Source organism: Paenibacillus sp. J22P90 (assembly GCF_059692195.1).
This window is the reverse complement of record NZ_JCAUAY010000009.1, coordinates 57,672-113,662: the sequence shown is the minus strand read 5'-3', so window position 1 is coordinate 113,662 and position 55,991 is coordinate 57,672. Positions and strand designations below refer to the sequence as shown.

Below are 55,991 nucleotides of genomic sequence, written 5' to 3'. Positions count from 1 at the left end.
TCAATGGCATCCTTGAACAAGACATGGCCTTGAGAGGGTTTGACTTTGCCGCAGATCACATCGAGCAGGGTGGTTTTACCAGCGCCATTGGGGCCGATGAGGAAGCGGAGCTCGCCATATTTTAACGAGAAGTCGAGATTTCGCAGCGCTTTGAAACCGTCGAAGTTCACCTCAAGTCCTTTGACGCTCAGGATGGTCTCGTCAGTTGTCGTTTGTTGTTTCGCTAATTGTCCTAGCATTGAAATGTTCCCCTTTCCGTTTAACATAAGCGGTGATCATGTTTCTATTGCTTCTTGTGATGTCGAAATCTGCTTAGGGAGATTAGTTTTTTTCCAGTTGGAGATGTAGTGGGTCAGCGTGCCGACGATTCCCTTGGGCAGTAATAAAACGACAATAATGAACATGGCGCCTAGCATGATGGGCCACCAGGCTGGATAGGCTTCACTGAAAGTTGTTTTCGCTGCATTGGTTACTAATGCGCCAAGAACGGCGCCGCCAATCGTTGAGCGACCGCCAATAGCGACCCATAGCACCATTTCAATCGATGGCACGATACCCATTTGTGCCGGTGAGATGATCCCTTCTTGTAGTACGAAGAGCACGCCGGCAAGTCCAGCTAATCCTGCGGATACACAATAGATGAAGACTTTATATGTGACGGGATTGTAGCCAATGAAACGTACCCGATTCTCGCCGTCCCGAATGGCTGTAAGGATGTTGCCAAGCCGGCTGGTTACGAGCAGGGTGCTAAGGATGAGTACAACGAGAACAACGGCAAGTGTAAGATAGAAAAACAGCAGCTTGGTCGATTGCAGTTGCAGGTTCAGGCCGAGAAAGGTTGTGAAGTTGGTCAAACCATTTGTTCCGCCTGTGTAACCTTGCTGTCCGACGAACAGTGTCACCGTGATGATGACTAGAGCTTGAGATAAAATCGAAAAGAATGCGCCTTTAATCCGATTGCGAAAGGTGAAATAGCCGAGAATGAAGGCGACAATCATCGGTACAATCAAAGCCAACAGGAAGGCGGCAGCGGCGCTGTGGAACGGAACCCAGAACCATGGCAAGCTTTTGACGCCGCTCCAGCTCATGAAATCCGGCAATTGATTTGGCGTGGAAGCCAGCTTCAAATGCATCGCCATACAATAAGCGCCAAGTCCGAAATAAACGCCATGGCCCAGACTAAGAATGCCGGTATATCCCCAGATTAAGTCAATTCCGATCGCGATAATGGCATAAGCCAGGAATTTGCCGAGTAAGGATAAACGAAAGTCAGACAAGAATAGGGGGGCAAGTGCGATGAGCAGTAACCCAATTCCATAGATAGATAGCTTGAGCTTAGATTGTGTGGCTAAGAGCATTGATGAGGTCACATCCTTTCTTCAATCTAATGATCTCGATCGCATCGTCACAAGTCCCATTGGCTTCCATTGTAGGAAGGCGATAATTAGGGTGAAGACAAGTACTTTACCAAGCGTAGCGCTAGTACTATATTCCAAGGCGGTATTGAACACACCGATGCCTAATGCGCCCGCGACGGTCCCAATCAGCTTACCAATCCCGCCGAGCACGACGACCATAAAGGCATCTACAATATAATAGGTGCCAATCGTGGGGCCGATCGGTCCGAGCAAGGAAAGGGCGCAGCCAGCGATCCCCGCCATGGCTGAGCCAAACGCGAAGGATTGCGCATCGACTCTGCGCGTCGATATGCCTAAGCAAGAGGCCATCTCGCGATTTTGCATAACGGCTCTCATCCTTCTGCCCCCAGCTGAATGGTACAGATATAGGTAGATGATGAAGATACATAGCGCGACAAGCCCGATGATAAAGAGTCGCTTATAGGGCAGAATCAAGTCTGCCGTTACATGCCAGCCGCCTTCCAACCACTGCGGCGCTTTCACAGCGACATTGGGAGCGCCAAAGATAGACCGTGCAATTTGTTGTAAGGCGAGAGAAACTCCCCAAGTAGCCAATAAGCTGTCTAACGGTCTGCCGTACATGAAGCGGATGAGCACAACTTCGAGCAGCCAGCCAATGGCAAAGGCGACGACAAAAGCAACACCAAGCGAAACGACGAAATACCAACCAAAGGCTGAAGCTGGCATATAGGTTTGGAACCCTTTCTGCACGAGATAAGCCATATAAGCGCCGATCATAATAAATTCGCCATGCGCCATATTCATCACGTTCATGAGGCCAAAGGTAATGGCGAGACCGATCGCGATTAAAAGCAGAATGGAGCTTAAGCTGAGTCCGTTAAATAATTGAAGCAGCAGCAAACTCATGACGATCCCTCCTTCCGGAACAGAAGTAAAATGATGAAATCCAGGACTGCGGTTAGGCAGTCCTGGTCTAAGTACCAATTCGAAGCGTTACTTCGTTACTTCAGCGCCCCATGGGTATGTTTTAAGGTATGGATCAGGCTTGAGTGCTTTACCAGAGTTCCAAATTTCTTTAATTTGGCCATCGGCTGCGATTTGACCGATACGAGCTGTTTTGAAGATATGTTGATTCTCCCCATCAATGGTGACTTTCCCTTCTGGTGAGTTCCATTCGATACCTTTAGCAGCAGCCTTTACTTTCTCTACATCAAAGGAACCAGCTTTTTTGACAGCTTCTGCCCATAGATAAACAGCTGTGTAACCTGCTTCTATCGGATCATCTGTTACGCGGTCTTTGCCATACTTGGCTTTGTAAGCCTCAACGAATTTTTTGTTTTCAGGCGTATCCGTTGTTTGGTAGTAGTTCCACGCTGTGTAGTGACCATCGAGCACGGAAGCACCGATACCGCGTACTTCTTCCTCAGCGATACTCACTGACATCGTTGTTAAATCTTTAGCAGTGATACCAGCATCCTTCAGTTGTTTGAAGAAGGCCACGTTGCTATCGCCGTTCAATGTGTTGAATACAACGTCTGGCTTTTCCTTTTTAATCTTACTAATGATTGTATTGTAGTCCGTGTGTCCAAGCGGTGTGTATTCTTCAGCAACCAGCGTTCCGCCATCTGCTTTCAGCTGTTCTTTAATAATTTTGTTGGCTGTTCTTGGGAAGACGTAGTCAGAGCCGAGGAGGAAAAACTTCTTGCCTTTGTTTTGAAGGAGCCAAGTGACAGCGGGGATGATTTGTTGATTCGTTGTTGCACCGATGTAGAAAATATTAGGTGAGGATTCAACGCCTTCATACTGAACCGGGTACCACAGTAATCCTTTGTTTTGCTCGACTACTGGAAGCACTGCTTTACGGCTAGCCGATGTCCAGCAACCAAAAATCGTAACTACGCTGTCTTTTTGCAGGAGCTTCTTTGTCTTCTCTGCAAAAGTTGGCCAATCCGACGCCCCGTCTTCGATGACAGGCTTGATCTTTTTGCCCAATAGTCCCCCAGCTGCATTAATTTCGTCAATCGCCATCAGTTCAGCATCTCGAACGGATACCTCGCTGATGGACATTGTACCTGTTAGTGAGTGTAGAATTCCCACTGGTACGGTGTCGCCCGATGTTGAAGCCGCAGGTGCAGTCGTCGTAGAGGTCGTAGGTTCTGTCTTCGCACAGCCGGCAGCAACTAGCATTAAAGCCATACTTAGTGCAACTGTAAGCTTACCTTTGTTCTTTCTCTCTCTCATTCACGTCCCACTCCCTTGTCTTACAAGATTTGGATTACATGGCTTATGATAAATGGCGATACAAGTTAATGTCAACAAACATGACACTTATGACGAAAAATTTGGTTTTCATGCACAAACACGTTTGGAAATCTTGTGAAAATCACATGGAAACGAAGTTCTTATATAAAAATTGCAGTTTATATGTGATTATAACTAACATTAAAGATTTACAATGTTTAAAAACACGAATATAATGAGTGTAAAGGATTTCCATTATTCGGTTTTTGAAGAGGTGAGAAACGTGCATTTAACGGAAAGAGAAAAAGAGAAGTTGCTCATCACCGTAGCTGCAGACCTAGCGAGACGTAGATTAGCCAGAGGATTAAAGCTGAATTATCCAGAAAGCATGGCTCTATTGACCTCCGAGATCATGGAAGGAGCTAGAGATGGCTTGACGGTGGCGCAGCTCATGGCGTTCGGAACGACTATTTTAAAAGCAGATCAGGTAATGGAAGGTGTTCCGCAAATGATTCATGAGGTGCAGGTGGAAGCCACGTTTCCAGATGGGACCAAATTAGTTACCGTACATGAACCCATTACATAATGACGCATGAAAGGGGGGAGCGCATGGTTCCTGGTGAATATCGAACAGCCAAAGGCTTTATTGAAATGAATGTAGGCAGACAGACGATAGAAATCATCGTTACGAATACAGGAGATCGACCGGTTCAAGTGGGGTCGCATTTTCACTTTTTTGAAGTAAACAGAGGGTTGGATTTTCCGAGGGAGTCGGCTTTTGGCATGCGCCTGGACATTCCAGCAGGAACGGCAGTCCGTTTCGAGCCTGGCGAACAGAAGCCTGTGCAGCTTGTCGAATTAGGCGGGGCTAAGCTGTCGTATGGTCTGAATAATTTGAGCCAAGGTGTGGCAGAGAAAGACAAAATGTCGGACGAAACGAGAGAAAGATGGCAGGCATGGGAGGGGATGTTCGGTGAGTCGAATTGATCGTAAGAACTATGCTCTGATGTTTGGGCCTACCACAGGCGATGCCATTCGCTTGGCTGATACAGAGCTTTGGGCGCAAATCGAACATGATTACACGGTTTATGGAGATGAATGTAAATTCGGTGGCGGGAAGGTAATTCGTGACGGCATGGGGCAGTCTAGCGGCGCGACCCGTGCGCAGGGTGTTCTCGATACATTAATAACGAACGCAGTCATTATCGATCATTGGGGCATTGTCAAAGGCGATATCGGTATTCGGGATGGTCATATTGTTGGCATTGGAAAAGCAGGCAATCCGGACATTATGGACGGTGTACATCCGAATTTGATCGTAGGTGCAAGCACGGAAGTCATCGCGGGTGAAGGTAAAATCGTAACGGCTGGCGGTATCGATGCGCATATCCATTTTATTTGTCCGCAGCAAATTGAGACTGCGCTTTCCTCTGGTGTGACGACCATGATCGGCGGTGGCACGGGGCCGGCTACGGGAACGAATGCCACCACCTGTACACCGGGCGCTTGGCACATGCAGCGAATGCTGGAGGCCGCCGAAGCGTTTCCGATGAATCTGGGCTTTACAGGCAAAGGCAACTCTTCCTTCTTGGAGCCTCTGACCGAGCAAATTGAAGCTGGCGCCATCGGCTTGAAGCTTCATGAAGATTGGGGAACAACGCCGGCTGCCATCGACATGTGCTTGGAAGCGGCAGATCGCTATGATGTGCAAGTGGCGATTCATACAGATACATTAAATGAAGCGGGTTTTCTTGAAGACACCTTGGCTGCGATAAAGGGCCGCACGATTCATACGTATCATACTGAAGGCGCTGGAGGCGGGCATGCCCCGGATATTATCCGAGCTGCGGCTGAGCTGAATGTGCTGCCATCCTCAACAAATCCGACTAGACCTTACACGATTAATACGATTGAAGAGCATTTGGATATGCTGATGGTGTGTCATCACTTAGACAGTCGAATTCCGGAGGACGTCGCATTCGCAGATTCGCGGATTCGACCCGAAACGATTGCGGCAGAAGATATTCTTCATGATCTTGGCGTATTCAGTATGCTGAGCTCCGATTCCCAAGCGATGGGGAGAGTGGGGGAAGTCATTATTCGAACGTGGCAAACGGCGGATAAAATGAAAAAGCAACGAGGTCCGCTAGCTCCCGATACCGAAGATCATGATAATTTCCGCATTAAGCGTTATATGGCGAAATATACAATCAATCCAGCGATTACACATGGCATCTCGCATCTTGTTGGGTCGATTGAACCCGGTAAATTTGCTGATTTGGTCATTTGGAGTCCGATGTTTTTCGGTGTGAAGCCGGATCTGGTGCTTAAAGGCGGCAGCATCGCGTATGCGCAGATGGGTGATCCGAATGCATCCATTCCAACCCCGCAGCCTGTCTTCGGCAGACCGATGTTCGCTGCATTTGGCAAAGCGTTGACGCAAAGCTCGATAACATTCGTTTCACAAGCGGCTTATGACGGTGGGATCAAGGAACGATTTGGATTGGAGAAGCGGGTTGAGCCCGTGAAAGGCTGCCGCAGTATTTCCAAGAAGGACATGATCCATAACCATGAAACTCCTTCTATAGAAGTAAATCCGGAAACGTACGAGGTAAAGGTGGATGGTGCGGCAGTAACCTGTGAGCCGGCGACGGAGCTGCCCATGGCTCAGTTGTATTTTTTATTTTGAGGTGACGACATGACGGCAACTGAACATTCATCCTTTCATTGGTTAGCTTATCAGCAGCTGTTGGATTCGGCGCTTCCGATTGGCGGGTTTTCCCACTCTTTCGGGTTGGAAACGCTCGTTCAGCAAGGGAGATTGACGACGATTTCTGAGCTGGAAGCCTATATTCGATCTATGTTAGCGCATAGCTGGGCATCCTCAGATGCGATGGTCATCAAGGCGGCTTATATGCACATTCCTCGCGGTGAGCTGGGGCAGCTTTGGGACATCGACCATATGCTTCATGTGCAGCGGGTAGGAAGTGAGACACGGCTCGGTGTTCAGAAAATGGGACGCAGACTGCTCCAGTTATCACGTTCGCTGTATCCGGAACTGAACTGGCGGCCACTCGATGATGCTATTAGTACTGGGCGATGCAGCTCAAACCATCCCGTTGTTCACGGTTGGGTGAGCTGCCATCTCGGCGTTCCTCTCCATCAGGCTGCTGAAGGCTATCTTTACACCTGCATCATGACGTGCATCAATAGTGCGCTTAGGCTGATGTCCATCGGACAAACGCAAGGTCAGATGCTGTTGGCGAAGCTAGTTCCTTTAACTGGAAGTGAATGGCAGCGGGTTGCACATATGGATCCGATGGAGGCCTACACGAATTCACCGTCGGCTGATCTTGCGATGATGCAGCATGAAACTTTATATTCCCGTTTATTCATGTCCTAATAGGAAATTTATTCATATATCTGAGGAGGAATGGCGATGTGTCAAGGTAACGGTCATCATCATCATCACGAATGGGAGAAACCAGCAGCAGACCGCAATCGCCCTATGCGAATTGGCATCGGAGGTCCTGTAGGTTCAGGCAAAACAGCGCTAGTAGAACGATTAGCACGAAAGCTGAACAGCCGCTATAGCATTGCGGTTATTACGAACGACATTTATACGAAGGAAGATGCACGTATTCTAATTAGCTCTGAAGCGCTGCCAGAGGAGCGAATTATTGGAGTTGAGACAGGCGGATGCCCGCATACCGCGATCCGTGAGGATGCATCGATGAACTTTGAAGCGATCGAGGAGCTGGAGAAGCGTTTTGAGAATCTCGATATCATTTTCATTGAGAGTGGCGGTGATAATTTGGCAGCTGCATTTAGTCCGGAGCTTGTGGATCGCTTCATCTATATCATCGACGTAGCCCAAGGCGAGAAAATCCCGCGCAAAGGCGGGCCAGGCATCATGCGTTCAGATATGCTGATCATTAACAAAATTGATCTCGCTCCTTATGTTGGCGCCTCCTTGGAAGTGATGGATTCCGATACGAAAAAGATGCGCGGCGAACGTCCGTATATTTTCTCGAATCTGATGGGCGGTACTGGACTGGATGACATCGTGTCTTGGGTGGAGACGGAGTTTAGCCATGCCTAAACTGACTGGGGAGATATCCGCACAATTTGCTGTACGCAGCGGTTTTACACGACTCGTACACAAATATCATGTCTCCCCGCTCAAAATCGCCAAAACGTTCCGTTACACGAACGAACCGTTTCTGGAGGACGCCTCCCCCATGGATCAACTAGGGGTCTATATGATGGATTGCTCGCCTGGACTCATGTCCGGCGATCATTATGAGATAAACGTGCGCCTTGAAGAGGGCGCACGTGTTTTTCTAACGAACCAGTCGTTCACGAAGGTTCACCCTTCTTTAGGGGATCAAGGCAGCACCCAGCACCAGATCCTTCGGCTTGAAGCTGACGCGCTGCTGGAGTATATACCGGAGCCGTTAATGCTGTTTAAGGACGCCAGCTTGCACGCGGAAACGGAGGCGCATTTAGCAAAGGGATCAACGTTGATATTCTCTGACGTTATTTGCCCAGGCCGCACACAGCGGGGGGAAGTATTCCAGTATTCGCAGTATGTGAACCGGCTGAAGGTTTGGTATGAGGGGGAGTTGATTTTTTATCAAAATCAGCGAATTGAACCAGGAAAGATGCTCCTTTCGGCTCCCGGCTGCTGGGAGGAAGAGACGCATCTTGGGAATTTGTTCATCTTCTCGGATTGCCTTAAGCAGCGTCATCTGGAGGAAATTGTGGAGCAGCTAAGCCAATTGGAAGCTGGCAACGTTCGAATGGGAGCGAGTCTAACGTATAAACACGGACTCGTTGTGAACGTCATGGGGCGGCATGCTTGGGAGCTGCAGGATGTTTTGACAAAGGCATGGCATCAAATACGCCGCAGCTTATTTGAGTTAACGCCGTTGCTGGTGAATAAGTAGGAAGGGGGCAGCAATCATGCTGCCTCCTTTTTTTATTAATGCCGGTTTCGTAGCGCATATCCATCTCAGCCTTCGACAATAAGCTCGATTACGAAATTTTCGGTCTTTAACTGCCCCGTCGCCCGCGCAAAACTTCTGGACACTATCCCGTTGGCTCAGGAAATGACTCGACTTTTGCTCCCCTGAGCGAAGGGGATAGTGGCGTGAAGCACCTTAATGAGAGCGTCGATATGAGCGTTAAGGTGTCCCGAGCACTGCGCCACACAACTTTTTCACGCATTCCCCAACTGGAATCGAATGGTAAGTCCATTTTCCACGCATACTGGAAGGGAGAATCGACAATATGATGACAACTGCCCCCGCTTCATTGTCAAATGATGTAGGGGTTGGTATGATGGGATTGTTCATTTAGATGTAGAATCGGAAATTCGACATAGAGGAGGTCAATACACATGGAAAATCAAGTCACCTACGAAACCGTTTCGAAAGGCTCGTCCCAAGAGTCCATTGGAACTGATTCTATAGAAGCTAGCGGTACCAAAGGTGCGGCAGAACCAGTGACCCTGAAAGAATTTTATCGCCTGGTGAAACCAGGTATTATTTATTCAAATCTCATGACGGCTTTTGCTGGTTATTGGGTAGCGGCTCAGTGGGAAGTAGACTGGATCCATCTCATTATGACGATGCTGGGTACGGCATTGGTGATGGCCGGAGGTACGGTACTGAATAATTATTTGGACCGTGAGATGGATGCGAAGATGGAGCGGACGCAAAATCGAGCTCTGCCAAGCGGAAGATTAAGCGCGAATTTCGTGCTCTGGTACGGTATCGTTTTAGGCACGATCGGATTGGCTGTTCTGTATTTTGGAGCTCAATCACCGTTGGCAACATTGATCGGTTTGCTTGGATTGTTCTTGTATGTATGGCTGTATACAGCTTGGTTCAAAAGAACTTCTGTCTGGAGCACGTTCGTCGGTGCATTTTCAGGTGCGACGCCGCCTGTGATTGGCTATTGTGCCGTCAGCGGTACGGTTGATCTTGGCGCGATTTTGATCTTCCTTTTCCTATTCCTATGGCAGCCGCCGCATTTCTGGGCGCTTGGCATTCGTCGCATGGAAGAGTATCGTGCAGCGGGCTTTCCGCTTTTGCCAGTCGTGAAAGGGACGTTCGTTACGAAAATCAGCATGGTACGCTACGTTGTTCTATTAGTACCTGTTACTGTTATGCTTACGGCTTATGGGTATGTTGGAACGATCTTCTTGATCGTATCTACCATTCTAGGGCTAACATGGGTATTCATGAGTGTTAAAGGGTTTAAGGCAACTGGGGAAGAGGAAATTGTATGGGCAAAGCGTATGTTCTTGTTCTCCCTGCTCTATTTAACGTTGTTATCAATCTTGATGGTCATTGATACAACAGCACAAATTAGCTAGTCTGGGGGACAAAAACGATGGGGACGTTTTTCGAGAAAAACTGGTTTAAGTTAGCGTTAGGTGCGATTCTAATCGCGATGATTGCTTCTTTTGCTTATAAATTGTGGGCTAACGGCAGTAAGCCGGATGAAAGATTAACAGCTATGAAAGCTGCGCCAAGCTTTTCTCTTCAGGATTTAGACGGTAAAACGGTTACTTCTGAGAGCTTAGATGGCAAAGTACGCCTTGTCTATTTCTTCTTCTCCTACTGCCCGGATGTGTGTCTGCCGACAAGCGCGATACTTTCAAGGGTACAAGATCAGTTGAAGGAAAAGAATTTATTAGGTAATAAAGCTGAGATTTTATCAATTACCGTGGATCCGACGAGAGATACACCTGAGGTATTAAAAGCATTCGGAAATCGCTTCGAATCGAAGCCGGTTCCAGGCGGATGGACGTTCCTGCGTGGTGAGGAAGCGAAGGTTCACAAGCTTGCTGAAGACTTCGGGATTATGGTCATCAAAGAGAAGGACGGCAATTTCTCGCATTCCAATGCGATTTTGCTAGTAGATCCAAAAGGTCAGCTGCGAAATTATTATGATGGAAGCAATCCAGAGCTGGATGCTGATCATATCGTGAAAGATGTTGTGACGCTTTCTAAAGGAAAATAAGCTGTTATTCATAAGCAGGGTTGGGCGCAGGGTAGATAATATACGCGTCCAGTCTTGCTTTTTCTAATTGCTGAATTAAGTATTCTTCAGGCGTACCTTCTACGCCGGCATAGCCTTTACGCGTATACATCTGTTCAGCATCTGGGAACGTATCACGCAGTAAAGCGCGGATTTTTTTGCCTGACGCATCATTGTCGGTGAAAATATAAACAGGCAGGTGCCCTACTTTTTTTCGCAATGCATCTAGGGTAATGGAACTGGGAGTGCCGAATGTACAATGGATGCTGACGGTATCATCAACCAATCGTTTTAGGCGGCTTTTATCATTTTTTCCCTCAACAATAATGGCAATGGACATGATCACATTCACTCCTTTTTTAAAGTAGTATACCCCTTTTGGAGATGTGATCCAAGTCTCTCGAAGCTCTACTATTTCCTGGGAAATGACAAGGATTTACAGCGTGTGACAGGAAAAAAGGCCTGATGATGGACATCAAGCCTTCTCAGTAGCTCAATTATGGAGTTAAGATTGGTGATTTGAACGAACGAAGCGGCAGCAATGAGAGGGCTAGCATGAGAATGAAGAATGCGATGAAGTAGGACGAAATATGATCGCGAAGCTGACCAGCCATCATGGGGCCAATGAAGGCACCGACCGAGTATGAAATCGATAATAAGGAAAACACGCGCCCATAGCGAGAGCTGCTGGTAATACTGGCGAGTAACGCTGCGAGTGCTGGATAAATGACACCTTTGGCCATACCGATCATGAAGAGGGAAACCATAAGTGGAATCGGCCATTGAATCGCTAAGCCGAAGAAAACGACCGCAAGTCCGATACTGCCGACGATGGTCCGAAGAAATGGCGATATTTTATTTAAAAACCAGAAAGAGATACTGAGCAGTGCACCTAAGCTAACCAGTGTGAAAAACACACCAGACGTGACGATCGACTCTCGTGCTGATTTCATTAATGGAAGCTCAAAGAACAAAATCCCCTGTGAGCAAGAGAGTGCCATAGGGATTAAGAAAAACAACCAGGGGACAGATACATTGCCCGGAACTTCATGGCTATTTTGTGCGTGATGATGGCCGTGTGGGTCTAGAATTGCGCTGGACTTTCCTTGATGAGCCAAAAGCTGCTTTTCCTTAACGCCAAAGATCGCAAGGATACCTGTAATAATAAGTACCCAGCCTAATACGGAAAAGGCAGTCGTAAATCCGATTTTGGCCACTAACATAGCCCCGGCCGCAGGGGAGACCACAGAAGCAAGCGTGTGAACGAATCCATTGCCTGCCATCAGTTTGCTCTGTTGAATGCGATCGCGCGCAATACGAGCTAGTAAGGATAAACATGCAGGCGATAAGAAGGCAAGCACGAACCCGCTAATCGATCTTATGTACAGTAGATGCCAAGGATCTTTGACGTTCGATTGAAATAATAAGATAATCCCTGCTACAATTAAACTAAAGACGATGAACATCTTACTGCCGTATTTGTCCACGCCATAGCCTGCGATGAGATTGCCTGGTAGATGCGTAAGCGAGTAAACGCCCATGATGAGCCCTATGAAAGAGGGAGCTGCTCCCAGTGATAAGGCGAACGGGGATAGAATCGGGTATTGCGCGTGTAAATCAAAGAAAGCAACAAACATAAATAAGTACAACCATATGGCTGTTCGCACGGTTTTACCACCTCAATCGTTTATTTTCTCTATTCTTAAGTTTTACGCCGCTCGTCCCACGGATATGACCTTCAGGGGCAAATGACACAATTTCGTTGGACAGGAGGAATCATGGACCCTATTGTTTTTATACTATTGGCGGGTGTTGGTATTTTTCTTGTTTTTCGCCTGAGACAATCCTTTCAAAAAACAAGGAAAAACATTGATAAAACGAAAGAAATCGAGCAGAAGCTAGCACAGTTAAGGAAAAAAAGAGATGAAGATTAAGGAGTCCATGTAGTATGATAGGAAGGGACTTTTGGATAATGAGGAGGGGTTAAAAATGGATCAATGGATTACATTTGCACAGGATCGTTGGTATTTACTTGTAGGGGCTATTATCGTTCTTTTCATTGTGATTGGGATTGTCAAAACCGTAGTGAAATGGATAGTTGTCCTTGCCATTGTTGGGGCACTTATTGTTTATGGCGCTAACTATAAGGATAAAATAAAGGATATTGGGGCAAGTGTTGTTACCCAAGTCGGCGATGAGGTGAAGGATAAAGCAGTCAGTGCTTTAACTTCGGAGGCCAAAGAAGCGAAATTTAAGGCAAATGCCGACGGTTCCTTTTTAATTACGACGAAAAGTTTACAGGTGACGGGTAAACCAGGATCAGACGAGGTTCAAGTTACCTTTCTCAGAAAAACATTTAAAATGAATGCCAATGCTGCTGTGACTGCGTTCATCGAGCAAGCAAAGAAAAATGCCTAGCCCTTAGCTGGATTAGCCTATTAAAAGGAAGGTGAGCACACATGACGGATAGCTCGTGGCTTTCATCCACTTCAATCAATCTCATATCCATCCTGATCGTGCTCACGATTGCAGCTTCGGTGCTGCAGGGTTTCTTCCGTGGCGGATCCGGTTCTGCCAGGCATTTCGTTGCGATGTTGGTTGAAGCTATACTGGCGATCGTATCCATGTTTATTGCGTGGAAAGGTGTGCAGCTGATCTCACCGTGGATGCAAACGTGGTTGAAGGACCAGAACCTGCAAATTCCAACGGTTGAAATTAGCGTGCTGAAACAAGCGTACTATACCGCTATCACTAGCTTGCGAGATTTCCCGCTACTTCGTTTTGGTGTTTTATTTATCCTTGGTTATGTCATCATCAAACAACTATTGAATCGCTTGGTTGACGTCTTGTTGGGGCGTTGGCTGGCAGAACGATATAATGTTCCCGATAGAAAGCATTCCATATTGAGCTCTATTTCAGGCGGAGCCATTGGTTCCGTAGCTGGATTTGTCCGAGCGCTGATCCTGATCGCGATTTTGTTCATCTATGTCTCCCTGTTTCCTCATTCGATGGTCACCCCTTATATTGAATCCTCGCAAATGTATCAAAAAGGAGCTCATGAAGTCATATCACCCTTCACTGGTGATTTTATAGCGGAAAAAGCGCCTGTTTTCACACGTGCGGTTGAGCAGGAATTCACGAATATTTTACAGCGGAAATATGAAGTTTTAGATGCGAAAATTTCAGGCAACATTGCAGATGCCGCCAAAGAAATTACGGCAAATGCGAAGACGGATGAAGAGAAGGCCAAGCTGCTGTACAGCTGGGTAGGAACCAGAGTCCAGTACGATTGGGACAAAGTGAAATTATATGAAGAGCAGCGGATTTGGAAGGAACAAACGCCGGAGGACACGTTCAATACCAAAGAAGGCGTATGTATAGATTATTCAAGGTTATATGCACAAATGGCCAGATCCATTGGACTTGACGTGAAGGTCGTCACAGGGCTAGGGTATGATGGACAGGGTGGATACGGTCCTCATGCATGGAATGAAGTGTATCTCAGAGAAACCAATAAGTGGGTGCCTCTGGATTCTACATGGGTAGCAAGCGGAGCTAATTGGTTCAATCCGCCGAATTTTGATCAAACACATGTGAGAGACGTTTAGAGGAGAAGATATGCGAAAAGATTTAACCTCATACAAGATGATATACTTAGATGCAGGTGACACATTAGTAACCATCCCTGCAGCACAAACGATTCTAAAGCAGTACTTGCAATTACGCTCCGTTGACCGAGATGAAGCTCATATTCATGAACTTTTTACAGAGGCATTTCGTCTATTTTATTATGTGGAAAAAAAAGATAACTTCGTGGTGTGCAGTCCAGAGTCAGATCGTGAATTCTGGGTTAACCTATATCACTATGTGCTGAATAAGCTTGGCATCCATGAGGAATGGACAGAGGAAGAGATTTTCAACTGCTGTCACGAGCTATATGAAATTTACACGGCACCTGAGTATTATGATTTATTTGATGATGTGAAACCATTTCTGGAAGAACTGCAAGCACAAGGCTACCGAATTGGTATTATTTCGAATTTTGCTCCCACGTTGAAAGCCATTTTGGCGGACAAAGGGGTATTGCATTATTTTGACCCCGTTCTCGTATCAACGGAAGTTGGCTTGGAAAAGCCTGACCCTGCTATTTTTCAGCTCGCTTTGCAGATGGCAGACGTTGATGCAACGGATGTGTTGTATGTTGGGGATCATGAGACCAACGATGTTTGGGCCCCTAACCAAGTAGGAATCGATGCTGTTCGTATCATCCGGTACCCGTATCACACAGGAGATGGAATTCGTTCCCTGCTCGAATTGATTCAGGCGCCTGCCGGCTAGGTACGACCCAAGAAAGAAAGGATATGAACGTGCATGAAGTCATCCGTCATGGATGATCCGAAGAAAAAAGAAATTACACAAAAACGGCACTTTTCGTTTCGGATCAATATATTTTTCTTCGTTACCTTTTTATTGTTTTCCGTGCTAATTGTTAGATTAGCGATTCTTCAATTTGTTCAAGCCAAGGATCTCAAGGCTGCAGAGAATACCAATACGAATCAAACCAACAAGATCGCCCCGATCCGCGGGAATATTTATGATTCAACGAAATCTCCGCTGGCGTATACGATTCCTGTACAGTCCTTATTTTTCCGTATTGAACCAGGCCAGCAGGATAAGGATGCCATCATTAATTTAGCGCATCGTCTCAAAACTGATGTTTTTGACAAATTTGCCAAACCGAATACAGTCAGTCCTACCCCTGAGGAAATCGTGCTTGCGATGGATCTGGGCTACGACATTAATAAGAATAAAGTTAAAGATCCGAGTTATTACTATGTGCCGCGCCGCATTAAAGCGGATTTATCCAATGGAGAGATTGCTTATTTGCTTGAGCACCGCGATGAATTTAAGTGGCTTGAAGTGACCGAGGAAAGTATCCGTACCTATGAATTGGACGATGACGGGAAGTCGACAATTGCTACACAATTGGTCGGGTATACGAATGCTTTTTCAACGCAAACAGCGAAAGAAATTTATAAGGATAATCCAAATAGCGATGAATATTTAAGCAATGAGAATGTCGGCTTCGATGGGATCGAGCGGATGTATCAGGATGAGCTGCGCGGCAAGAATGGCAGTAAGAAATATCCGGTAAATGCCGCGATGAAAATCATTGGAAGAGCAGAAGTCACAGCTCCTATTAAGGGAAATAACCTGTACCTTTCAATCAATAAGGACATTCAGAAGACGACTGAGAAATTCATTCAAGATCATATTCAATATTTACGTAGTCCTACGCATGCCAATGATCTCTATATGAAAACGGGCATGAAGGCCACATCTGGCTTCGCGGTTGCGATGGAAGTAGATACAGGTCGTATTGTCACAATGGCTAACTATCCGGATTATGATGCCAATGTGTGGACGGGTGGGATTTCGCCAAGTATTTATAAGGACATCAGTACCTTCATTTCGAATGGAACGATTATGACGGCAAAAGCGAAGTTCCCAGATGAGAAAGAAAATGCGAAGCATCCTTCTTCGATTGTTTTCATGGGCTCTACGATTAAACCGTTGTCGGTGTTAATTGGTTTGAAGGAAAAGTTCTTTACAGCAGGGCAGACGTATTATGATTCTGGTTCATTCAGCTTTGGTAAGGATGGGAATAGTACGATCTCTAACTCAGGCAAAACCGCATATGGCCCATTAAATGCAGCGGGGGCGATCGAGCATTCCTCCAATACGTATATGTCTGCGATGGTGGGTATCCCTTTTTGGAATAAATTCGGGAGGGAGAACGCGAATGTGACAGCCAAATGGGCCGAGTATCTGGCCAAGTTTGGGATGGGTGTGAAGACGGGAAGCGGACTGCCAGGTGAATTCGCGGGTTCCAATGACTTTATCGCGAATGCTAAGAAAGATAGTTACCAATCCGCGATGGTTTACGCATCTTGGGGTCAGAATGAGAAGACGACAACGCTGCAGCTTGCGCAATATACAGCAACACTTGCCAGCCGTGGTAAACGGATGAAACCACTGTTTGTCGATGAAATAAGAGATTATCAAGGTGAATTAGTGAAAAAGGTTGAGCCAGAGATTCTCGAGGATTTCTCGAAGGAATTCGCTCAAGCCGATTGGAATACCATTATTCATGGGATGAAAAGTGGTGCCGAAGGCATTGAAGAGCTGCCGTTTAATGTGGCGCGTAAGACAGGAACTTCGACACAGGTCGTTGCCGGCGGATCGGTAGAAAATGCGGTGCTTATCGCCTTCGCTCCTGTGGAGAATCCGAAACTGGCTGTGGCAGTCGTCGTGCCTGAAGGTGGATTTGGACGCTACGGGGCATCTCCGATTGCAGCGAAAATCTTCCAAGCGTATGACGCCGCGAATGATGGTATTTTAACGAAGCTTGGCGGCGGGAAGAGGCCGTGGTAATAGAGAAGAGAGCTTGCTGCGGCGGGCTCTTTTTTTGTGCGGTAAATTGCGGGGAACCTAACCATCACGGCCTATCTTGTCCTATTTTTTAGCTGTAATCACCAGTTCATAGATGGCAGCATATCCTATTTCAAGGGGGAGAATCCTTCTTCACCCTAAATGTTGCCTCAGGTCAACTTTTGTGGATGCAGGAAAGGTGGTCGAACTTCATGAAAAAAAGACGGTTGTCTGCTTCTTTAAAGCGACTTATCATTTCCATCATTTTTCTATAGGATGCAGCGATTTTCGTACACTCATGGTATTTCCAGAATGATGGGCTGATATGGTATACTATGATATCAGTTGTCAAAGAGAAAGATTGATGAGAGTACGGAGGAGTGAGTCTCACCATGTGTGGTATTGCGGGTGTAATGTATTTTGAAGATAGAGAACCAAGTGAGGCTAGCTTAAAGCAAATGACGGATGTGATCGTCCATCGGGGGCCTAATGATGTCGGCTTCTGGACAGAGAATCGCATTGGCTTGGGCTTTAGAAGACTGTCTATTATCGATATTCAAGAAGGCCATCAGCCATTAACGAATGAGGATGAAACCGTTTGGATTATTTTCAACGGCGAAATTTATAACTACAAAGAACTGAGAACGATGTTGAAAGAGCGCGGACATATTTTCCGCACGCAGAGTGACACAGAAGTTATCGTCCATCTGTATGAGGAATTCGGCGAGGATTGCGTGAAGCACTTGCGCGGTATGTTCGGTTTTGTCATTTGGGATCGTAAGAAAAAGCAGCTGTTCGGTGCGAGAGACCACTTCGGCATTAAGCCTTTTTACTATCATGTGAGTGACCGCCAATTTGTGTTCGGCTCCGAAATTAAGAGCTTGTTGATGGCGGAAGGCATGAATCGGTTGATCCATACGGACAGCTTGCTGAACTATTTGACCTTTCAATATGTGCCAGAGCCGCATACGATGTTCGAGGGCATCTATAAGCTGCCACCTGCGCATTCAATTAAAATCACGTTTGAAGGCAAAATGACCCTACATAAGTATTGGGATCCGATGTTCGAACCGGAAGAGAAGCCTTTCGATTATTATGTGGAACAAATTCGTGAGGGGTTAAAAGAATCAGTCAAGCTCCACATGGTCAGTGATGTGGATCGTGGCTGCTTCCTATCGAGCGGGATCGACTCGACGGCGATTGCTACGCATATGCGGAACATTGAACCGATCCGCACATTCTCCGTTGGCTTTGAAGGCGCCAACAACGAGACGCCAATCGCCGCTCAGACCGCTGCGACGCTCGGGACAAAGCATTTCGACAAAATCATCACGCAGGATGATTTCTTCGCAACGATGCCGAAGGCGATCTGGCACCAGGACGAGCCTGTCGCCGATCCTTCGGCCATTGCCCTCTACCACGTCGCGCAGCTTGCGCGCGAGCAGGTAACGGTTGTGCTGTCCGGCGAAGGCGCGGACGAGCTGTTCGGCGGCTATCGCATTTATCGCGAGCCGCAGTCGCTCAAACCTCTGGATCAGCTGCCTACATCCGTGAAGCGCATGCTGAACCGCTTCGCTCGTATTCTGCCAAGCGGCGTGAAGGGCCGCAACTATGTGCTGCGGGGGACGACACCGCTGGAAGAACGCTTCCTCGGGAACGCCAAAATCTTCTCCGAAGATATGAAGGCGGAAGTGTTGCGCCTTGATAGCGAGATGCTGCGCGCCTATAAGAATCCCGTGCAAATTGCCGGTGATTACTACAACAAGACGAAGCATTTGGATCCAGTAAGTCGGATGCAATACATCGATATGAATCTGTGGATGCCTGGCGATATTTTGATGAAAGCGGACAAAATGACGATGGCACATTCCCTGGAGCTGCGCGTTCCTTTCTTGGATAAAGAGCTGTTTGAAGTGGCTCGCCGCATTCCGGCCAAATATCGTATTGCCAATGGCACAACGAAGTACATTTTCCGTAAAGCGATGGAAGGAATTATTCCGGATCCGATTCTGAATCGTCCGAAATTAGGCTTCCCTGTTCCACTTCGCGATTGGATGAAAGGCTCCATGGGCGATATGGTCATGGAACAAATTAAGTCCAGCGGAATCGAAGACTATATAGATATTGCGGCAGTGGAGAAAATGCTTCACAAGCATCGTAATGGTCAAGGGGACTACGCAAGACGGTTATGGACGCTTTATATTTTTGCACTGTGGCACAAAACATTTATGGAAGAACTGCCGAAGAAAGTACTAACTGCTTACTAAATCAACTACGCAAAATGCGACAGACAGATGGGGGCTAACGAGGATGGGGAACTATAAATTAATTGCAATCGACATGGATGGAACATTGTTGGATGAGGAGAAAAAAATATCTGCGGAGAATCTAGCAGCAATTAGAGAAGCTACATCACAAGGGAAAGTTGTCATCATGTCCACAGGTCGCGGTACGATAAGTGCCGGACCTTATATTGAGGAGTTAGGGCTTTCAACCCCTCTTGTCGCAGTTAATGGCAGTGAAGTATGGTCTTCACCGGGTAATTTGCTGAAACGAACGTTAGTTCCTGTTGAAACGATCCGTGAGCTGTTTCAACTCGCTGTGGATCATGACTGCTGGTGGTGGGCTTATTCGGTAAACGGTGTGTTTAATCGTGAAGATGGAGCATTAAATTTGGACGAGCATGAATGGCTTAAATTCGGATTCTTCACAGAAAATGCAGAAAAGTTGCAACACATTCGTGAAGTAGTGACGAGCTGGGGGACACTTGAAATCACGAATTCTCATCCGTCAAACCTAGAGATGAATCCGCTCGGCATCAGCAAAGCAACGGGTGTCGAAGCCGTTTGTGATCTACTAGGTATCTCGATGTCCGAGGTGATTGCGATGGGGGATAGTCAAAATGATATCGCCATGATCCGCGAAGCAGGACTGGGTGTAGCCATGGGGAATGCGCAAGAAGAAGTAAAGAAAATTGCAGATATTACGACAGTAACGAATAACGAGCATGCAGTGGCACAAGTTATTCGTAAATACATGCTTGCTTAATCAACGCACTCATTCTTAACGTATGGCATAGCGGTTTATGTTGAATGGAGGAAGTAACTGATCATGATCACCTTAGGTTGGATTGTCGTTATTCTTTTATTTGTCATAGGAATGGTCGGGGCTGTGTATCCGATATTACCAGGCGTATTAGCCATTTATGCTGCTTATTTCATCTACGGCTGGCTGATTAGCTGGGAGCCCTTTGGCTTCTGGTTCTGGTTGATTCAAACCCTAGTCGTCATTATTATTATCGTGGCGGATTATGCGGTTAGTGCGTTAGGTGTCAAAAAGTTTGGCGGCTCCAAAGCAGCGGTCATAGGCAGTACAATTGGACTGATCATTGGCCCTTTCGTGATTCCAGCTTTCGGGATCATCTTGGGACCGTTCATTGGTGCCGTAGTGGGGGAATTGATTGCCGGATCTTCTTGGCAAAATGCTGTACGCACAGGAATCGGGTCTGTACTTGGTTTTTTTGCAAGCTCGGTGGTAAAAATTGTTTTGCAGCTTGGCATGATTATCATTTTCTTCCTCTGGGTCTTTTGAGGTAAAGAAGTTCGTATGAAAACTGAAAGAGAGAGAAGGAACGGACTTGACGAAGGTAACCAAAGATTCCCTTGTAAAAGGGACGCTCATTCTCACCGTGGCCGCGCTTGTAGCGCGGTTTCTCGGCGTTTTCCAGCGAATACCGCTGGTGCATTTGCTTCACGAAAAAGGAATGGGCAGCTATTCCATTGCTTTTAACTTGTATTCGATCCTGCTCGTTGTCGCAACGGCGGGTATTCCGAGTGCATTAAGTAAAATGGTTGCGGAGAAGAACGCCATCGGTCGTCCACAGGAGGCACAAAGGATTTATCGAGCCGCGATTTGGTTCGCTGTCATTGCTGGGGTGGGGATGACGGTATTGTTATATGCCTTCGCGCCGATTTATGCCGAGCACATCTCTCACGGTGGGCCGGATGCTACGTTAGCTACAAGAGCAATCGCACCAGCGATGCTGTTCTTCCCGCTCATCGCAATTATGCGGGGGTATTTCCAAGGCAGACAGCATATGATGCCTAACGGGATTTCGCAGGTAGTGGAACAAATTTTCCGCTTAATTACGTCGATTGCTTTGGCATATTTCTTGCTCAACATTTCCCTTGGCTGGGGTGTAGCCGGCGCTTCCTTCGGTGGGGTTGTCGGGGGTATTGCTGCTCTAGCAGTGATGCTGTATTATGCGATGAAGCTGAAGCGAAACGATGCGCTAACGCGCCAGTCAGCGGCATCCGCATCGCAAGCCGCGGCAGAGCAGATCGGGGCTACGCGATCAGAGGATCTGCCAGTTGAGCTTACGAGATACCGGGATATTTATCGCAGTTTACTTAAACTTTCCATTCCGATCGTCGTGTTCTCGGTCACGGTTACGCTCGTGTATGCTATCGATACATCAATGATTATTCCATTGCTTGAGGGTTCGATCGGAGCCGTGGAAGCCCTAGGTTTAGTGGGGATTATCGGCGGACGGGCGCAATCGCTTGCGGGAATTCCTATTATTTTGGCTATCGCATTGAGTCAATCGGTTGTCCCGATTATATCGGCTGCCTACTCGCGCAAAGATTTCAAGCAGGTTGGACAGCAGACGACACGTGTGCTGCAGCTGGCTATTCTTTCAGGACTACCTGCGGTGCTTATGATCTGTATTGCGGCTAGACCACTCGACTTCTTCTTATTCGGTCTTGAGGATTCCGCCTATGGCATTGCGCATGGACCTGCTATGATTTCCTTGCTGACAGCGGGGGCGATGTTCCAGATCGTGATGCAGACCTCAGGAGCCGTGCTCATGGGCATGGGGCGGATGAAGCCCTTGATGGTTCACGTAGCTGTCGGCATCGCGATCAAGCTGCTTGGCAGCTTCGTGCTGGGGCAGTTGTTCGGTATTTATGGCATCATCATCTCAACGGGACTATGCTTCATCGCGATGTCGTGGCTGAATCTTCGTTCGCTGCGTAAAGAAATTACGTTTACGATTCTTGGACGTCGTTTTGTCGGGTTGATCATTACGATTGTTGTCATCGGAGTTCTTGGCTTTGCAGCAGAATGGCTGACGCACACGTATGTGCTGCCATCGCCGTGGTTCCGCTTGAATCAAGGCATCCAAGCGGTGCTGATATGCGGCTTTACCGTGGCCTTGTATCCGATCATGCTCATGGTAACCCGTGTGGTGACGAAGGATGATGTGAAAAGCTTCCCTTCACCAGTTCAGAAGCTCATCGGGAAAGCAAGTCGAGTATTGAAACGTTCTTAGTTTGTATTAAGTTCAAGGGATGAGTTTCTTAATCGCTTGAGCGCCAACGACAGCTAATTCAATCTTGCTTAGTCCAAGGCACATATCTTGGGTCAAATCGTAAGCACCGGGAACGGTGATCGATTGTAAATGCTTCAAAGGTTCCTTTCCGTGCGTGAACCAATCACCACGCTCTACCGGTGCAAGCGGCCTATCGGGCCACGCCGAGCGAAGCGGTGGACTATAGAACGGCGCTGCCCCTTTCTTAAGGCTGTAGCCATCGAGCCTCTCCTGATACTTGAGATCAGGAGGGGTTTTTCGTATTGGCGCGAAGAGATGCGGCCAATAATCGGAACGCGAACCTGTATGTGACGTTGCTGATGCGAAGGCCAAAGCGCCTTGAAGCACACCTGGTGCCCTAAATAGGATGCCATACAAGCTTTTACCGAATGCAATGCGCTCGGTCAGATCTGTGAAATCCTCAAGAATGAGGCCAGCCAGGCGCGGTTGAGGGGGATTAATTGAAGCGGATCGAAAAGGGAATCCGACCTGATTAAGCTGCAGCCAGGCTTGCGTTTTGAACTGAGGCGTATCTAGGACAGTTTGCTTGTAGTAAGGATTTTGAACAACTCGGTCTTCAATGTAATGCTGCTCATTCACAATCAGCCCAATCGTGAGGATGGCAGGGTCTTGATACTGCCAGAAATCGTGCCAGATTGGCAGCATCCACGTGGATATATGCAAATGCGGAAGTAAATGAAATAAGCTTACTCGCCTCCGTTTACTTTCGGCATATAGCAGTAATTGCGGGTATGCGTCTTGGAAAATAAGCGCATTTGCACGCTCGAGGAAGGCAAATACTTGCTCAGCAGTTTCGCTGTTCAACAGGTGTGGCAGAAGCTCGCCGCGTAAATCCGTCATACACCAGCCGCCGTTGCGAGAAACCATGTGAGCTAATAACGCCCAATGCAGCTCAGGATAGTCGCGATAGCAAGCCCAATAGGCATTGGTGCGTGTCACATTGTTGCGGTTCTCTACTTGGGTTTGAGCGACGATTCGATCCAGAATCTGTTGTTCTAACGAAGTGGGTGCGGGAAATGTGACACCTCCTTGCTGCAAAGCCAGTTGTTGGTCGAGCCCCTTTTTTATTCTGGTGGCCGCTATGGGAGGGACATTAATGCTGAGAGGCGTTGCCTCGTGATGAGTTAGCTCTGGAGAAGCGATCCACTTCGTCGTCTGTTGCTTAACAAGCTGAGCAATCGCGCCGGGCAATCCCCTCATTTTTTCATAAAAACCCTTACTTTCCTTGAATTCAGGTGGAAGATTCCCTTTCATCGTGACCTCCTTACCAGTGAGAAATCCATCTTTCTATTATTTGCATGATAGCTTCGAGGTATGTCTGTTCTTATGCAATAAATGGGGAGTAGTACCGAGACGAAAATCCAATTTAAGGAAGCTTTTCTCGCATACCATATCTTATTGGAAGAGAGGTTAGTGGGGTGATTCACATCCGAATACGAGATTCAGTAGAAACGAAGGTCCGTAAACCAAAGAAAAAAAAAGAACGGGTACTTAAAGCCAAATATATTTCGAAAACATATTTCTATTACGCAATTTCAGATGGAGACAAGCGTAGCTATACAGAGGACGATCGGATCAGAGGCTATGGTGCGCAATCCATTCCTGACCCCAAGTCTGTTACATTCACTCAGGTGTTCGTCAATGGCGTTCTCCAGCCAAGCACGCTTTATCATATATGTAAGGGTTCTTTAACATTAACTTCGAAGGATGTTCCAGAAAAAGGTGTCCCCATCATCGTACAATGTATTCGCATAATGAAGCGAAGATCGGGAAGGGGGTGATTTAGATGGCAGCTTCACTTATTAAACTTTTTGTTTCAGCTACGGCTTCCGCTCCAACAGCAACTGGTGGAACTGTGACAACAACGGTAGACCCGGCTGTTACAAGATTTAATGCAGTGCTTACTAGTGGTATGATTGGTGGCGCGGTAACAACCATTCCTGCAGATGATTTTTTCGATGATAATGGAGATCCAGTTGATGTTGACTCACTACCAGCCGTGCCTACTAACGGATATATCAATGTATACGTCAATGGTGTGCTGCAAGAAGCCGCTCTTTCGACTTTAACAACAGCACAATTGGTGCTAGCCACGATTTTAGCGGTTGCTGGCACGCCTGTCGTTCTCGAAGTCGCTGATTTCTCCAACACAGATTCCACGATTACCGTAGAACCTACTATTTCTGCACCTACGATTACGGTCACAACGTAAAGAAAAAGAAAAAAACATCTTACAGGCGAAATGAAGCCATGTAAGATGTTTTTTTGTCAATTGTCCAACTCTTCATACGATGGCTGTGCCACGGCACTTGATTTGGGGAGTCGTCCCGAACGGAGGAGCGCTTCGCGGAGTAAATATTCAATGTGTCCGTTAACACTTCGGAACTCATCCTCAGCCCACTGCTCTAGCGCTTGATGCAGCTTGGGATCTAGTCGAAGCGGGAAATTTTTCTTGGGAGCCATACCATGGCTCCGTTAGTACAACGATCCGGTATTAATGACCGGAGACGCTGAACGATCAGATACAATCGCCACGAGCAGATTGTTAATCATGGCAGCTTTGCGCTCCTCGTCAAGCTGCACACCATTGGCTTCTAATTGCTCGACAGCCATTTGAACCATGCCAACGGCTCCTTCTACAATGATGGAACGTGCGGATAAAATGGCAGAGGCTTGCTGGCGCTGCAGCATCGCACTGGCAATCTCGGTGGAGTAAGCCAGGTGAGTCAGACGGGACTCAATCACCTCAACACCTGCGACGGAAAGACGATGTTGAAGCTCTGTGCTGAGCTCAGCCGCAACCTCATCGGCATTGCCTCTAAGTGAGTAGCCTTCCGTTTCATAGCGGTCATATGGATATTTGCTGGCTACATGACGCAGCGCAGTCTCGCTTTGAATTTCAACGAATTTCTCATAGCTATCGACATCGAACAAGGCTTTATACGTATCAACGACTTTAAATACGATCACAGCGGCAATTTCAATCGGATTCCCATCGATATCATTCACTTTTAATTTGACACTGTTAAAATTGCGAACACGCAGCGATATTTTCTTGTGTGAAGAGAAGGGAACCACGAACCAAAAACCGCTTTTGCGAATCGTCCCTAGATAGCTACCGAAAAAAGTAATGACCGCGGCTTGATTCGGCTGAACGACTGTCATTGTTGTCAGCGAGATAATGCTAAGTACGATCAATATAATCCCAATAAGAAAGTTCTCTTGTGTGAAACTGTAAATGCCTAATCCAAGAGCGGCGAAAAATAAGAGTAAGCCAATAAAGCCATTAATTGACCCTGCTTTAATTTCTTTCATGCATGTATTGCCTCCCTTTAGCGAATATTGTTTTGATATTTATATGATATCACTTTTTACTTTAATTGTAAAATGAAAAGGTATTACATCAGTACAGCTTGTTCTTTGTGCTTTATAAGTTGTCGCTGTATACGAATAGCGAATAAAGCGGCAATGAAGCAGGTAAGACCAGCAATGAAGAAAGCTTGCGAGTAGCTGCCAAGCCAGTCACGCATTAGACCTGCTCCGTATGCGGCAAAAGAGGCACCGATCTGATGAGCCACCACAATCCAGCCGAATATCATGCCGGATTTTTCTTTACCGAAAGTCTCGCCTGCAAGTTTAGCGGTTGGAGGTACGGTTGCGATCCAATCAAGTCCGTAAAATACCGAGAACACGACTAGCATGTACGGAGTAGTAGCCAATGCATAAGGTAAAAATAGGAGGGACAATCCACGTAGACCGTAGTACCAGAAAAGTAGCCAGCGGCTGTCATATCGGTCAGTTAACCAACCGGATATCGTTGTTCCGAATAAATCAAACAAACCCATCATGGCTAGAAGTCCGGCAGCGGCAACTTCCATCATCCCGTAATCGCCGCAAGCGGCAATGAGGTGAGTGCCGATCAAACCATTTGTCGAGAATCCACAAATGAAGAAGGTGCCTGCGAGTAGCCAAAAAGTTTTGTTTTTACATGCAATAACGAGGTTCTGGATTGGGGTAAGAAATACATTGCCCTTGAAAGGCTCTGGCTTTACAACCTCTGTTGTACCGTATGGCGCTGCACCAACATCGGAAGGATTGTTCTTCATCCATACTGCTACAAGAATAAACACAACTATGATAGCGGCTACCGCTGCATACATCGCATACCGCCAGCCATAATCGGAAGTCACCTTTGCAATCAAAGGTAGAAATAGCAACTGACCAGTTGCTGCACTTGCTGTCAGTATGCCAACTACGAGTCCCTTACGCTTGACGAACCATAGATTGCTGACAGTAATACCAAGCACATTTGCCATCATGCCACTTGCAAGTCCGGAAACGACTCCCCACAGCAAATCGAACTGCCACAAGGAATGAATCAGCGGCGTGACGGCAAGGCTGGCACCTAGAACGGACAGTGCTAGCAATACTACCTTGCGGATACCGAAGCGCAATAACAGTGCTGCAGAAAACGGACCAACAAGTCCATATAGCAAAATTCCGATAGAGGCAACACTTGAGATAGCCCCGCGGCTCCAACCGAATTCTTCTTGGAAAGGGATCATCAAGACGCTGGGTATGGAACGGATGCCTGCTGACACAAGTAATGTAACAAACGTTAGCAAAACAATAATCCAGCCGTAATAAAACTTGCTTTTTGTTTGATTCATTATTTACACCTCTGATTCTAATTTCTCACTGGCTGATTCCAAAGATTGCGTCAATATAATCGCGAGTTCATCCCCAAGAATAGCCGTATAAGAACGAAGAAGCTCCTTCGATGCTGCACGAATGGATGGCTCGAGTTCTATCGCTTTTTCCGTAGGAAAGACGAGTACAGTTTTACCTTTTACTTGGCGCTCCACGAGTCGTTTGTTTTCCAGCTTATCAATAAATCTGGTGAGCGTAGATGGTGTGATATAGAGCTTTTCTGAAAGCTCTTTCTGAGGAATTCCAGGTTTTGCAACAACCAGTCTGAGTAAATAACCGTAAGCAGGTGCAAGCCCTGTTGTTGCAAATGCATCGTCAGCCATTCGGCTAATTGCCCGACTTAATCGATTCGTAGTGAAGTATAAGCATTGATGCAAAAAAGCTTCCTTGTCATCCGTTTCTGTAACTTGAGCTTTGTTAGTCATATGGCTCCTCCGTTTTATTTTGTATGTACAACGAATATAATGCGTGTGCTTTTGCCTGTCAATTGTATTTATGAATGAATAGGAACAGTAAATCTTGACACTGAATTTGACGCATGCTATAAGAGAATAAATTCCAGAATTGAAGAGGTGCCTCAATCTATGCGTAAAATTTCAACGGAACAACAATATCAAGAGCAAATTTCACAAGAAGGCGTGACGATTGCCGTTTTCAAAACCACATGGTGTAAGGATTGCCATTATATTGATCCATTTATGCCTGCAGTTGAACAAGCCTACGAAGGTCGTATCACCTTCATTGAACTAGATCGCGATGAATTTCCGGATCTCTGTGAGCAATTGAACATCTTGGGCATTCCGAGCTTCATCGCTTTCCGCGGCGGCAAAGAGCTGGTTCGTTTTGTCAGCAAGCTGCGTAAAACGCGTGAAGAAATTGAGCAATTCCTTGATCGTGCGTTGGAAGTTTCGAACGCGTTAGCGAAATAGCAGTGAAACATTGAGAGCCTCCCATCATGGGAGGCTCTTTGTGTGTTGAATGAAGCTGATGTTGCGGACACTCGTTGCAGTCTCCTAACGGACATGGACGACGTTTGAGCGGGTGGAGAGTGACGGGTGGTGGGTCGTGGGTTGTAGGCGGTAGGCGGCAGGCGGCCGGTGACCGGTGACGGTGGGGCAGCACCACAGTATAAATAAACCTGGACTGCACACACTATAATGTTTTTCCAAGTGTTGGGGAGCCAACGCAACAAGGCAGCAGCGAATTCCCTGTGGATTCGGAGCTTTGTAACATTTGCGAATGGAAATGCCTTCATATTACAGCTATAATTGAAAGCGTAGCAACAGTATTCGACAGATCCTCAGTAGATATGACATAAAGTAGGTGCAATCATGCAAAAATGGACCCCAAGATTAGCTAATTTATCCGCCATCGGCATGTTTCTTATCCTTGCTATGGGCGCCTTAGTAACCAAAGCTGACGCAGGTCGAGGCTGCGGAGATGAATGGCCGCTCTGTCATGGTAAATTCGTTCCGGCGCATACCATCTCTTCCTTTATCGAGTACAGTCACCGCTTAGTCGTTGGTGTAGTAACGCTAATTCTCGTAGCAACGTTCTACTTAGTTTTCCGCTACGTGAAACGGAGCGATGCCAAATTCTTTATCTCAGCAACTGTACTGATGACATTGATTCAAGCAGCCATGGGCGCTATGGCCGTTGTTTGGCCGCAATCCTCCCTTGTTTTGGCACTTCATTTCGGATTATCCTTGCTCGCCTTCGCCTTCTCCTTGTTACTGGCGCTTGTGTTCACACCATGGGGTCAATATACAAGGACGACACCGATTCATAAGAACTTCAAAGTGATCGTCTGGTTTACCGCGATTTACAGCTATGTCGTTGTTTATCTAGGTGCATTCGTACGTCACACCGTTTCATCAGGCGGTTGCTCAGGTTGGCCGTTATGCAACGGGGAAGTGATTCCAGAGCTCAGCGGTGCAACCGGAATTGTCTTTACGCACAGGATTGCTGCGTTGCTGCTGTTTGTCTGTATTTTATTCCTATACCTTCAAGCACGACGCCATTATCAAGCAACAGACAAGCTATGGTTTGGCAGCAAATGGGCACTGATTCTCGTTTCGCTTCAAGTCATTAGCGGTGCGGTTGTAACCTGGTCGCTAGGAAATGAAGTCGCTTATTTATTTACAGGCATGATTCATGCCATTATAGTGGCTTGTATGTTTGGATTCTTATGCTATTTATGTGTGCTTACCCTATATGACCGCAAAGCCTAGCAGCTGACTGCGGCACAAGAAGGCCTTCTGACGGAAGGCCATTTCCTTTTTTCATCCTCACGAATCATGAATGACTATATATCTTACAGGTAAAGGTGGAAGTTCCGATGGTACCAACGAATTTACGAGCGTTTCTAGAGATTTTGCGTAATGAAAAAGAATTGATTGAAATATCCGCTCCCGTGGACCCGAATCTTGAGCTTGCGGAAATCCATCGCCGTGTGATCGACGAGCAGGGACCTGCATTACTTTTCACAAATGTAAAAGGAAGCAGCTTTCCTGTTGTCACGAACCTATTCGGCACAACCAGAAGGGTTGATCTGGCTTTCGGTCCGAAGCCGGAGCAATTCATGAAAGCGGTTATCAACGCAACTAGCACTTTGATGCCGCCAACCCCTAAAGCGCTATGGGGCGAAAGAGGTCTCATCCTCGACTTGATGAAAGTAGGGACGAAAAAGATTCAACCGAACCAAGCGCCGATTCTCGGCGGCTTGAAGCAGGACAACCCGCTCGCAGGACTGCCTGTCCTGACGAGCTGGCAAGAAGATGGCGGTCCGTTCGTCACGCTACCGCTCGTCTACACCGAGCATCCCGACGGCGGTCATCATAACCTAGGCATGTATCGCATGCAGGTGTATGATGACTTCACAACCGGGATGCACTGGCAAATACATAAAGGCGGCGGCTTCCACTACCACGAAGCCGAGAAGCGCAACCAGGCGCTGCCTGTCACCGTGTTCCTGGGCGGCCCGCCTGCGCTCATCGCCTCGGCGATTGCGCCGGTGCCTGAGCACTTGCCCGAGCTGATGCTCGCTTCGCTCATCCTCGGGCAGAAGCTGCCCATGGTGGAGAATCCCCATGGGGGGCACCGCCTCGTGGCCGAGGCGGAGTTCGCGATATGCGGCTCCGTTCCGCCGCATCTGAGACGCCCCGAAGGGCCGTTCGGCGACCACTTCGGGTATTACTCACTCATCCATGATTTCCCCGTTTTCAACGTGAATCATGTGTGGCACCGCAAAGATGCGATCTATCCGGCGACGATCGTCGGCAAACCTCGCCAAGAGGATTACTTCCTTGGCGAGTTCCTGCAAAGACTGCTGGAGCCCGCGTTCCCGATGGCGATGCCAGGGGTGAAGGACTTGTGGACGTATGCCGAGACCGGGTTCCACCCGCTCGCAGCCGCTGTCGTCCGCGAAAGCTACAGCCGTGAGGCGCTCGGCACGGCGTTCCGCATTCTCGGTGAGGGACAGCTATCCCTCACGAAGTTCCTGATCGTGACGGACCGTCCGACGACATTAGCGAACTTCTCACAGCTGTTTGAAACCGTACTGGAACGTTTCGATCCGGCAAGGGATCTATTCATATTTAATAAAACGTCACACGATACGTTGGATTATACCGGCGGTCAGCTCAACCACGGCTCGAAAGCCGTACTGCTCGGTACAGGTGACCCTATACGCGAGCTGCCAAGGGCATACACCGAGGGTGAGCTGCCTGAGATCCATGACATCGCTGTTTACTGTGGCGGCTGTCTGCTCGTCTCTGGCGCGTCCTATGCCGCAGAGCCAGAACTGCCGCAGCGTCTGCTTGCCAATGCGGCTAGCAGACTGAAGCAATGGCCAATGGTCATCTTAGTCGATGATGCCAGCGGCATTGCAAATGACCAAACGAAATTCTTATGGACGGTATTCACACGCTTTAACCCTGCAAGCGATATGTACGCGCAGTCCAGTGTGAACCGTCATCATATTGCCTATGAAGTTCCGATTGTGATTGATGCTCGGATGAAGCCTGGTTATCCTGATGAGCTGTTCCCACGCGAAGATATCGTAGAGCTCGTTGATTGCAGATGGAAGGAATATTTCGCGTGATGAGCGGGGGACGCCTTCGAGCCATATATCCGCATCTTGGCTTTGTTCTTGTGTACCTGCTTTGGGGGATGAATTTAGCTTCCCTCAAAATTGGGGGCAGAGAATGGGACAGTCTCGTCTTTAATGGCCTGCGTTTCGCGAGTATGATTCCGATCCTGTGGGTCTATACTTACTTTTATTATCGTTCACGGTCGCTGCGTTTTCAGATCGCAGGACGTGATTTATTGCTCATCTGTGGATTAGGGATTCTCAATGCCGTCGGAATGGAAGCACTTCTGCAGTATGCGCTGCAGTTTTCCAATGCCGCTAATGGCGCTGTGCTAGGCCGAGGCTTTATGCCCGTCATTACGGTGATCATCGCTGTTATTGCGGGTCAAGTAAGGCTGACGTGGCGGGTACTCCTAGGAATTCCACTAGCGCTTGGCAGTGTGATCCTGATCGTATCAGGGGGAGCCGAAGGCTTTCACTTAGGCAGTGATACCTTTCGAGGCGATATTTTACTGCTGATGCGCAGCTTTATGGGCGCCATTTATCTGATAGGGATGAATCGATTAGTGGTGAAATATCCGCTGCCGATCTTAATCTCATTTGAAATGACAGCAGGAGCCTTATCCTTACTGCCTTTCGTACTTTTACGAGCGGATGGTGCCTATTTCGCTGCCATCTCTCAAACGGGTTGGATCAGCTTGATCTATACCTCACTGCTGGCAACTGCGGTAGGCTTCTCCTTGCACAATTGGAGCTTGGCTAAGCTAGGACCATTTAAATCATCCGCCTATGGCTACCTACTCCCTGTAACAGCTGCGTTTGGAGGGTTCTTCTTCCTCGGAGAATCCATCTCGCTGAGTCAGTATCTCGGAGGAGCTGGTGTATTGGCTGCCATGTATTTCGTACAACGTGATCGTACAGCAGGTGCTAAGCGCGCACCCTTGCCTGCAACTACGGGTACAACGTTAACGAAGTAACAAGGTGATCAGAGTATGAGTTAAAAAGGGAGGTAATCGTATGCTTCGTGTGTTATTTAATGAGCCGAAACGTATCGACAGCGGACTGCTGCTGGAAGCTGGCAACGCGGTAAGAGCCTATATGAAACATCTCAAAACCGAACAGAGTTACCTCTCTACGAAATATTCGATCTTCCATCGTCAAGAGATATGGAGTAAGGGATTTATCGATGCGTTAGATGAGCTCGAACAGAGCAAATATTGCTGCGAGCGGTATGGCGAGCGTATTGTGAAAGCATTTTTGGAGGACATGAATTCGCAAGAGACAGAAACTTATCAACGATTCGTGTATTTCTATAAAAATGCGTTCATTCGGATATTTTCTATTTTAGATAAGCTAGGCACGTTCATGAATGATCTTTTCAAATTAAAAACAGAGACATTAAAATCGCGATTTTCGTATTTTACTGTGCTCCGATATATGCATGAGAAGCAGATCCATGGCTCATTAGAGCTTCAGCTGTATACCCTCAAAATGGAGTATAAAGTGCCGCTTGATCGACTTCGTAACTTACGTAATATGGAAATTCATTATATTAATGCGGAGATGCTGGACGATCTTTTGCAGAAAGAACCGATGCTTGGAGAGCGCATTCAACTTGAGAATGTGAAGCAGAATTTGTCCGATTTGGAGCAGGGATTTGACATGGTTTGCCGAACCTTAACAATAGCATTTACTTACATTACGGCATACGTGACAAAGGGGTAGTGGGCCATGCCATTAAGAGGTCGAACAGTGCTTGTTACAGGCAGTGCCAAGGGTTTAGGCAAAATGACGGCATTGGCTTTAGCCAAGAAGGGCTGCCAGGTCGCTATCAATTACGTAACAAGCGAGAAGGAAGCGACTGAGCTTGTCCAGCAGTTAACGGACATGGGTGTTCGCAGTATCGCGGTACAAGGGGATGTAGCCAAACGCGAGGATATTATCCGTATGGTTGAAGAAACCGTCTCAAAGCTGGGAACGATCGATATCCTTGTGAACAATGCAGGGCCATTTGTACGAGAACGTCGCTTTTTTGCTGACTATAGCATGGATGAAATTGATTATTTAATGCGGGGGAACCTGATAGGTGTGATGGAGCTGGATCATCTCGTCCTGCCGATGATGAGAGCGAATCGATGGGGACGCATTATTCATTTCGGCTTCGGCAAAGCTGCGGAAGCGAGGGGCTGGACGCATCGAGCTGCTTATGCGGCGGCTAAGGTTGGCTTAGTCTCGTTCACCAAAACATTAGCCGAGGAAGAAGCTGCGCATGGCATCACGGTCAATATGATCTGTCCAGGCGATATTCGCGGGAAGAACAAAGAACGCACGATGGAAGAAGCGCGATTAGAAGTGGATGGTGAAACGCCTGTAGGAAGACCGGGAACGGGGGAGGATGTGGCGCGTGTCATTGATTTCCTCTGCTCGCCTAACTCGGATTTCATCACAGGCAATATTATGGACATCTCGGGTGCGCTAGATCCTATTCAACCCTTGCCTGTACTTAAACAACGGAAATCCGAATAGACCGCTGCATAGCAAAAAGAGCTTACCGTGGAGGTAAGCTCTTTCTTATGTTATAGTCGTAATTAGAATACCTGTACGACTTCTGTAATGCCTTCTACTTCTTCAACCAACGCGCGCTCAATACCAGCTTTTAACGTGATCGTCGAGCTCGGGCAGCTGCCGCAGGCACCCATAAGTTTCAATTTTACGATTCCGTCTTCCACATCAACTAGATCGACGTCACCGCCATCGCGTTGTAGGAAAGGACGAAGTTTATCTAAAACCTCAAGAACTTCATCGTAAATCGCTTCTTTGGTTTTTTCTGTCATTTGATTCATCTCCTTTCTTTATCTATTATAGTACAATACGCATTAAATGAAAATGGTTTTCAACCTGAAACTACAGCATGGGGTGGAATTTATTCATGAGACCTATAATTGAATTTTGTGCCAGCAATATGCACACAGGCACTGATAAAGTAATGAAAGAGCTCGAACAAAATCCGGAATTCGACGTGATGGAGTACGGCTGTCTTGGCAATTGCGGCCAATGTTATATGGAGCCTTACGCGCTAGTCAACGGTGAAATCATTGCCGCAGAAAGCGCGGAGAGTCTCCTTGAACTCATTTTAGAGAAAATTAAACAGCTTGAAGCCATGTACGATTTGCTTAGCGAATAACGGAATTCTAACCAAAGTGGCGCTTGGATTTCCAAAGCACGCCGCTTTTCAGCATACGCGCAATTTTTCCTGTCATTAAAGTACGTTTACCCATAATGCCGAAGCCGCTCTTTTTACCTAGTGAACCGAGTGTGCCTCTCAGCTTGATCTTCCCAAGCCGCGGCGTCTCGCCTTGCCAAATCGCTTGAATTGCTTCTGCAATTTGCTTGCCTTGTGCTTGTGCTGCTTGCGCGCTTGGTGAGAATGGCAATGACGCACAGTCACCCACGACAAAAACTTCTTCGAAGTCAGGAATTTGATGGTACTCATTTAACAGAATACGTCCCTGACGATCTTTTGGTACATTCAAAGCTTCAACTATTGGCGTAGGCTGAATGCCAGCCGTCCAAATTGTCGCATCTGTGCGAATAATTTCTTCTTGATTATACAGATCGCCGCCGTCTAGACGAACCAATGTTACATGAGTTCGCAGCTCAATATGATGCTCGATCATCCATTCACGAACGTACTGTTGAAGATTTGTTGGAAAAGCGGAGAGCAGACTTGGCCCCCGGTCGATCAAGCGGATATTCAAGTCAGGGCGGCTTTCGCGCAGCTCTGAAGCCATTTCAACACCGCTTAACCCTCCACCAATAATGGACACTTGTCCATATGGCGAAATATTGTTAATGCGCTGATAAGTGGCGCGCGTCTGAGCCAACGTTTGGATGCTGGAGGAAAACTCCTGGGCACCGACAATGCCATGATAGCTGTCCACACAACCAAGGCCGATGACTAGCCAGTCGTAGGTGATTGGTTCTTTGTCGTGGAAATTAATTTGTTTAGTTTCCAGATCAACGCCAGAAACCTCTCCGTAAACGAGCTGCAACCGAGAATCATCCGGATAAGCAACGCGAATATGTGTTTCAGCAATAGTCCCAGAAGCGAGTGCATAATACTCGGTTTTTAGGCCTTGAAATGGGCTGCGATCAATCATAATAAGTTCTGTGTCCGCTGGTAGATCCTTTTCCAGCAAATTTAAAGCTATGGTTAGACCGCCATAGCCTCCTCCGAGAATGACAAACTTTTTCATAGCCAACCAAAATCCCTTCTGAACGATGATCTATTCTCTATTATCTCTCATACACTTTGATTTCATTATAAAAGGTGTCACGTTCTACCGCGTCGCGGCCTGAACCTTGAATGAGCCAGACGAGCTCATCGCGTGTAAGACCTTCAGGTGAAAGTGCGCCTGCTGCGTGAGAAATTTTCTCTTTCACGATCGTACCATGTGCATCTGAAGCACCGAAGGTGAAGGAAAGCTGTGTAAGTTTTGTTCCGATATTAATAAAATAAGCCTTAATGTGCGGGAAATTATCCAGCATTAAGCGGCTGATCGCAATCGTTTTGAGCTCGTCCCAAGCTGGAACACGTCGTTTGAGACCTGCATTTTTACTTGCTGGTTGTACAGAGTTCGGGATGAATACTAGGAAACCGCCAGTTTCATCTTGCAGCTCACGAAGAAGCATCATATGACGAATCCGTTCTTCCTTCGTTTCAATCGAACCATATAGCATCGTTGCATGTGTTTTCATACCAAGCAAATGTGCTTGGCGATGTACATCCAGCCACTCTTCTGAGGATGCTTTCTCAACCTTCATTTTGGCGCGGTAACGTTCAGTCAGAATTTCCGCTCCACCACCTGGCAGTGTGGAAAGTCCAGCATCCATCAACGTTTTGAGCACATCGCGGTAGCTTAAACCGCTAATCCGGGAGAAAAATTCGATTTCAGCTGCCGTATGAGCTTTAATCGTCACATCAGGATAGGCTTGCTTTAATTTACGAATGCAATCGACATAATACTCGAAAGGCAGATGAGGGTTATGCCCCTGACTAATATGGAATTCTTTAATTTCCGGGTTAAAATTCTCGGCGATATAGTCTAACATTTGATCCGGTGTTAGGGTGTAAGCACCTTCTTGACCTTCGTCGCGGCGGAAATGGCAAAAAGAACAATGCTCTTCACACACATTCGTGAAATACAAGCTCATATTTTGTACAAAATATACCTTGTTTCCGTTTAATCGCGTATTCACTTTATTTGCTAATTGACCAATGGTTAAGAGGTCGTCAGATTCATATAAGAAGATCCCATCTTCCATGGTCAAACGTTCGCCATTCTCAACCTTGTCAGCAATCTCAGCCATCCGTTTGACCGGATCTATCGTTGAAATACTCATACTCACATGCCTCCTGTGAAAATATATTAAACCGCATAATGAAACGACGCAGCCAGCAGCAAAACCCAGGTGCGCCTAGTGATGTGAGTTGCTCGCGTACCTGTCAACCAGTTCGGTTAAGGAATTCACACCTATTTTATAACGATACATGCTATCTATCCCTCTTATTATAAACCTCCTACTTGGGAGGGGCAACATCGAACGTTGAAGATAAATCGACAATGTTATTCATGGGATGTTTTTTTTCGATGAATTTGGTAAAATGTTATTCCCAATATTAACAAATTCCTGTATACTATTGCAATGTGATTACGTAAGGGCTAAAGGTGATAATAATCGTGCTACCATTATTCGTGACCGAACCGCAGGAACGACTTCATATCAAAATTGAACAGCTTCGTGGCAAAATGGTGAGTCTGGGGACCTCTTATGGGTTTCTTCATCCTGACGTGCAGCAATGCAGTCGAGACCTAGACCAGCTGCTATTGCAGTATTATGCAACAAGACGTCCTAAACAGTGAACAGCTGCCCTTGAGCAACGGTTGGATTAGGAGTATACTTGAAGCAAGCACTTCGTATACCAACGCTAGTTTTCCTTGAAGAAGGGAAACATCAGGGAGGGATTTCCATTATGATTACTATCAGTGAATCAGCAAGCGATAAAATTAAAGAGCTATTGGCATCGGAAGAATCACCTAAGCTTTTCTTACGTCTTGGCGTGAAGGCTGGAGGTTGCAGCGGCTTTTCTTATGGAATGGGCTTCGACGATGATCAAAAGTCTGACGATAAAGAATTTACCATTCATGGCCTTAAAGTTGTCGTAGACGAGGAGAGCGCCAAGTATTTATACGGTGTCCAAATCGACTTCGAAGACAAAGGGATGGGTGGCGGCTTTACGATCAATAACCCGAATGCGGTAGCATCGTGTGGTTGTGGATCATCCTTCAAGCCAGCGGATTATGAAGGAACACCTGAGCCTTGTGATGATAAGGTTGAGGCTTAATTAAATAATTTTAACCTCCGAGACTGTGTATGATTCAAATACACAATTTCGGAGGTTTTTTGTTTTTACACTTTACATCTTAACCCACCAAACTCCCGCACACTCCGGCAGTTCCTTCAGCTGCTCCTCAACAACCTTGTCTGCAACCTGATCTCCAAAGAAAAATCGCGTGAGCATCTCGGCCTCATCGACACTTTCAAACGTATAGTCGGTTCGAATCCAACTATGCGAAAAGCCATACTCTTCTTGCAGCAGCTTATAATAATCGAGTAAAAAATGCGGCGGATTCGGCGTTTCAGAGCCCGTGCCAAAGTTCTCAACGATGATAATCGTGCCGCCTGGGCGCAAAACACGAGCAATCTCTCGCATGACTTGGTGAATATTCGCTTTCCAATTCTCGATGTTCGAACTCCCAAGATAACAGATACTCCACCCAGAAACGATGAGATCGGCACTTTGATCCTCAGCAGGAATATGTCTGTGGTCCGCGACTTGCGTGCGCCAGTTGTGTAATCCAGCTTGTTGAAGTCGATCTGCGGCTAGCTGGAGCATTGCTTCTGATTCATCTAACGCTAAGATTGACTTCGCTTTCGGGGCTAGGACACAGGTAAGTCGGCCAGAGCCAGCTCCCATATCAATGATGTCCAAGCCTTCTACGGGCAGGATGGCCTGGATGTTAGCATACAAACTCTCTTGCTTGGAAATAAGACGCTCATACATATCGGCTTGATGAGCGTAAATATGTTCATGATTTGGCATGGTAGTGTTTCCTCCTAAGGATGAATGTTTACAGTGTCATCATAAGGATTAACGTTAGGAGAAGGTCAAGAGAGATATATCAACTATGATTGAATGGGAACCGCATAAACGATATAAAGCAACTCATTGATTTGGTGATGCTTTGTGATATACCCATTGTCGTCAAACCAAGCTAAAAGGGAAGAGCAATTGGAATAATGCTGTTTTTGAATCGTTGAGTGGAGGTCTAATCTCCCTTGTTCGATCAATTGTTTCATATAATGTTCTTTGGCTAGTTCATCCTCGAACATGACATCTGTTATGCAAATTCTGCCGTGAGGTCGCAGTACGCGGCGCATTTCCTCTAAAGCTAACCCTTTTTGTTCGGGTGAAACATGATGTAAAGCGAATGAGGTAACGACAAAATCGAATTGATTATCCATGTAAGGAATCGCCAGGAAATTTCCAAGCTTAACTTCCATGTGAGGATGTTTGTTTTGGCATTGTTTGATCATTTCTCTCGATTGGTCTACGCCAGACATCTGGATGCCGCCCTTTATAAATTTAGCTGCTAAATTACCAGTTCCTGTCCCAATATCAAGTCCTCGTTCCTGAGCCTTAGGTTTAACCCATTGGAGCGTTCGATCAAGTGCTTCCTCGTAGTCTTTATACTCATTGTCATTATGGTAAACTTGCTCGTCATGCGTATGCGCTTGATGGTCGAAGTTCCAAGTATCCTGCCAATTTTTCCTCGTTTCTCGAAGTCGTTTGGAGCCCTCAGCTAGTGAAAAAATATCATCTATCGGCAGTGACTCGTTACGCTTCAATAGTTCTATCATGGTATCGGTGGTCTCGATGATCTGCTTGAACTCCAGCCATTGTGCATACACAACAGATCGTTGTAATTCTAAGTAATACTGCAATTGTTCCTTATCTTCTACAGCAGAGTCATTCAACGCTTTTTTAATATCTGCAATCGTCATGCCTGCTTCTCTCAGTGAAATAATCGTTTGTAAACGCCATATTTCCTTATCTGTAAACGTTCTATATAAATTATTCTCCTGCTTGGAGGGCGAAATAAGTCCTTTATCTTCGTAGAAGCGTATCGCCCGTGGGGAAATATTCAATTTTGAAGCTACATCTTTAATTTGCATGCGTCGTCACTTCCTTTCCCATTAAATAAACATTAACGTAAGGGAAAAGTAAAGTGAGAATAAGCGCTGATAAGCTATATATGAGCCGTTTCAATCTACTAATATTTGGAATATGATAGGATATACAGCTAGTACTTGCAGTTGCTAGAGGGGAGGGAGTTATATGGCAACAAGAAAGGATTTCATCGATCTCGTTGCGCCGATTGCTGTGAAGCTTCGATTAGAGGGCTCAACGATTTTCCCTTCTGTCCGAATTGCTCAAGCGTTGCTGGAGACAGGTGGTCAAATTAATGCGTGGAACAATCTTGTGGGATACAAAGTAGGAAATGGCGTGCTTACGCCTTACTGGCAGGGTGATCGCGTCTCTGCTAGAACTTGGGAATTCATTAAAGGGGAGCAAGTGACAAATGTGGTAGGCGATTTTCGTGCGTATGCGTCTATTGAGGACGGATTCCGTGATCAGGATCTGCTATTTGAAGCAAATCGCTATACGGCAGTTCGGTCAGCGAATAGTCCACAAGCGCAGACAATAGCTTTACAAAGCAGTGGCTATGCGACTGACCCTGCCTATGCGAGTAAATTGAATGCGATTATAGCAACAGAAGGGTTAACTTTTTTTGATGAGGAGGTCATACGGATGTTAGAGAAACTACAGGCACAAATCGCAGAGTTAACCAATAGAATTCATTCACTCGAGGAGCAGGCGGCCCTAACTGTCATACCAGCCTGGGCAAAACCCAGCATTGAAGCGGCAGTAAAAGCAGGACTCATTGATACACCTGAGAAGGGCAGCTATGATTTCTATCGATTAATAACCGTATTGCATCGGAAAGGGATTATTTAGGGGTATAAATGGAGGGCCGAAGGTGAAAGCCTTAATACACAATTCGGCCTGTAATTCGAACGTTGTCCCCATACTTGGCTTGCATAAGCTTCGTTTGTTCCTGCATATAAGCATAAATTTCTTTCAAACGGTTCTTACGCGGTTTAATTGTTTCTTTAATGACGCCATTTACTACGATATCGTAGACGATCATATTGGTTCAGCTCCTTTAATTTGTCGTTCTAGTACCATTGTAAACGATGAATATTAAATGATGATTAAAATTTCTTTTCAATTTTGTGAAAAAGATGAAGGTTATGTTAAGGTAATGTGAAAAATGCCTAAATTAGTGATCATTTTTTTTTATCAGTAACTGGCAGGTTTTGGATGTGCATAAGTTTATGCACATTATCCCCCCATATGAAACCTGCACTTATGGTACATATTAACAATTTACCCACAGGATATGCACAGTTATCTGTGGATAACGGAACGCTTGTTCTATTAAAAACCCCATGATACTATTAATTTAAATTATAGAATATGGGTGATTTCAGTGAGACAAATTAGCGATGAGACGTTGATCGACTCTTATTACAAAGCACTAGATTTGAGATTAGAATCCGATTTTCTTGAACTTTTGCTCGCGGAAATACAGAGACGAAAGTTAAAACTATCTGTGCTTGTGAAGGATGACACGCCACTTAACTAAAGCTCGCCAGCAGGTATTTGCATGGTATAGCTGGAATGGCAAGCGGGACAATTCAAGAGATGCAGGCAATGATCCTGGTGATCGCCGCCATCCTCGTTTGTCGCTGACATGTCGTTCATCTCGTAAGGCGAATAGGGACCGAGCCAGTCACTCAGCTTACCATGGTCAGACATACGCTGCGAGCATACAGGACAGTTGGTTTGCAATTCTTGCAGACCATTACAAACTGGACATATAGATGACAAAGGGGTATTCCTCCTAATCCGTAGATTAGGAATAGAATACCCCATTTCGTTTCTTTAAAATATAAGAATTTATAAATTTCACATCATAATTTGGCTATATTTCTTCATAAACGCTCCCGTCCATGAAGGACGGCGTAGCCGTTTATTTTGGATTACAATTTCAAGCTCGAGCTGTGACCTGGTGAAAGCTTCGCACTGGGATCAATGTAAACTTTGGCGTTGTTGATTGCAGTAGGTGCTTCACCGAAGCCAACCGCAATCAATTTCAATTTACCAGGGTAAGTAGTAATATCGCCAGCCGCGAAGATGCCTGGGATATTCGTCTCCATACGGGAATCAACGAGAATTGAGCCGCTTTCGATGGCAAGACCCCATTCAGAAATTGGCCCAAGTGAGGATACGAAGCCGAAATTAATGATGACGGCATCGACATCGTGGATCGTTTCTTTGCCTGATTTTATATTTTTAAGCGTAATTTGTTCGATACGATCTGTTCCGTGAAGCTTCGTGATCTCCGTTGGTGTAACGATGTTAACCTTGGAGTTCATTAGATTTTCTACACTGTGCTCATGAGCGCGAAATTTATCTCTACGGTGGATTAAGGTGACTTGCTCTGCAATCGGCTCAAGCATCAATGCCCAGTCAACGGCAGAATCACCGCCGCCGCTAATCACAACTTTTTGTCCGGCAAAAGTATTCAAATCATTGACGAAGTAATGCAGGTTTTTCTTCTCGAACTGGGCAGCTTCCGGTAATTCAAGACGGCGCGGCTCAAATGCCCCAACACCAGCTGTAATAATGATGGCATGGCTCAAATGAACACCTTTATTCGTCGTAATTTCGAAAAGACGTTCTTCCTTTTTCACAACCTGATGAACCTTCTCTTCCAAGCAAATGCCGATCGGGAAGTGTTTCATTTGTACAGACAAATTATGAACTAGCTCTTGCGCAGTTACTTTCGGAAAGCCGGCGACGTCATAAATATATTTTTCAGGATATAAGGCTGCAAGTTGGCCGCCTAGCTGCGGCATGCTTTCAATAATTTTCACAGAAGCTTGACGCATTCCCGCGTAGAAGGAAGCGAACATGCCAGCGGGACCGCCGCCGATTACAATAATATCAACGATTTCTTGATTTATTTCTCTCACGCTCATAATAGAACCTCCGATTTGGTCCGGATATGTGTAAGTATTCTGAATAAATCGATAATCATTATCATTATAAACGCCTCTTTTATTGAAGAGAACCGAAAAGTTTAAATTCTTTATACATTTTGAATAGGACGGATTGTTTCCATATTTTGAATGCTTCAGTAGAGGATTTCTTATAAAATTCGCTTATCAATATGATAAGTAATGCTTACATCGGCTGGACGAGCTAGAAAGGCCAGAATGCCTTATTTTAAAGCAAAATAGCACTTGATATTTACTTATGAAAATTATATCATATCATGAGAATCGGTTTACGCATGTTGTGACAAAATTCAAGCTGTTTAATCATAATTCACTTCGAAAGCGTGCAAACTAGTAGCAGTATACTACTTTTGAAGCTGTTTGTGTAATTTTTCACAAGATAGAGAGACCATGGACAAAATACGGATATGGAAGTGAGAGAGACATGAGTAGAATACCAAGAATCGTGATATTAGGAGCCGGTTACGGCGGAATCCTTGCTGCTATTCGTTTGCAGAAGGAATTGAACTACAATGAAGCTGATGTTACGTTGGTCAACAAACATGATTACCACTACATTACTACACATCTTCACATGCCTGCAGCGGGAACGGATAATCCTGAGAATGCACGCGTGAATATTTTGAAATTGATTGATGAATTTAAAGTTGATTTCGTGAAATCGACCGTTACACAAATTCGTCCACACGAGAAAAAGGTTATTCTGGAAGACGGAACGCTTTCTTATGACTACCTAGTAATCGGACTAGGCGGCGAAGCAGAAACTTTCGGTATTCCTGGCCTTAAAGAAAATGCTTTGAACATTCGCAGTATCAACAGTGTTCGTTTCATCCGTGAGCACATTGAGTATCAATTCGCGAAATTCAAGCGTGAACCAGATCGCAAAGATTACCTGACATTCGTTATCGGTGGCGCAGGCTTCACGGGTATTGAATTCATTGGTGAGCTTGCTGATCGCATTCCATTGCTTTGCAAAGAGTTCGACGTAGATCCTTCCCTTGTGAAGATTTATAATATTGAAGCTGCTCCAACGGCATTGCCAGGTTTTGACCCTGAGCTTGTTGAGTACGCTATGAAAGTTCTAACTGACAAAGGGATTACTTTCAAAATTGGTACAGCGATCAAAGAATGTACACCAGAAGGCGTTCTTATTGCTGGCGACGAGTTTATTAAAGCAGCTACAGTTGTATGGACTGGCGGTATCCGCGGTAACCATATGCTAGACGAAGCTGGCTTCGAAACAATGCGCGGAAGAATTAAAGTAGATGAGCATCTGCATGCGCCAGGCTTCGATAACATCTATGTTGTGGGTGACTGTTCCATCGTGATGAACGATGAAGGCAGACCATACCCGCCAACAGCACAAATTGCTATGCAGCAAGGTGAAGCTGTAGCACACAACTTGATTGCGTCGATCCGTGGATCGCAAATGAAAGCTTTCAAATACTCGAATAAAGGTACAGTAGCTTCCCTTGGTAAAGGTCAAGCGATTGGTATCGTTGGTTCCCGTAAATTGAAAGGTAATGTAGCAGCTATGATGAAAAAAGTGGTTGATATGAGATACCTTTACATTATTGGCGGAATTCCATTAGTTATACGTAAAGGTCGTTTCTAGTCAAATCTCGCTTACGGGGGAATGGCCATGCGACACTGTAGTGTCCAAGTAAGAGGACTTCTTACCCGGGATGAACTGGATCGGTACAACGCCTTGATCGAGGTCGGTCACTTTTTAGAGACGGAGAAACGTTACGATCATGTCGCTGTTGTGCAAAAGGAAATCGATATTCTCATTCTTCCTGCGATTGAACGTCTGAAGGAAAAAAGTCGTCAACGTGACCGTGATACAGAAGAGTATTTGGCACGTAAGGCACAGATGGAAGCCGAGTTGGCAGCCGCTTTGCGAGATGACGAGGACGATGAATAAATGATTGTAAGAAGCATTGCTCGTTATCGAGCAGTGCTTTTTTTTTATGTATATGAAAAAAGAGCAAAGGATAGCATCCTTCGCTCTTAAGTCTTTAAATTTGAATGAATGCCGCGAATTTCTCAGGAAGCATCACATTGCCCACGTAGAAATCTCCGAATTCGCCAAAGCGCGCGCTGACTTCATCAAAGCGCATTTCGTACACGAGTTTTTTAAAATGAAGCGGATCATCGGAGAATAGTGTAACGCCCCATTCCCAATCATCTAATCCAACGGAGCCGGTAATGATTTGTTTCACTTTACCTGCGTATGTACGGCCGATCATCCCGTGGCTGCGCATCATTGTTTTGCGATCGTCGGAAGGCAGCATGTACCAGTTGTCATTGCCATCGCGACGCTTGTTCATCGGATAGAAGCAGATATGCTTGGATTTTGGCAGAATTGGCTTCAAGCGCGCTTGAAGTTCAGGATCCTGTGCAGGATCAACGCCTGGCTTCGCAAGATAGCTGCTCAATTCTACGATCGAAACGTAGGAATAAACGGGTATAGTAAAGGCTGCAAAGCTAGACTTGTTAAAAGCAGTTTCAAGCTCATTTAGCTCTTCTAGCGTTTCACGCAGCTGCATGAAAACGAAGTCAGCTTTTTGACCTACGATGCTATAAACAGCAGTGCTGCCTAGTTTATCATTTTCAACTTGCTGCCACTGGGACAAGAAAGTTTGCAGTTCTTCCGATGCGTGCTTGCGTTCTTGCGGGGTTGCGGCATGCCATGCATTCCAATCCATCAGACGGAAATCATGGAGCGCATACCAGCCTTCCAGCGTTTGTACGGCTTCACTCATTGTTGTTCCTCCATTCAAGGGCTAATATCCCCTACATTGTATCCAATTCATGGAGAAAGGGCAAATGAACAAAGGGTGAAGTTCCGCCTAAATTGTTCAATTTGTGTACACTTTACCTGTACCTTCCTGTCGATTACAATAATAGGAGCAACAGGAGCCGAAGAATCAAGTGCTCTTACATATTTAAGGGGGAACTATTGTGCTGCAAATGGTCATTGCCACTGTCTTAATGATGGTGTTATTTTTTGGAATTGGATTTATTTTGAACATGTTGATGAAAACAACGTGGTTCCCGCTATACGCATTTATCGCTTTGGTGATCGGGATCATTATCTATGGATACATGGGCTCTTCATCCTTCCTTTCCAGTGACGAGAGCTTTACAATTGTCGATGTGATTCCTGCAATCGGTGGTTTAGTTGGCGCGATTTTGAGCGGCTCTGCGATTAAAGCATTACGTATTCGCGGCTTCAAAATGTTCTAATTCGTCATAAATGCAAGGCATTCGGGTCACGCTAAGAGGGAGTTATCTAATCTTCACTTACGGAGGAGACACGGCCGGTGCCTTGGGCGAATGTGAATGGAACAATACTGCACTACGAGGTAACGGGGTCGGTTAGGGGAACACCCATTATGTTTATTCACCCTCCGTTGCTTACATTAGAAGCGTTTAATTACCAGAAAGAACAACTAAGTGAACATTTCCGTGTGATTACTTTTGATATTAGAGGTCATGGTACAAGTGCTTGTTCGGAGCAGGAGTTGCGCTATGAACTCATATCGAAAGACATGATAGGGCTTCTTGATTTCCTAAGGATCGAGCAAGCCTTTCTGTGCGGGTACTCAACAGGCGGAACTGTTGCGCTGGAAGCTTTGCTCTCGTATCCGACCCGGTTTGTAGGGGGGATTATCGTGAGCGGGATGTCTGAATTAACAGACACCTACAATCGAATTAGGGTTTGGCTAGCGGTTCGCATGTCAAAGCCTAGTCGAATTATGAAATTTTTGATTAATGCGATTACGTATGGCAATGCCGATAAACCGACAACCTATCATGAGTTGAGTGAGCATGCTTCACGAGATGCGGTAAGCAACGTCAAATCATATTTCGAACAGTCACTGCGTTATACTTGTACAAGTCGTCTTCCGAGGATTCAGCAGTCTGTTTTATTGATCTATGGTCAAAAAGATACGGGATTTCATCCCTATGCCCACATTCTTCAGAATGGGCTGCCAAATAGCTCTCTTTTTTTCATCAAAAATGCTAAGCATCCTATACCGATTCAAAGCGCAACGCGCATGAATGATCTTATTCACTTATGGATAGACAGCCTCAAGGAGAAGGGGCAGACCGATCGTAGGAAGCAGGACCTTGTCATCGCACAGAAGCTGCATCCGCAGATGTATGGGCACGTGGGAGAGGAACTCGAGATTGTAGACCAAACACTACAGATGTAAATAAATTAAGCCTAAGCTAAGATTCCATTGCTAGTGACATGTTGCGATGGAATCTTTTTCTTGCCCAAAAGGTAAAATTATCTTTTCTCTTGTAGATACCAAGATTGTCGATTTTTGTGGTAGACTAATAGAGAGGGACTGAGGCATAGTGTTGCTGATTGCAGCTGCTATACTTGAGTCGAACTGAGGCAGGATGGTGCTGTAACGGGATGAGAATGACGAATATGCTGCATTTCACCGAGAATCACAGGTTTTGTGTGAACCGTGAGTTTTCTTTGAGCAGTTTAGATTATAAAATGTTAGCGATGATGTATCAGCCGATGATCGGCGGCTTGGCGATTAGTCTCTATCAGGCTCTCTATCAACAAATGAGCGCTGAAAAGGTAGGCTATTCACCGATGGAACAGCAGCGCAAGCTATTCCTTTTGCTTGATCTTGAGCATGGCGAGCGCGGCCGCAAGTACTTAATTGAACAATCCTCTAAGCTGGAAGCGATTGGTCTCCTTCAGACAACGCGCAAGTTTATCCCAGAGGAAGAGGATTATGTTTTCGTCTACACGCTCTTTGCGCCGCTGGGACCAAATGAATTTTTCCGAAATCAGCATTTAACATTGTTGCTACGGGATAAGGTAGGCAAGTTTATGTTGTTGTCGCTGCGTGAAGATCTGCTTTCACCAGAACCTGAGGAGTGTCGGGAGGCGACCGAGGAGAATTTATCGGTTCCTTTTTATGAGCTATTCCGCTTGAATACACAGGTCGTAGATTATGAGCTGGAACAAGCGCTCTATGAGGCTTCTGCAAGCAAGCAAGGGCAAGGGGAAGCTCGCATGGATGTGACGACCAAGGGCTTCAAGTATGCGGATATTATTATGAGATTCCCGCGCGGTGCTAGTAATCGCGTGTTCGTAGAAGCGTTGAAGCACAAGCCGGAGCATATGGTAGCCATCAATATCGTGGCGAAGAAATACAACCTTTCATTGCAAGAAACGTGCCGCCTACTGGATGAGGATGGCGTATTCACCGAAGAAGGTGAGCTTGACATGGAGCTCATGCAGTATAACGCGAATCTGTTCTACAGACAGAGCAAGAAGCGTGATGAGGAGCGGGAGCGAACAACATCCAAATCCGAGGATGACACTCAGCCGTCAGCGGAACAGTCCGTTGAAATGGCATTTTACTTAGAAGTTCCGCAACAATTACGGGGCGAATGCACAGATCATCAATACAACTACATCATGCGCAATGAGCCATACACGGCCGTGCTCAAAATGTTTTTCACACAGGGCTCGATACCTGATGGCGTACTTAATATTTTTGAGAGAATTGATCTGAACTATAAATTAAAAGAGGAAGTTATCAACGTTCTAATTCACTTCCTGCACATCGATCGTCGTTCTTGGGCCAAGTCCTCGATTGAGGCTGTGGCATCGGATATGTTAGGCAAGCAAATTCATACGTATGAGCAAGCTGTTGAATATGTTCGGGAGAAAATCAATTACAAACAGAAGGCCGCTTCTAAAGTCGAATCTGCCAAAGCTGGCGGAGGCGCGGCTACACGTGGTCGTCAGGGCAAGACACAGAAGCCTCATATCCCAATTGTCCTGCCTGATACGGGGACGACGTCGTCGACTAGACTGACTGCTGAAGAGCTGGAGGCTGCTAGACGAATGGCGCAGAAGTTGGATGAGCGTTTTAATCGCAAGAGCTAGTACTGTAAGGAGGTGCCGAGCGGATGGAATCCTTGTCGCATATACTCAAATCATTACCCAATTCGGAGTGGAGAAAAAAAGCAGAGGCGAAAATTCAAGGTGTGATCGCTGATCCTTTGATTGCGAAGTTTCGTCAGAAGTATCCGTTTGTCGATGATTATGCGATTAAAATCAATATGAACAAGCTGTATCAGCATGTTTCTGAATATAGAACTTGCTCGAATTGTCCTGGCTTGGACAACTGTCCGAATGACATGACGGGGCATTATACGATACTCTCGGCTGAAGCCGTAGAGGGCCAAGCAGCTTTTATCCATGAAGAGAAGGTGGCTTGTAAAAAGTTCATCGCCAAAGGGCAGCAGGATGCCATCAGCAGCCGTATTCGCACGTTTCACGTTGATCCGCGCATGATTTCGCGCAGCTTTTCGTTTGGCGATATTTTGGAGGCGGATCTCGATCGTGCAAAAGCTGTTATGCAGATCAATGACTATGTCAACTTGACCATAGAGGAAGGTCTTCAGACCCGCGGCTTATATTTATCGGGATCGTTCGGGACGGGCAAGACGTTCTTAATGGGCTATATGCTGCATCAGCTAGCGAAGGTCGGTATGACAGGTGCTATCGTCTACATGCCGGACTTTGCTGAAGACTTGAAAGGTATGTTTCAAGAGCCTTACAAGCTGAAGGAGACGATTGATCTTCTGAAGGAAACGGATCTGCTTGTTTTTGATGATATTGGGGCTGAGAATTTGAACCCTTGGCTGCGAGATCATGTGATCGGCGCGATCTTGAATCATCGCATGAATCGGAAGCCAACCTTTTTTACCTCGAATTACGCGTTATCTGGCTTGGAGAAGCATTTCAGCTTCACGAACAAGGATGGGGACGAGGAGTATAAAGGTCAGCGGATTATGGACCGTATACGGCCTTTCGTGGATGTGGTTGAGGTAACGGGGACGAATAAGCGAGGGAAATAGAGTGTTTAAGAAAGAGGGGGCTCAGCCAATGCTTGGCGGGCCTTCTCTTTTTGCAATGAAGTAGCTGTGAAGATGCAATGAAGCATCTTTTCTCACCGAGCAGACAGTTCCATCAGAAAAGCTTGCAAACATGCAACTATTTCTGCCGCAATTGCTCAGATTGGTCATTTTCGGCCTAAAAGGTTGCTCTTTCGCACTTATTTGTTCAATTATAGTCGATTTCCTCGAAAATAAGTGTATGTTCGCATTTTTGGTTACAATGGCAGGAGAAATTCGTAAGAAAAAAGCCACTTCGCAGTATGATGCGAAGCGGCTTTTTATGTAGTATCTTATTTCATCACTTGGATGACGGTAGCAACGATTGCGATAACGAACAATACGCCAAAAAATGCGCCAAAGCCTATACCTACGTCCATGAAATCATTACGCGGCTCTTCGTACACGTGATGCTCAGGGTGTTGATTGCTCATGTGTGATTACCCCCTAGTCCGACATTTCTTATTTTGTAAGCCTAGTATACCCATATTCCTCGAAAGTTGTAAAGCGTATCAAAGTGACAATTGTGCAAACAATCGCAATAACGTGAAGAATAGGCAAAATATCACTTGACTCTGACATTAGTGTTATGGTTTATAGTAAAGACATCCCTCCATGCATGAAGGTAAAAAGAAAGAAGTGAAGTCCATGCGGATTAGTGAGTTATCCAAGCTTACCGGAGCAAGTATTCGGTCCTTGCGCTACTACGAAGCCAAAGGGCTGATCGCAACACAGCGTGAAGAGAATGGCTACCGGGTCTACAATCAAATGGTAGTCGAGCGTGTAAAGACGATTCAATTTTATTTGAGCCTCGGCTTTACGACTGAACAGATTGAGAGCTTTCTCAACTGTGTGATGAAGAATCAGGAGTCTGGGTGCGATGATTTGCTCCCGCTTTATACGGAGAAGCTTCAAGAAATCGAGAAGCAGATGGAGATGCTGCAGCTGCTTCAAGCTAATTTGAAGGATCGAATCTCCTACATCGAAGAGCAGCGGCGCCAAGGACTGCCTGTAGGTCTGCCGACCAAGTAACACCAAAGGATGCCCGTTTTACTAACTTATGGCTTGGTTGAAAAGGCACATGAGTGTGGTATACTTTGTATGTTGACGTGATGCGAAGCAAGTTAAGTGACGAGCTTAATCTTACTTTTCACCTTATAAATCAAATTCATTCTTAGAAGGAGGAACTATCATGGCAATCGTGAATGTTTCTGACAACAGCTTTAAAACAGAAGTTGAAGGAGAAGGTACAGTACTTGTAGACTTCTGGGCACCTTGGTGCGGACCTTGTAAAATGATCGCTCCTGTATTGGAAGAGCTGGATAAAGAAGTTGAATCTTTGAAAATCGCAAAAGTAAACGTAGATGACAATCCGGAATCTGCTGCTCGCTTTGGCGTTATGAGTATCCCAACACTGATCGTTTTCAAAGACGGACAGCCTGTTGATAAAGTGGTTGGCTTCCAATCCAAAGACGCATTGAAAAACGTTGTTTCCCGTCATCAATAATTGGTAAACTAGAAACAATTGTTCGTGTGAAAAAGCTCTTTTTCTGCTATGCTGAGAAAGAGCTTTTTTTTCATTCGCGAGGATTGGTTCTGGAAGGGGATATAAAGAATGACTGACTTTGAGCATGAGGACGCAGACGTCCGCGAACAGAGCCTGGAAATGATCAGGCATAAGCTATCTTTACTCCCGGATAAGCCGGGCTGTTATATTATGAAGAACCATCAAGGCACCATTATTTATGTCGGCAAGGCAAAAGTATTGAAAAATCGTGTGCGCTCCTATTTCACAGGGAGTCACAGTGCCAAAACGCAAAAGCTAGTCAGCGAAATTCGCGACTTTGAATATATAATCACCTCGTCTAATATGGAGGCACTCATCCTCGAGTGTAATCTGATTAAGCAGCATCACCCGCGGTATAACGTGCTTCTCAAGGATGATAAGACTTTTCCTTATATCAAAATTACACACGAAGCGCAGCCGCGTCTGGAAGTCACGCGGCGGGTGTACAAGGATAAGGGGAAATACTTCGGCCCTTATCCGAATGCTTTTGCGGCGCAGCAGACGAAGAAGCTGCTGGACCGGTTGTATCCGCTGCGCAAGTGCAAGACCATGCCCGATAAAGTGTGCCTATACTATCACATGGGGCAATGTCTTGCGCCCTGCGCTCTGGAAGTATCCGCGGAGACGAACGAGCGGATGGTGCAAGAGATCAGTCGTTTCCTGAACGGGGGACACGACGTCATCAAAGAAGAGCTGACGACCAAGATGTTGGCGGCAGCAGAGGAACTGAACTTCGAGCGCGCGAAGGAGTTGCGCGATCATATCATGAGCATCGACGCGCTCATGGAGAAGCAGAAGATCACGACGGCGGATGCGCTTGATCGCGATGTGTTCGGCTATGCCGTCGACAAAGGCTGGATGGCGGTGCATATCCAATACATGCGGCAAGGCAAGCTGATCGAGCGGCATGTCTCGCTCTTCCCTTACTACGGCGATGAGTATAACGATTTCATGACGTACGTGACGCAGGTGTACAGTGACAATCCTGCGTTGCCGAAGGAGATTTTCTTACCTACGATGCCCGAGCCGGAGGCGCAGCAAGATCCAACGGAAGAAGTGGTTAGACGCAACGAGGGTGACGAGAAAGAAATCCGTGAAGCCTTGGAGTCATGGCTCAAGGTCAAGGTGCATATGCCGCAGCGCGGCTTGAAGAAGCAAATGGTTGACATGGCTAGAGACAACGCTGTGAACGCACTGAATGAGAAATTCCAGCTAGTCGAGCGGGATGAGCGCCGTACAACGAAGGCGGTCGAGAACCTCGGCGAGTGGCTTGGCATCGGTACGATTCGCCGAATTGAGGCGTTCGATAACTCAAACATTCAAGGGACGAATCCCGTATCGGCCATGGTTGTTTTCGTGGATGGTAAGCCTGATCGCAAGGAATACCGGAAATATAAGGTGAAAACGGTCGTTGGGCCAGATGATTACGAAACGATGCGAGAAGTGATTCGGCGCAGGTACGAACGTGTGTTGAAGGACAATCTCACGATGCCGGATTTAATCGTGGTCGACGGAGGAAAAGGGCAAATATCGGCCGCGATCGATGTGCTTGAGAATGAATTAGGCTTATATATTCCGATTTGCGGACTTGTGAAGGATGCCAAACATAAAACAGCGCAGCTGATGATCGGCGATCCTGCCGAAATTGTTCCGCTGCCGCGTGACAGCCAGGAATTCTACTTGCTGCAGCGGATACAAGACGAAGTCCATCGCTTCGCAATCACGTTTCATCGGGAAACGCGGGCGAAATCGATGGTCGTTTCGCAGCTCGACGCCATTCCGGGCGTCGGTGAGAAACGCCGCAAAGCGTTGCTGAAGCATTTTGGCTCGGTGCGCAAAATAAAAGAGGCCGAAGTCGCGGACTTCAAGCCTCTGGGTATTGGTGAGAAATTAGCAAACGACATTATCAGAGCACTTCAAGGCGAGGCGGCGGCTCCCCAGGAATAGGGGGCTTTCGCCTTTTTCCATGCAGCCAAGCTAATCCAAGACCAACCAGTCCTGGCAGCAGGAGGTACAGAATGCCGGTGAGAATATCGCCGATGTGCCCCAAGGAGAAGAGCGACAGTCCCATTAAGATGCTGTCCATACTCGCATGGACAAATATGGCGGTGATGAATCCATATTTCAGGAAGACATAACCAAGAATGATGCCGATGATCGTGACCTCGATGAGTCGCGTGTATACCGGATAGATCGGATATTGGGTGTGGCTGGCCGCCCAGATGATACTCGGCAGTAAGATGGCAATGAAGTTATTTCGGAACAGCTTTTTAAAAAGGATAATGCCTAGCAATCGAAAGGTCGCCTCTTCCGAGATCGCCGCAACCCATGCCATGAGCGGGAACAATTTAGGTTCCAGCATGTTCAGGACAGAATCCGAAGGATCGTTGACGGACCACACATCGAATTTCACTTCACCAGCGTAAAATAAGACTTGTTGGATACCTAGGATGAATAGCGCCAGCAAATAACCGCGTCCCATGCCGTCATACACATCGCTGCCAAACCTATCTTCTTTCCAAGATGGCCATTTGCGTTGACCGATGGCGTTCCAAAGTCCAACGCCTGCGACCAAAGAGAGATAAAGCGAAATGCCTAAAAGGACAGTGATGGTACTCATAAAAACAATCGTGAACCAGATGGCCCAATCACTATTCGTATCCCCGCTCATAGCTCGAAAAGCAGGATACATATTCACATTATTCGTTATATAAATCACTAAGAAGATTGTAGTTAAAAATAGACCTCTACTAAATTTCATATGTTTCCGATATATAATAGCAAAAACAATTGCAGCTATCGTCATCAACAGCGAGAAGCCCATGGAAATCCAAGTCATAAGTGAAGCGGATTCGTCTTGTTTAGTCAGCCAATCTAGATGTGAGGTAGGAAGCTGGAAACCAACATTAAAGCCAGTAAGTTTCGCTTCATCGAAATTGACTCGAACGCGAAGCTTAGCCTCACCAATCGGATTCGTGCGTTTTTCATAATGAAGTGTCGTTTGTTCTTCTGCAGATTCATCACTTGTCGGCACCACTTGCGTGAAGTCCTCTGGATCAAAGCCCATCTGACGAAGCTCTACTTTCGCCAGTGTATCTGCTTTTGTCAGACTTATGGGAGTGGACTGTCTCGTGCTGTTGAAGGCCAGATTTTCATGCCATCCAAAAACATGTGCGTTCGTGTAATTCACATCGACTTCAAATTGACGTTTCGATGCGGCATCTTTGACCGTAACTTGGTAATAGTCGATGGGAAACCGTTCCCCATATTGCTTCGTATAAGCTTCTATCAAGTGCTCCTTTTGCAAATAACCGTTTCGGTCCTTTTTAGACTGATAGACAACATATGTTTGCGGATTGCGCAGCTCGTAACGCTCTTTTATGAATGATGCCGCACTTTCAGCGGCTTGCTGCTTTGTAATCGTGGGTAAGTCCGATGCTTGCGGTTCCTCATCGCGCAGCCCGTACAACATCGAAATGCCCAAATAAAGGAGTAAACCGATACAAGCCAAGAGGAGGAGAAAACGATTAAATTTCAGCCTTAGCATAGTCCATTCCCTTCTGAATTCGCGATTCTTTGCCATTTCCTAACTTAACATAGTTTAAAAAGAAAACCAATGAACTGGCAAACTTTCGGAAACAATTATATAATACCTATCAATTGCTTTTTGTCGGAATGTGTAGAAATGTACGGGGAACGCTATTCGGTAGGACTCGGAATTAGGGAATAATCTGAATATTTAGCGACAGGACAGGTTTGGGTAATGGTATTGTATGCAGGATCAAGAATGATTAGAAACACTGAGGGGAAAATTACGATTGGATAGGGGTTAAGTAAGATGAAGAAAAATCAATACGTGGTAGTAGGACTTGGGCGATTTGGGTCAAGCCTTTCCAAGGAGCTCATGAAGCTAGGTCATGAAGTGCTCGGCATTGACATGGACGAGGAAGTTGTCAATGAAATGAGCGATCAGTTGACCCATGCGGTTGTCGCAGATGCTACGGATGAAGATGTGTTGAAATCATTGGGTGTTCGGAATTTTGATTGCGCGGTTATCGCCATTGGGGACGATATCCAATCTAGCATTTTGACGGCTATCGTGATGAAAGATTTAGGCGTGAATAAGGTCGTTGCCAAAGCGTTATCGGAGCTGCATGGAAAGGTTTTGACCAAATTAGGTGTGGATCGGGTCGTGTATCCGGAGCGAGATATGGGAATTCGTGTGGCTCACCAGCTTGTAACCCCTAATTTGTTGGATTATATTGAAATTTCTAAAGACTATACGATTGTCGAGCTTTCGGTTCCGAAACGCTTGTGCGGCTACACAATTCAGCAGTTGGATCCGCGAGCCAAATATGGCTGCAGTGTTGTGGCGATTAATAAGCAGTCTGGCATTATCATTGCTCCGCATGCCAATGACGTTGTGAATGAGAACGATATTATGGTGATCATCGGTACCAATGCCCAAATAGATGAATTTGAAAGTCAAGTTATCGGTTGATCGCAACAGACTCCATGTTCTGCAACGAGCGAATTTTTAATGAAGGTGGACGCAGCATGTACAAGGTACTTATGATCGAAGATGATGCGATGATCGGTGATATGGTCACGATGTATTTGAAGGAAGAGGGATTTCACGTTATTCGTGAGGAGAATGGAAGCGGGGGGATTGCGGCTATTGCGCACTTTCAACCGGATCTTATTTTATTAGATTGGGTGCTTCCCGATATGGATGGATTGACGGTTTGTCGTCATGTTCGTGAAACCTCTAGTGTGCCTATCATGATTGTCTCGATGAAAAATAAAATCGTTGAGCGCGTCAATGCCCTGGGAGCGGGCGCTGATGATTTCATGTGCAAGCCATTTAGCATGCACGAATTGATTGCAAGATCCCATGCGCTGATTCGCCGGGCA

Annotated in this window: 63 protein-coding genes (2 of these 63 cut by a window edge); 41 read left to right on the top strand and 22 right to left on the bottom strand. The window is 46.2% G+C overall.

What is annotated here, in order from left to right; all coding sequences use genetic code 11:
* The 4 genes from urtD to urtA all read right to left on the bottom strand — a co-directional run.
* Positions 1-239: the beginning of an urea ABC transporter ATP-binding protein UrtD gene (urtD, locus tag AC58UX_RS25940; protein WP_497258326.1), read on the bottom strand. 553 nt of this gene lie to the left of the window's left edge; only the first 239 of its 792 coding nucleotides appear in the window; the start codon lies at positions 237-239; its stop codon lies off the left edge, out of view.
* Between the two features lie 36 nt (positions 240-275).
* Positions 276-1,358, bottom strand: a complete 1,083-nt coding sequence (gene urtC / locus AC58UX_RS25935; protein ID WP_497258125.1) for an urea ABC transporter permease subunit UrtC — start codon at positions 1,356-1,358, stop codon at positions 276-278.
* A gap of 21 nt (positions 1,359-1,379) precedes the next feature.
* Entirely contained in the window at positions 1,380-2,285 is a 906-nt protein-coding gene (gene urtB, locus AC58UX_RS25930; protein WP_497258123.1) for an urea ABC transporter permease subunit UrtB, read from the bottom strand.
* Between the two features lie 87 nt (positions 2,286-2,372).
* Positions 2,373-3,620: an urea ABC transporter substrate-binding protein gene (gene urtA, locus AC58UX_RS25925; RefSeq protein ID WP_497258121.1), complete on the bottom strand. Its 1,248-nt coding sequence runs from the start codon at positions 3,618-3,620 to the stop codon at positions 2,373-2,375.
* 283 nt (positions 3,621-3,903) lie between these two features.
* Here urtA and AC58UX_RS25920 point away from each other — a divergent pair, with 283 nt between their 5' ends.
* The 8 genes from AC58UX_RS25920 to AC58UX_RS25885 all read left to right on the top strand — a co-directional run bounded on the left by AC58UX_RS25920 (position 3,904) and on the right by AC58UX_RS25885 (position 10,652).
* Positions 3,904-4,206, top strand: a complete 303-nt coding sequence (locus AC58UX_RS25920; protein WP_497258119.1) for an urease subunit gamma — start codon at positions 3,904-3,906, stop codon at positions 4,204-4,206.
* A 23-nt stretch (positions 4,207-4,229) separates the two neighbouring features.
* Complete coding sequence (gene ureB, locus AC58UX_RS25915; protein ID WP_497258117.1) at positions 4,230-4,607, top strand: urease subunit beta; 378 nt, start codon at positions 4,230-4,232, stop codon at positions 4,605-4,607.
* A complete protein-coding gene (gene ureC / locus AC58UX_RS25910; RefSeq protein WP_497258115.1) occupies positions 4,594-6,309 on the top strand; it encodes an urease subunit alpha in 1,716 nt (571 codons plus the stop codon). The genes ureB and ureC overlap by 14 nt, the downstream gene beginning before the upstream one ends.
* Before the next feature lie 9 nt (positions 6,310-6,318).
* Complete coding sequence (locus tag AC58UX_RS25905) at positions 6,319-7,023, top strand: urease accessory protein UreF (RefSeq protein WP_497258113.1); 705 nt, start codon at positions 6,319-6,321, stop codon at positions 7,021-7,023.
* Positions 7,024-7,059: 36 nt separating this feature from the next.
* Positions 7,060-7,722, top strand: a complete 663-nt coding sequence (ureG, locus tag AC58UX_RS25900) for an urease accessory protein UreG (RefSeq protein ID WP_497258111.1) — start codon at positions 7,060-7,062, stop codon at positions 7,720-7,722.
* Complete coding sequence (locus AC58UX_RS25895) at positions 7,715-8,569, top strand: urease accessory protein UreD (RefSeq protein WP_497258109.1); 855 nt, start codon at positions 7,715-7,717, stop codon at positions 8,567-8,569. Before ureG ends, AC58UX_RS25895 begins: the two co-directional genes overlap by 8 nt.
* A 452-nt stretch (positions 8,570-9,021) precedes the next feature.
* Positions 9,022-10,002, top strand: a complete 981-nt coding sequence (gene cyoE, locus AC58UX_RS25890) for a heme o synthase (protein ID WP_497258107.1) — start codon at positions 9,022-9,024, stop codon at positions 10,000-10,002.
* A 17-nt stretch (positions 10,003-10,019) separates the two neighbouring features.
* Positions 10,020-10,652, top strand: a complete 633-nt coding sequence (locus tag AC58UX_RS25885) for an SCO family protein (RefSeq protein ID WP_497258105.1) — start codon at positions 10,020-10,022, stop codon at positions 10,650-10,652.
* A gap of 4 nt (positions 10,653-10,656) precedes the next feature.
* Here AC58UX_RS25885 and AC58UX_RS25880 read toward each other — a convergent pair whose 3' ends face one another.
* The gene (locus AC58UX_RS25880; protein WP_497258103.1) at positions 10,657-11,010 is read right to left on the bottom strand and encodes a toprim domain-containing protein; all 354 of its coding nucleotides are present in this window, start codon (positions 11,008-11,010) and stop codon (positions 10,657-10,659) included.
* A 157-nt stretch (positions 11,011-11,167) separates the two neighbouring features.
* On the bottom strand, positions 11,168-12,337 hold the full coding sequence (locus tag AC58UX_RS25875; RefSeq protein WP_497258101.1) for an MFS transporter: 1,170 nt from the start codon (positions 12,335-12,337) through the stop codon (positions 11,168-11,170).
* A gap of 111 nt (positions 12,338-12,448) precedes the next feature.
* Between AC58UX_RS25875 and AC58UX_RS25870 the strand changes: the two genes are divergently transcribed.
* From AC58UX_RS25870 to AC58UX_RS25830, 9 genes are all read left to right on the top strand, one after another.
* Positions 12,449-12,604: a hypothetical protein gene (locus AC58UX_RS25870; RefSeq protein WP_497258099.1), complete on the top strand. Its 156-nt coding sequence runs from the start codon at positions 12,449-12,451 to the stop codon at positions 12,602-12,604.
* 55 nt (positions 12,605-12,659) lie between these two features.
* Complete coding sequence (locus AC58UX_RS25865; RefSeq protein WP_497258097.1) at positions 12,660-13,088, top strand: hypothetical protein; 429 nt, start codon at positions 12,660-12,662, stop codon at positions 13,086-13,088.
* 41 nt (positions 13,089-13,129) lie between these two features.
* Complete coding sequence (locus tag AC58UX_RS25860) at positions 13,130-14,278, top strand: transglutaminase domain-containing protein (RefSeq protein WP_497258095.1); 1,149 nt, start codon at positions 13,130-13,132, stop codon at positions 14,276-14,278.
* Between the two features lie 10 nt (positions 14,279-14,288).
* Entirely contained in the window at positions 14,289-15,008 is a 720-nt protein-coding gene (locus tag AC58UX_RS25855; RefSeq protein ID WP_497258093.1) for an HAD-IA family hydrolase, read from the top strand.
* 33 nt (positions 15,009-15,041) lie between these two features.
* The gene (locus AC58UX_RS25850; protein ID WP_497258091.1) at positions 15,042-17,105 is read left to right on the top strand and encodes a peptidoglycan D,D-transpeptidase FtsI family protein; all 2,064 of its coding nucleotides are present in this window, start codon (positions 15,042-15,044) and stop codon (positions 17,103-17,105) included.
* Between the two features lie 389 nt (positions 17,106-17,494).
* On the top strand, positions 17,495-19,369 hold the full coding sequence (gene asnB / locus AC58UX_RS25845; RefSeq protein WP_497258089.1) for an asparagine synthase (glutamine-hydrolyzing): 1,875 nt from the start codon (positions 17,495-17,497) through the stop codon (positions 19,367-19,369).
* Positions 19,370-19,412: 43 nt separating this feature from the next.
* On the top strand, positions 19,413-20,150 hold the full coding sequence (locus AC58UX_RS25840) for a Cof-type HAD-IIB family hydrolase (RefSeq protein ID WP_497258087.1): 738 nt from the start codon (positions 19,413-19,415) through the stop codon (positions 20,148-20,150).
* A 63-nt stretch (positions 20,151-20,213) separates the two neighbouring features.
* Positions 20,214-20,693: a DUF456 domain-containing protein gene (locus tag AC58UX_RS25835; RefSeq protein ID WP_497258085.1), complete on the top strand. Its 480-nt coding sequence runs from the start codon at positions 20,214-20,216 to the stop codon at positions 20,691-20,693.
* A 46-nt stretch (positions 20,694-20,739) separates the two neighbouring features.
* A complete protein-coding gene (locus AC58UX_RS25830; protein WP_497258083.1) occupies positions 20,740-22,434 on the top strand; it encodes a putative polysaccharide biosynthesis protein in 1,695 nt (564 codons plus the stop codon).
* Between the two features lie 12 nt (positions 22,435-22,446).
* Here the strand turns inward: AC58UX_RS25830 and AC58UX_RS25825 are convergent, their stop codons facing one another.
* The gene (locus tag AC58UX_RS25825) at positions 22,447-23,748 is read right to left on the bottom strand and encodes a DUF2515 domain-containing protein (protein WP_497258081.1); all 1,302 of its coding nucleotides are present in this window, start codon (positions 23,746-23,748) and stop codon (positions 22,447-22,449) included.
* A gap of 164 nt (positions 23,749-23,912) precedes the next feature.
* Here AC58UX_RS25825 and AC58UX_RS25820 point away from each other — a divergent pair, with 164 nt between their 5' ends.
* Both AC58UX_RS25820 and AC58UX_RS25815 read left to right on the top strand, forming a co-directional pair.
* Positions 23,913-24,275 (top strand): DUF4183 domain-containing protein, encoded by a 363-nt coding sequence (locus AC58UX_RS25820; protein WP_497258079.1) that lies wholly within the window; start codon positions 23,913-23,915, stop codon positions 24,273-24,275.
* Positions 24,276-24,280: 5 nt separating this feature from the next.
* Positions 24,281-24,706, top strand: coding sequence for a DUF4183 domain-containing protein (locus AC58UX_RS25815; protein ID WP_497258077.1), 426 nt, complete (start codon positions 24,281-24,283; stop codon positions 24,704-24,706).
* Between the two features lie 56 nt (positions 24,707-24,762).
* Here the strand turns inward: AC58UX_RS25815 and AC58UX_RS25810 are convergent, their stop codons facing one another.
* The 4 genes from AC58UX_RS25810 to AC58UX_RS25795 form a co-directional block, all read right to left on the bottom strand.
* Positions 24,763-24,957, bottom strand: a complete 195-nt coding sequence (locus tag AC58UX_RS25810) for a type II toxin-antitoxin system antitoxin (RefSeq protein WP_497258075.1) — start codon at positions 24,955-24,957, stop codon at positions 24,763-24,765.
* Positions 24,958-24,969: 12 nt separating this feature from the next.
* Positions 24,970-25,809 (bottom strand): SPFH domain-containing protein, encoded by an 840-nt coding sequence (locus AC58UX_RS25805; protein WP_497258073.1) that lies wholly within the window; start codon positions 25,807-25,809, stop codon positions 24,970-24,972.
* A gap of 83 nt (positions 25,810-25,892) precedes the next feature.
* On the bottom strand, positions 25,893-27,164 hold the full coding sequence (locus tag AC58UX_RS25800; RefSeq protein WP_497258071.1) for an MFS transporter: 1,272 nt from the start codon (positions 27,162-27,164) through the stop codon (positions 25,893-25,895).
* A gap of 3 nt (positions 27,165-27,167) precedes the next feature.
* Positions 27,168-27,629, bottom strand: coding sequence for a MarR family winged helix-turn-helix transcriptional regulator (locus AC58UX_RS25795; RefSeq protein ID WP_497258069.1), 462 nt, complete (start codon positions 27,627-27,629; stop codon positions 27,168-27,170).
* A gap of 147 nt (positions 27,630-27,776) precedes the next feature.
* Here AC58UX_RS25795 and AC58UX_RS25790 point away from each other — a divergent pair, with 147 nt between their 5' ends.
* The 6 genes from AC58UX_RS25790 to AC58UX_RS25765 all read left to right on the top strand — a co-directional run bounded on the left by AC58UX_RS25790 (position 27,777) and on the right by AC58UX_RS25765 (position 33,820).
* The gene (locus AC58UX_RS25790) at positions 27,777-28,133 is read left to right on the top strand and encodes a thioredoxin family protein (protein ID WP_497258067.1); all 357 of its coding nucleotides are present in this window, start codon (positions 27,777-27,779) and stop codon (positions 28,131-28,133) included.
* A 402-nt stretch (positions 28,134-28,535) separates the two neighbouring features.
* Entirely contained in the window at positions 28,536-29,435 is a 900-nt protein-coding gene (locus tag AC58UX_RS25785) for a COX15/CtaA family protein (protein WP_497258065.1), read from the top strand.
* Positions 29,436-29,542: 107 nt separating this feature from the next.
* Positions 29,543-31,306, top strand: coding sequence for a UbiD family decarboxylase (locus tag AC58UX_RS25780; RefSeq protein WP_497258062.1), 1,764 nt, complete (start codon positions 29,543-29,545; stop codon positions 31,304-31,306).
* On the top strand, positions 31,285-32,271 hold the full coding sequence (locus AC58UX_RS25775) for a DMT family transporter (RefSeq protein WP_497258060.1): 987 nt from the start codon (positions 31,285-31,287) through the stop codon (positions 32,269-32,271). The genes AC58UX_RS25780 and AC58UX_RS25775 overlap by 22 nt, the downstream gene beginning before the upstream one ends.
* A 40-nt stretch (positions 32,272-32,311) precedes the next feature.
* The gene (locus AC58UX_RS25770) at positions 32,312-33,019 is read left to right on the top strand and encodes a Cthe_2314 family HEPN domain-containing protein (protein WP_497258058.1); all 708 of its coding nucleotides are present in this window, start codon (positions 32,312-32,314) and stop codon (positions 33,017-33,019) included.
* Positions 33,020-33,025: 6 nt separating this feature from the next.
* Positions 33,026-33,820, top strand: a complete 795-nt coding sequence (locus tag AC58UX_RS25765; RefSeq protein WP_497258056.1) for an SDR family oxidoreductase — start codon at positions 33,026-33,028, stop codon at positions 33,818-33,820.
* 62 nt (positions 33,821-33,882) lie between these two features.
* Here the strand turns inward: AC58UX_RS25765 and AC58UX_RS25760 are convergent, their stop codons facing one another.
* The gene (locus AC58UX_RS25760) at positions 33,883-34,128 is read right to left on the bottom strand and encodes a NifU family protein (RefSeq protein WP_028558591.1); all 246 of its coding nucleotides are present in this window, start codon (positions 34,126-34,128) and stop codon (positions 33,883-33,885) included.
* Between the two features lie 95 nt (positions 34,129-34,223).
* Here AC58UX_RS25760 and AC58UX_RS25755 point away from each other — a divergent pair, with 95 nt between their 5' ends.
* On the top strand, positions 34,224-34,478 hold the full coding sequence (locus AC58UX_RS25755; protein WP_497258054.1) for a YuzB family protein: 255 nt from the start codon (positions 34,224-34,226) through the stop codon (positions 34,476-34,478).
* Positions 34,479-34,485: 7 nt separating this feature from the next.
* Here the strand turns inward: AC58UX_RS25755 and AC58UX_RS25750 are convergent, their stop codons facing one another.
* Both AC58UX_RS25750 and mqnE read right to left on the bottom strand, forming a co-directional pair.
* Positions 34,486-35,550: an NAD(P)/FAD-dependent oxidoreductase gene (locus tag AC58UX_RS25750; protein ID WP_497258052.1), complete on the bottom strand. Its 1,065-nt coding sequence runs from the start codon at positions 35,548-35,550 to the stop codon at positions 34,486-34,488.
* 40 nt (positions 35,551-35,590) lie between these two features.
* Positions 35,591-36,697, bottom strand: coding sequence for an aminofutalosine synthase MqnE (gene mqnE, locus AC58UX_RS25745; protein ID WP_497258050.1), 1,107 nt, complete (start codon positions 36,695-36,697; stop codon positions 35,591-35,593).
* 338 nt (positions 36,698-37,035) lie between these two features.
* Here mqnE and AC58UX_RS25740 point away from each other — a divergent pair, with 338 nt between their 5' ends.
* Together AC58UX_RS25740 and AC58UX_RS25735 are read left to right on the top strand one after the other, a co-directional pair.
* Complete coding sequence (locus AC58UX_RS25740; protein WP_235549861.1) at positions 37,036-37,218, top strand: aspartyl-phosphate phosphatase Spo0E family protein; 183 nt, start codon at positions 37,036-37,038, stop codon at positions 37,216-37,218.
* A 110-nt stretch (positions 37,219-37,328) separates the two neighbouring features.
* Positions 37,329-37,700 (top strand): HesB/IscA family protein, encoded by a 372-nt coding sequence (locus tag AC58UX_RS25735; protein ID WP_497258047.1) that lies wholly within the window; start codon positions 37,329-37,331, stop codon positions 37,698-37,700.
* Positions 37,701-37,772: 72 nt separating this feature from the next.
* On the opposite strand, the gene AC58UX_RS25730 is transcribed toward AC58UX_RS25735, so the two are convergent.
* Together AC58UX_RS25730 and AC58UX_RS25725 are read right to left on the bottom strand one after the other, a co-directional pair.
* Complete coding sequence (locus AC58UX_RS25730; protein ID WP_497258045.1) at positions 37,773-38,459, bottom strand: class I SAM-dependent methyltransferase; 687 nt, start codon at positions 38,457-38,459, stop codon at positions 37,773-37,775.
* 83 nt (positions 38,460-38,542) lie between these two features.
* The gene (locus tag AC58UX_RS25725) at positions 38,543-39,592 is read right to left on the bottom strand and encodes a MerR family transcriptional regulator (protein WP_497258043.1); all 1,050 of its coding nucleotides are present in this window, start codon (positions 39,590-39,592) and stop codon (positions 38,543-38,545) included.
* Positions 39,593-39,755: 163 nt separating this feature from the next.
* On the opposite strand from AC58UX_RS25725, the gene AC58UX_RS25720 reads away from it, so the two are divergent.
* Positions 39,756-40,436: a glycoside hydrolase family 73 protein gene (locus AC58UX_RS25720; protein ID WP_497258041.1), complete on the top strand. Its 681-nt coding sequence runs from the start codon at positions 39,756-39,758 to the stop codon at positions 40,434-40,436.
* A 31-nt stretch (positions 40,437-40,467) separates the two neighbouring features.
* On the opposite strand, the gene AC58UX_RS25715 is transcribed toward AC58UX_RS25720, so the two are convergent.
* Complete coding sequence (locus AC58UX_RS25715; protein ID WP_497258038.1) at positions 40,468-40,629, bottom strand: mechanosensitive ion channel protein MscL; 162 nt, start codon at positions 40,627-40,629, stop codon at positions 40,468-40,470.
* A 333-nt stretch (positions 40,630-40,962) separates the two neighbouring features.
* Here AC58UX_RS25715 and sda point away from each other — a divergent pair, with 333 nt between their 5' ends.
* Complete coding sequence (gene sda / locus AC58UX_RS25710; RefSeq protein WP_497258036.1) at positions 40,963-41,127, top strand: sporulation histidine kinase inhibitor Sda; 165 nt, start codon at positions 40,963-40,965, stop codon at positions 41,125-41,127.
* Here the strand turns inward: sda and AC58UX_RS25705 are convergent.
* Positions 41,124-41,300, bottom strand: a complete 177-nt coding sequence (locus AC58UX_RS25705; RefSeq protein ID WP_497258034.1) for a hypothetical protein — start codon at positions 41,298-41,300, stop codon at positions 41,124-41,126. The two genes, sda and AC58UX_RS25705, sit on opposite strands and share 4 nt — an antisense overlap.
* A gap of 224 nt (positions 41,301-41,524) precedes the next feature.
* The gene (locus AC58UX_RS25700) at positions 41,525-42,526 is read right to left on the bottom strand and encodes an NAD(P)/FAD-dependent oxidoreductase (RefSeq protein ID WP_497258032.1); all 1,002 of its coding nucleotides are present in this window, start codon (positions 42,524-42,526) and stop codon (positions 41,525-41,527) included.
* 463 nt (positions 42,527-42,989) lie between these two features.
* Here AC58UX_RS25700 and AC58UX_RS25695 point away from each other — a divergent pair, with 463 nt between their 5' ends.
* Positions 42,990-44,180 carry an NAD(P)/FAD-dependent oxidoreductase gene (locus tag AC58UX_RS25695; RefSeq protein ID WP_497258030.1) on the top strand — a complete coding sequence of 397 codons (1,191 nt, stop codon included), beginning with the start codon at positions 42,990-42,992 and terminating at the stop codon, positions 44,178-44,180.
* A gap of 27 nt (positions 44,181-44,207) precedes the next feature.
* Positions 44,208-44,489: a hypothetical protein gene (locus AC58UX_RS25690; protein WP_497258028.1), complete on the top strand. Its 282-nt coding sequence runs from the start codon at positions 44,208-44,210 to the stop codon at positions 44,487-44,489.
* Positions 44,490-44,583: 94 nt separating this feature from the next.
* Here AC58UX_RS25690 and hemQ read toward each other — a convergent pair whose 3' ends face one another.
* Positions 44,584-45,330 carry a hydrogen peroxide-dependent heme synthase gene (gene hemQ, locus AC58UX_RS25685; protein ID WP_497258026.1) on the bottom strand — a complete coding sequence of 249 codons (747 nt, stop codon included), beginning with the start codon at positions 45,328-45,330 and terminating at the stop codon, positions 44,584-44,586.
* Between the two features lie 199 nt (positions 45,331-45,529).
* Here hemQ and AC58UX_RS25680 point away from each other — a divergent pair, with 199 nt between their 5' ends.
* From AC58UX_RS25680 to dnaI, 4 genes are all read left to right on the top strand, one after another.
* Positions 45,530-45,814, top strand: a complete 285-nt coding sequence (locus AC58UX_RS25680; RefSeq protein ID WP_497258024.1) for a YuiB family protein — start codon at positions 45,530-45,532, stop codon at positions 45,812-45,814.
* Between the two features lie 77 nt (positions 45,815-45,891).
* Positions 45,892-46,788, top strand: a complete 897-nt coding sequence (locus AC58UX_RS25675; RefSeq protein ID WP_497258022.1) for an alpha/beta fold hydrolase — start codon at positions 45,892-45,894, stop codon at positions 46,786-46,788.
* Positions 46,789-46,997: 209 nt separating this feature from the next.
* Positions 46,998-48,497, top strand: coding sequence for a replication initiation and membrane attachment family protein (locus AC58UX_RS25670; RefSeq protein ID WP_497258020.1), 1,500 nt, complete (start codon positions 46,998-47,000; stop codon positions 48,495-48,497).
* Between the two features lie 23 nt (positions 48,498-48,520).
* Complete coding sequence (dnaI, locus tag AC58UX_RS25665) at positions 48,521-49,474, top strand: primosomal protein DnaI (RefSeq protein WP_497258018.1); 954 nt, start codon at positions 48,521-48,523, stop codon at positions 49,472-49,474.
* 329 nt (positions 49,475-49,803) lie between these two features.
* Here the strand turns inward: dnaI and AC58UX_RS25660 are convergent, their stop codons facing one another.
* Entirely contained in the window at positions 49,804-49,944 is a 141-nt protein-coding gene (locus AC58UX_RS25660; protein ID WP_497258016.1) for a YqzM family protein, read from the bottom strand.
* A gap of 181 nt (positions 49,945-50,125) precedes the next feature.
* Here AC58UX_RS25660 and AC58UX_RS25655 point away from each other — a divergent pair, with 181 nt between their 5' ends.
* The 3 genes from AC58UX_RS25655 (at position 50,126) to uvrC (ending at position 53,024) form a co-directional block, all read left to right on the top strand.
* On the top strand, positions 50,126-50,542 hold the full coding sequence (locus AC58UX_RS25655) for a MerR family transcriptional regulator (protein WP_497258014.1): 417 nt from the start codon (positions 50,126-50,128) through the stop codon (positions 50,540-50,542).
* A 160-nt stretch (positions 50,543-50,702) separates the two neighbouring features.
* A complete protein-coding gene (trxA, locus tag AC58UX_RS25650) occupies positions 50,703-51,017 on the top strand; it encodes a thioredoxin (RefSeq protein WP_057313094.1) in 315 nt (104 codons plus the stop codon).
* Between the two features lie 108 nt (positions 51,018-51,125).
* Positions 51,126-53,024: an excinuclease ABC subunit UvrC gene (gene uvrC, locus AC58UX_RS25645; RefSeq protein ID WP_497258011.1), complete on the top strand. Its 1,899-nt coding sequence runs from the start codon at positions 51,126-51,128 to the stop codon at positions 53,022-53,024.
* Here uvrC and AC58UX_RS25640 read toward each other — a convergent pair.
* The gene (locus AC58UX_RS25640; protein WP_497258009.1) at positions 52,984-54,624 is read right to left on the bottom strand and encodes a CPBP family intramembrane glutamic endopeptidase; all 1,641 of its coding nucleotides are present in this window, start codon (positions 54,622-54,624) and stop codon (positions 52,984-52,986) included. The genes uvrC and AC58UX_RS25640 overlap by 41 nt on opposite strands.
* Before the next feature lie 291 nt (positions 54,625-54,915).
* Here AC58UX_RS25640 and AC58UX_RS25635 point away from each other — a divergent pair, with 291 nt between their 5' ends.
* Together AC58UX_RS25635 and AC58UX_RS25630 are read left to right on the top strand one after the other, a co-directional pair.
* Positions 54,916-55,578 (top strand): potassium channel family protein, encoded by a 663-nt coding sequence (locus AC58UX_RS25635; RefSeq protein WP_497258007.1) that lies wholly within the window; start codon positions 54,916-54,918, stop codon positions 55,576-55,578.
* 56 nt (positions 55,579-55,634) lie between these two features.
* A protein-coding gene (locus AC58UX_RS25630; RefSeq protein WP_497258005.1) for a response regulator transcription factor crosses the window boundary here: on the top strand, positions 55,635-55,991 show its 5' end (the start). It continues 402 nt past the right edge of the window; the window shows 357 of its 759 coding nt (coding positions 1-357); its start codon is at positions 55,635-55,637; its stop codon lies beyond the right edge, outside the window.

Excerpts from the sequence above, each read along its gene's own strand:
- dnaI (WP_497258018.1), top strand. The coding sequence starts at position 48,521 with ATGGAATCCTTGTCGCATATACTCAAATCATTACCCAATTCGGAGTGG.
- AC58UX_RS25795 (WP_497258069.1), bottom strand. The coding sequence starts at position 27,629 with ATGACTAACAAAGCTCAAGTTACAGAAACGGATGACAAGGAAGCTTTT.
- AC58UX_RS25865 (WP_497258097.1), top strand. The coding sequence starts at position 12,660 with ATGGATCAATGGATTACATTTGCACAGGATCGTTGGTATTTACTTGTA.
- ureG (WP_497258111.1), top strand. The coding sequence starts at position 7,060 with ATGTGTCAAGGTAACGGTCATCATCATCATCACGAATGGGAGAAACCA.
- AC58UX_RS25715 (WP_497258038.1), bottom strand. The coding sequence starts at position 40,629 with ATGATCGTCTACGATATCGTAGTAAATGGCGTCATTAAAGAAACAATT.
- AC58UX_RS25700 (WP_497258032.1), bottom strand. The coding sequence starts at position 42,526 with ATGAGCGTGAGAGAAATAAATCAAGAAATCGTTGATATTATTGTAATC.
- AC58UX_RS25760 (WP_028558591.1), bottom strand. The coding sequence starts at position 34,128 with ATGACAGAAAAAACCAAAGAAGCGATTTACGATGAAGTTCTTGAGGTT.
- AC58UX_RS25735 (WP_497258047.1), top strand. The coding sequence starts at position 37,329 with ATGATTACTATCAGTGAATCAGCAAGCGATAAAATTAAAGAGCTATTG.
- AC58UX_RS25835 (WP_497258085.1), top strand. The coding sequence starts at position 20,214 with ATGATCACCTTAGGTTGGATTGTCGTTATTCTTTTATTTGTCATAGGA.
- AC58UX_RS25725 (WP_497258043.1), bottom strand. The coding sequence starts at position 39,592 with ATGCAAATTAAAGATGTAGCTTCAAAATTGAATATTTCCCCACGGGCG.
- AC58UX_RS25660 (WP_497258016.1), bottom strand. The coding sequence starts at position 49,944 with ATGAGCAATCAACACCCTGAGCATCACGTGTACGAAGAGCCGCGTAAT.
- trxA (WP_057313094.1), top strand. The coding sequence starts at position 50,703 with ATGGCAATCGTGAATGTTTCTGACAACAGCTTTAAAACAGAAGTTGAA.
- mqnE (WP_497258050.1), bottom strand. The coding sequence starts at position 36,697 with ATGAGTATTTCAACGATAGATCCGGTCAAACGGATGGCTGAGATTGCT.
- AC58UX_RS25805 (WP_497258073.1), bottom strand. The coding sequence starts at position 25,809 with ATGAAAGAAATTAAAGCAGGGTCAATTAATGGCTTTATTGGCTTACTC.
- AC58UX_RS25640 (WP_497258009.1), bottom strand. The coding sequence starts at position 54,624 with ATGCTAAGGCTGAAATTTAATCGTTTTCTCCTCCTCTTGGCTTGTATC.
- AC58UX_RS25785 (WP_497258065.1), top strand. The coding sequence starts at position 28,536 with ATGCAAAAATGGACCCCAAGATTAGCTAATTTATCCGCCATCGGCATG.
- urtA (WP_497258121.1), bottom strand. The coding sequence starts at position 3,620 with ATGAGAGAGAGAAAGAACAAAGGTAAGCTTACAGTTGCACTAAGTATG.
- AC58UX_RS25850 (WP_497258091.1), top strand. The coding sequence starts at position 15,042 with ATGAAGTCATCCGTCATGGATGATCCGAAGAAAAAAGAAATTACACAA.
- AC58UX_RS25705 (WP_497258034.1), bottom strand. The coding sequence starts at position 41,300 with ATGTCTGACCATGGTAAGCTGAGTGACTGGCTCGGTCCCTATTCGCCT.
- AC58UX_RS25775 (WP_497258060.1), top strand. The coding sequence starts at position 31,285 with ATGGAAGGAATATTTCGCGTGATGAGCGGGGGACGCCTTCGAGCCATA.
- AC58UX_RS25810 (WP_497258075.1), bottom strand. The coding sequence starts at position 24,957 with ATGGCTCCCAAGAAAAATTTCCCGCTTCGACTAGATCCCAAGCTGCAT.
- AC58UX_RS25750 (WP_497258052.1), bottom strand. The coding sequence starts at position 35,550 with ATGAAAAAGTTTGTCATTCTCGGAGGAGGCTATGGCGGTCTAACCATA.
- AC58UX_RS25895 (WP_497258109.1), top strand. The coding sequence starts at position 7,715 with ATGCCTAAACTGACTGGGGAGATATCCGCACAATTTGCTGTACGCAGC.
- AC58UX_RS25765 (WP_497258056.1), top strand. The coding sequence starts at position 33,026 with ATGCCATTAAGAGGTCGAACAGTGCTTGTTACAGGCAGTGCCAAGGGT.
- AC58UX_RS25655 (WP_497258014.1), top strand. The coding sequence starts at position 50,126 with ATGCATGAAGGTAAAAAGAAAGAAGTGAAGTCCATGCGGATTAGTGAG.
- AC58UX_RS25860 (WP_497258095.1), top strand. The coding sequence starts at position 13,130 with ATGACGGATAGCTCGTGGCTTTCATCCACTTCAATCAATCTCATATCC.
- AC58UX_RS25770 (WP_497258058.1), top strand. The coding sequence starts at position 32,312 with ATGCTTCGTGTGTTATTTAATGAGCCGAAACGTATCGACAGCGGACTG.
- uvrC (WP_497258011.1), top strand. The coding sequence starts at position 51,126 with ATGACTGACTTTGAGCATGAGGACGCAGACGTCCGCGAACAGAGCCTG.
- AC58UX_RS25690 (WP_497258028.1), top strand. The coding sequence starts at position 44,208 with ATGCGACACTGTAGTGTCCAAGTAAGAGGACTTCTTACCCGGGATGAA.
- AC58UX_RS25855 (WP_497258093.1), top strand. The coding sequence starts at position 14,289 with ATGCGAAAAGATTTAACCTCATACAAGATGATATACTTAGATGCAGGT.
- AC58UX_RS25780 (WP_497258062.1), top strand. The coding sequence starts at position 29,543 with ATGGTACCAACGAATTTACGAGCGTTTCTAGAGATTTTGCGTAATGAA.
- AC58UX_RS25720 (WP_497258041.1), top strand. The coding sequence starts at position 39,756 with ATGGCAACAAGAAAGGATTTCATCGATCTCGTTGCGCCGATTGCTGTG.
- AC58UX_RS25670 (WP_497258020.1), top strand. The coding sequence starts at position 46,998 with ATGAGAATGACGAATATGCTGCATTTCACCGAGAATCACAGGTTTTGT.
- AC58UX_RS25695 (WP_497258030.1), top strand. The coding sequence starts at position 42,990 with ATGAGTAGAATACCAAGAATCGTGATATTAGGAGCCGGTTACGGCGGA.
- AC58UX_RS25755 (WP_497258054.1), top strand. The coding sequence starts at position 34,224 with ATGAGACCTATAATTGAATTTTGTGCCAGCAATATGCACACAGGCACT.
- AC58UX_RS25635 (WP_497258007.1), top strand. The coding sequence starts at position 54,916 with ATGAAGAAAAATCAATACGTGGTAGTAGGACTTGGGCGATTTGGGTCA.
- AC58UX_RS25840 (WP_497258087.1), top strand. The coding sequence starts at position 19,413 with ATGGGGAACTATAAATTAATTGCAATCGACATGGATGGAACATTGTTG.
- AC58UX_RS25815 (WP_497258077.1), top strand. The coding sequence starts at position 24,281 with ATGGCAGCTTCACTTATTAAACTTTTTGTTTCAGCTACGGCTTCCGCT.
- AC58UX_RS25905 (WP_497258113.1), top strand. The coding sequence starts at position 6,319 with ATGACGGCAACTGAACATTCATCCTTTCATTGGTTAGCTTATCAGCAG.
- urtB (WP_497258123.1), bottom strand. The coding sequence starts at position 2,285 with ATGAGTTTGCTGCTGCTTCAATTATTTAACGGACTCAGCTTAAGCTCC.
- AC58UX_RS25880 (WP_497258103.1), bottom strand. The coding sequence starts at position 11,010 with ATGTCCATTGCCATTATTGTTGAGGGAAAAAATGATAAAAGCCGCCTA.
- urtC (WP_497258125.1), bottom strand. The coding sequence starts at position 1,358 with ATGCTCTTAGCCACACAATCTAAGCTCAAGCTATCTATCTATGGAATT.
- AC58UX_RS25825 (WP_497258081.1), bottom strand. The coding sequence starts at position 23,748 with ATGAAAGGGAATCTTCCACCTGAATTCAAGGAAAGTAAGGGTTTTTAT.
- AC58UX_RS25870 (WP_497258099.1), top strand. The coding sequence starts at position 12,449 with ATGGACCCTATTGTTTTTATACTATTGGCGGGTGTTGGTATTTTTCTT.
- AC58UX_RS25885 (WP_497258105.1), top strand. The coding sequence starts at position 10,020 with ATGGGGACGTTTTTCGAGAAAAACTGGTTTAAGTTAGCGTTAGGTGCG.
- AC58UX_RS25730 (WP_497258045.1), bottom strand. The coding sequence starts at position 38,459 with ATGCCAAATCATGAACATATTTACGCTCATCAAGCCGATATGTATGAG.
- asnB (WP_497258089.1), top strand. The coding sequence starts at position 17,495 with ATGTGTGGTATTGCGGGTGTAATGTATTTTGAAGATAGAGAACCAAGT.
- ureB (WP_497258117.1), top strand. The coding sequence starts at position 4,230 with ATGGTTCCTGGTGAATATCGAACAGCCAAAGGCTTTATTGAAATGAAT.
- AC58UX_RS25800 (WP_497258071.1), bottom strand. The coding sequence starts at position 27,164 with ATGAATCAAACAAAAAGCAAGTTTTATTACGGCTGGATTATTGTTTTG.
- cyoE (WP_497258107.1), top strand. The coding sequence starts at position 9,022 with ATGGAAAATCAAGTCACCTACGAAACCGTTTCGAAAGGCTCGTCCCAA.
- hemQ (WP_497258026.1), bottom strand. The coding sequence starts at position 45,330 with ATGAGTGAAGCCGTACAAACGCTGGAAGGCTGGTATGCGCTCCATGAT.